Below are 56,533 nucleotides of genomic sequence, written 5' to 3'. Positions count from 1 at the left end.
TACCTGGACCCGGACGAGCCGCGCCTGCGCGCGCCCGCGCTGCTCGGCCCGCTGGACGGCAGCCGGGGCACCGACACCGAGCCCGAGGTGCACGGCACCGCCCGGCCCGGCGCCGAGGTGAGCGTGCGGCTGGACACCAAGCCCCCGCAGCTGGTCACCGCGGACCGCGAGGGCCGCTGGCGGCTCGCCCTGCCGGAGAAGCTGTGCCTGGGCGGCCACCAGCTGGTGCTGAGGCAGCGCGTCAGCGGGCAGGAGTCCCCGGAGGCGACCGGCAACTTCACCGTGATGCCCGCCCCGCCGGTGATCACCGCGCCCGCGCCGGGCGAGCGCGCCGACCTGCCCCGGCCGCAGATCGGCGGCCTGGGCAAGCCCAAGGCGCTGGTGACCGTGTCGGTGGACGGCGTGCCGGTCGGCTCGACCACGGTCGGCGCGGACGGCCAGTGGCGGCTGCGGCCCAGCACCGATCTCAAGCCGGGCGCCCGCTCGATCACCGCGCGGCAGACCGTGACCAGGGTGGACTCGGCCGAGGCCAGCCTGCGCTACGAGGTCGGCGGCCTGGTCGCGCCCAGCCAGGACAGCACCGAGGCCGGTGGCCGGCCGGGGCTGACCGCCGAGCTGAAGACCGGCGGGCACCCGGTGGCGGTGGCGGTCACCCTCGGCGGCGGGTTGCTGGTGCTCGGCGTGGTGCTCGGACTTCGAAGGTTCCGCAACCGCGCTGGCGCGGATTAGCGCGTTGTGCGGCCGACGCCGCCCGATCGGGGGTACCGTTGGCGGCCTGAACCTGGTGCGACACAGGGAAGGAAGGCCATGTCGGCGGTCGTGCTCACGCCCATGGAGTTTTTCGTGAGCTGGGAGGACCTCGCGCCGGGGGCCCGGCCGCTGGTGCTCGACGTCGTACCGGACCCGGCCACCGAGGAGGAGGCCGAGCAGATCCGCCGGACCGCCTGGATCGGGCTGGCGGACAAGGGCCTTGGCTGGCCAGGCCAGCTCAACTCCTGGTACACGGACCTGCTGCACCAGTTCGCCCGGCCGCGCACCGCGATCGACCTGCGGTTCAACCTGGACCGGGAGCGCTCGCTGCGCGCCATGGTCACCGGCAGCGGCGAGTTCGTGGCCTGCGGCAGCGTGATGGACAACCAGGTGCGCATCTCCGAGATCGGCCCGACCACCATGCCGGAGGCCGCCGCCGAGCTGCTGCCCGAGCACCCGCCCGGCCACGGCGACCAGATCACCGTGCCCAACGACCTGCTCCAGTACGCCGCCGCCCGCGCGGGCAAGTCCTACGACGCCTTCGCGCACGAGCTCGAGCTGGGCGGCATGCCGCCGGGACCGGCCCGCGCGCTGGCCCAGACGGTGAGCGCGGAGCGGTTGCGCGGCGGGCAGTTCGGCGCCACCGGCTGGGACCACTGGGGCGAGCGCAACCGCGCTGAGCACGTGGTTTCGGTGGTGGACAACGTGGAGGGCCGCTACTCGGTGCGCGCGATCGGCCAGTACACCACGGTCGCCCCAGCGGACCCGGCGAGCTTGGTCGAGAATCTGTCCGAACTGCTGATCTCGGTCAACTGACGCCAACCGGTGCGACACCGGACACGCCAGGTGGTTACTGGTGAGTAATATGGCGTAGTCTCCCGGGCACGGCAGGAATACCGACGCCGCTATTTCCTGGGAGGGCTGCCGAGCATGGGTGCTGTGCATATCGTGTTGGGCCTGATTTCTCTGGCCGCAACCCTCGCCTGGGTCGTGCTGCTGACCAGGGCCGTGGTCCAGATGGTGCGCACGGTCCGGCTGGGCCAGCCCGACCCGACCCGCAACGGGCCGCTGGGCGGCCGGTTGAAGAACATGCTGGTGGAGATCCTGGGCCACACCAGGATGCTCAAGTGGGGCGTGGTCGGCGCGGCGCACTGGTTCGTCATGGTCGGCTTCGGCTCGCTGGTGCTGACCCTGGTGGAGGCGCACGGCGAGGTCTTCGACCCGGCCTACGAGCTGCCCATCATCGGCGGCTGGGCGCCGTGGGGCCTGTTCGTCGAGCTGATCGGGCTGACCACGGTGGTCGGCATCCTGGTGCTGATCACCATCCGCCAGCGCAACCACCCGCGCCGCGCGGACCGCCAGTCCCGCTTCCAGGGCTCCAACTTCTGGCAGGCCTACTTCGTCGAGGGCGTCATCCTCAGCGTGGGCATCTGCATCTTCGCCATCCGCGCGTTCAAGACCTCCAGCGGGCTGTTCCACTACCCGGTCTGGGCCACCCCGATCACGCACGCGCTCGGCGCGATCCTGCCCAGCGCGCCGATCATGGTCTCCATCTTCGCGGTGTTGAAGATCTTCATCTCCGCCGCGTGGGCGATCACCATCGCGCGCAACCTGAACATGGGCGTGGCCTGGCACCGGTTCACCGCCTTCTTCAACATCTACTTCAAGCGCGAGGCCGACGGCGGCGTGGCGCTGGGCGCGGCCAAGCCGATGATGAGCGGCGGCAAGCCGCTGGACTTCGAGGAGGCCGACCCGGAGAAGGACGTCTTCGGCGCGGGCAAGGTCGAGGACTTCTCCTGGAAGGGCTGGCTGGACTTCACCACCTGCACCGAGTGCGGGCGCTGCCAGTCCCAGTGCCCCGCCTGGAACACCGGCAAGCCGCTCTCGCCCAAGCTGGTGATCACCCAGCTGCGCGACCACGCCTACGCCAAGGCCCCGTACCTGCTGGCCGGTGGCCGCAAGGACATGGCGGGCGACGAGGTCGGCATCACCGGTGACGACGCCGAGGCCCGGCTGGCCAAGATCGACGTGCTGGCGCTGGCCGAGTCCGACCGCCCGCTGATCGGCGGCCCGGACGAGCTGGGCATCATCGACCCCGAGGTGCTGTGGTCCTGCACCACCTGCGGCGCCTGCGTCGAGCAGTGCCCGGTGGACATCGAGCACGTGGACCACATCGTGGACATGCGCCGGTACCAAGTGCTGATCGAGTCGAACTTCCCGAGCGAGCTGGGCGGGATGTTCAAGAACCTGGAGAACAAGGGCAACCCCTGGGGCCAGAACGCCAAGGACCGGCTGGCCTGGACCGAGGGCCTGGACTTCGAGGTGCCGGTCTTCGACGGCGAGCTGGGCGACACCGAGTACCTGTTCTGGGTCGGCTGCGCGGGCGCGTTCGAGGACCGGGCGAAGAAGACCACCCGCGCGGTGGCCGAGCTGCTGCACCTGGCCGAGGTGAAGTACACGGTGCTCGGCCCGGAGGAGACCTGCACCGGCGACCCGGCCCGGCGCGCGGGCAACGAGTTCCTGTTCCAGATGCTGGCCCAGCAGAACGTCGAGGTGCTCAACTCGGTCTTCGAGGGCCGTCCCAAGGGCAAGCGCAAGATCGTGGCCACCTGCGCGCACTGCTTCAACTCGCTGGCCAACGAGTACCCGCAGCTGGGCGGCGAGTTCGAGGTCGTGCACCACACCCAGCTGCTCAACCGCCTGGTCAGGGAGCGCCGCCTGGTCCCGGTCGCCCCGCTGGCCGAGGACGTCACCTACCACGACCCCTGCTACCTGGGCCGCCACAACCAGGTCTACTCCCCGCCGCGCGAGCTGATCGGCGCCACCGGTGCCGCCTTCCGCGAGATGCCCCGGCACGGCGACCGCTCCATGTGCTGCGGCGCAGGCGGCGCGCGGATGTGGATGGAGGAGCGGATCGGCAAGCGGATCAACGTGGACCGGGTGGACGAGGCACTGGGCACCGCGCCGACCAAGATCGCCACCGGCTGCCCGTTCTGCCGGGTGATGCTCACCGACGGCGTCACCCAGCGCCAGAACGAGGGTCAGGGCGCCTCGGTCGAGGTGGTGGACGTGTCCCAGCTGCTGCTCAGCGCGGTCCGGCGGGGCCAGCCCGCGGCGGCGGCCGACGAGCCGGAGGACACCCCGACCGACGCCGAGCCGAGCGGCACCCCAGCGACTGAGCAGGACAAGTCGTAGCAGCCCAGCGGGCGGGTGAGGCAGTACCCTTGACCGTGGAGGTGCTGGCAGATGGTTGCCGAACTGGTTGGACGGCCTTTTGACCCGCTCGTCGAGTTCGACGGGATGTGGGACATGAAGCTGGCCGAGCACTACCTGCCACTGCCACACGTGCCCGCGGCCAAGTACGAGTGCCTGGACGGAAAGCTGATCATGAGCCCGTACGAGGCTTCGCAGAACTCGTACGCGGAAGCTCAGCTGGCCTTCCTGTTCCATCTGGCGGCCAAGGGCACGCCGTTCCGGGTGTACGGCACGGTCAACCTGCTGTTCGCACCGGGGCGGTGGATCCAGCCGGACCTCACCGTGCTCAACGGCTCCGCGGAGGGGGCCCTCTGGGTGCCGCCCGGCCTGGCCACGATGGTGGCCGAGGTGGTCTCGCCCAGCAGCCGCCGCCGCGACCGGATCGACAAGCCCGCCCTGTGCGCGGACGCCGGGATCCCGTTCTACCTGGAGGTCCAGGTGGACCACGAGCAGGAGCGGGCCGCGGTCCACCTGTTCAAGCTGGACCGCGGCGCCTACCGCCCGCACTCCAGCGCGCTGGCCGGGCAGAAGTTCGAGACGGACCTGCCGTTCCCGCTCTCCTTCGACCCGGCCGAGCTGCTGGACCTGGACGACTGAGCTAGGGCTTGCGGCCCAGCCAGAGGTAGCCGTCGTCGTTGCCGGAGTCCCGGTCGCCGCCCGCGTCGGGGCGCTGCCGGAAGTGCAGTGGCGCGGTCAGTGGCTGGTCGGCCACCACGGTGAGGGTCAGCGCGCGTTCCTTGGCGCCGGGCTCGACCGCGGTCATGGAGTTGGCCAGCACGGTCGGGCCGGTGGAGACCACGGTCCAGTCACCCGCGACGCCGGAGACCCGGACGCCCTCGGGCAGGAACAGCGAGACCGCCACCCGCTGGCCGGTCTCGCCGCGGTTGGTCAGGTGCACGGTGACCTTGACCGGCTGGCCGACCGCGGCGGTCTGCGGGTCACGGTCGGTGCTGATGCTGAGCGCGCCGTCGTAGCGGGACTCGGCGTAGCCCGCGTCCACCTCGCGCTCGGTCTGACCAGGGCGGATGCGCAGCTCATCGCTGGTGTAGCTGCCCCAGGCGAAGTCGTTGTCCCGGCCGGGGCGGGTCAGGGTGAGCTGGGCGGCGGTGGCCAGTGAGCTGGCCTTGAGCTGGTAGCGGCCAGCCGGCAGGTCGTGCAGCGTGTAGCGGCCGTCCTTGCCGGAGGCGGCGTGCCGGTTCACCGGTTTCACGGTGGTCACCGGCACCTCAGCCAGCGGCTGTTCGCCGTGGTCGCGCTTGCCGTCCCGGTCCGCGTCGTGCCAGACCGTGCCGGTGATGGTGCCGCCGCGGATGCCGAAGTCGATCGGGCGCACGCCGTCGGCGGAGACCAGCGCGAACCGGACCGGGCTGGTGGTGGCGGCGTACTCGGCGCGCTGGTGGCTCACCTTGTACAGCCCGAACTTCAGCGTGGGCGAGGTGTAGCGGCCGTCCCGGTCGGTGACCGCCTTGCCTGCCGGTCGCTGCCGCAGCACGTCGAAGAAGCTCACCTCCGCGTCCGCGGCCCCTGGCTCACCGGGCTCGGCGGCACCGTCGGCGTCTCGGTCGAACCACACCTGTCCGGTGACCGTGCCGGTGGGGGCTGGTTTCTCGGCTAGAGCAGGCGCTCCGGTCAAGGTCAGCAGACTCGCACCGGCCAGGACCACGGCGCCGCGCCGCAGGTTCATCGAAAACTCCCCGTTCCGCTCGATGGACGTTGCCATCCAACACACGTTCGATCATGGCCGTGGGTTGTCCACATGGGGTGGATTCACCTTTCCGGCGGCACGCGGCCGGCATGCCGGAAAGCACTCTGGAGAGCACGATGGGCGGATGGTTGAGGAGAGCAAGCCGGGCGGCGAGAGCACGCTCACCGTGGTGCTGGCGCTGATCGTGAACTTCCTGATCGGCGTGATGAAGGCGGTCGCCGGTGCGCTCACCGGCTCGGCCGCGCTGCTGGCCGAGGCGGGGCACTCGGTCGCGGACACCTTCACCGAGGGGCTGCTGCTCACCGCGCTGCGCCGCTCTGGCAAGCCGGCCGACCGGCGGCACCCCTTCGGCTACGGCAAGGAGCGCTTCTTCTGGTCGCTGATGGCCGCGGTGGCGATCTTCGCCTCCGGCGCGGTGTTCGCGGTGGTCGAGGGCGTGCACACGCTGCTCAGCGGCGATGACACCCAGACCAGGCCGTGGGTGGCCTACCTGGTGCTCGGCCTGGCCTTCCTGCTGGAGTCGGTCTCCTTCGTGCAGGCCAGCCGCCAGGTGCGGCGCGAGGCCAGGGCCGAGCAGCGGGGCCTGCTCGCCTACCTGCGGCACTCCGACGACCCCACGGTGAAGACGGTGTTCTTCGAGGACACCGCGGCGCTGATCGGCCTGCTGCTGGCCTTCCTCGGCGTGCTGCTGCACCAGCTGACCGGCTCCGCGGTCTGGGACGCGGTGGCCTCGCTGGCCATCGGCGCGCTGCTGGCCGTGGTGGCCTACCTGCTGGGCAGCACCAACCTGGGCCTGCTGATCGGCCGCCAGGCCGACCCGGTGCTGGTGCGCACGGTGGCCGCCCGGCTGCGCGCGACCCCGGAGGTGGAGGCGGTGGTGGACATCCTGTCCATGGTCACCGGCACCGACCGGGTGCTGCTGTGCGCCCGCCTGGACTTCGACGACGCCCTCGGCGCGGCCGACCTGGAACGCGCCTGCGTGCGCATCTCGGCCGACCTGCGCGCCGAGTTCGCCGAGCTGGACGAGATCTTCCTGGAGCCGGTCCCGCGCGCCGATCCCGAGCTGCGGGCCAGGGTGCTCGCCCGCTACGGCGACCTGCTCTCCCGGCCCGCGAGCTCGGACTGACTCAGTTCCGCTGACGGCGGGCTCCGGCGACCAGGACCACCCCGAGCGCCAGCAGCGCGAGCCCGGCCCACAGGAACACCCCGGTCGGCGCGCCGGTCTCGGCCAGCGGCGGCCGCGGCGGCGTGGGACCGGGCCCGCCGGGCACCCGCACGCTGGCCGAGTCGGTGTCGCTGACCGGCCCGCCCGGCTGCGCGGTGTCCGGCTGACCGGTCGCGGTGGCGGTGTTGACCAGGGTGCCGCCGCTGGGCGCGGCCGTGGTGCAGGTCCAGGTCTGGCTGCCGTTGACCGGCAGGCGGTCGATCCGCCGGTCGCAGGCGGGTAGCGCCGGGTCGGCCACGGTGACCTCGACCAGGTCGACGGTGCCGGTGTTGCGCACGGTCAGCTTGAAGGTGACCGTGCGGCCCGGCGCCGCCTCGTCCTGGTCGGCGGTCTTGGTCAGGTCGATGCCGGGCGTGGCCAGCTTCGCCGTCGCGCTCGCCTGGTCGGTCACCGGCCGCCCGGTCGGGTCGGTGCCGGTGGCGGTCACCGTGTTCTCGATGTCCTTGTCCCGCATGGCCACCGTGCACTTGACCGGCTGGCTGGCCTGCCCGGGCGCGAGGTCGCCGACGGTCACCGAGCAGCCGGGCGCGACCTGGTCGCTGAGCACCACCCCGGTCAGCGGCACGTCACCGGTGTTGCGCACCAGCACGGTGAACTCGGCCTGCTGCCCGCTCAGCAGCGGCTTGGCCGGGCCGGTCTTGACCACCTCGATGCCCGGCCCGATCACGTCCAGCACGGCGTCGTCGGCCGCGGTCACCGGCCTGCCGGTCGGATCGATGCCGGTCACCGTCGCGGTGTTGGTGACGTCCTGGGCCGCGGTGATCGCGCAGCTCCGGGTCTCCGTGCCGCCGGCCGGCAGCTGCGGCAGGGTGAAGCCGCAGCCCGACTGCTTGTCATCGGCCACCCGCACGTCGGTCAGCGGCACGTCGCCGGTGTTGCGCACGACGATCGTGTAGGTCACCTGGTCGCCGGGCCGCGCGGTGCCGGGGCTGACCGACTTCTCGATGACCACCTTGGGATGCACCACATCCACCGGCGCATCGTCCACATCGGACACATCAGGTCCGGTCGGCGGGGTGCCGGTGGCCTTCGCGGTGTTCAGCACGTCGTCAGCGGGGGCGACCATGGTGCACGGGTAGGTCTCCGCGGCCCTGACCGCCAGGTTGGCGAAGGTGCGGCGGCACTCCGGCGCGAGCTCGTCGGCCACGGTCACCTTGGTCAGCGGCACGTCCCCGGTGTTGCGCACCACGATCCGGAAGGTCACCGAGTCACCGGCGCGGAACGGCCCGCCCTCGGTGTCCTTGGTGATCTCGATGCTGGGGTGCTGCACGTCCACCCGCACGGTGTCCTCATCGGTCACCGGCGGCCCCACCGGCGGGGTGCCGGTGCCGGTCGCGGTGTTCGTGAAGTCCTGAGCCGGTGCGGTCACCGTGCAGGTCACCTCGCGCTCAGCGCCAACGGCCAGCTGCGGAATCGTTGCCGCACAACCGGGTGCGCCCGGATCGCTGATCACCACGTTGGTCAGCGGCACGTCACCGGTGTTCTTCACCGTCACCGTGAAGGTCACCTGGTCGCCTTCGCGCACGGCCTGCTTGTCCGCGCTCTTGCTCAGCTCGATCGCCGGGTGGATCACGTCCACCGAGGCGTCGTCGGTACCGGTCACCGGCGACCCGACCGGCGGTTTCCCAGTCACCGCAACGGTGTTGGTCAGGTCGTCGGTCGCGGTCATGGTGCAGGTGTAGGTCTCGCTGGCGCCCGCGGCCAGTCGCTCGAAGGTGCGGGCGCAGGCGGGCACCGCCGGGTCGGTCACCGCGACCTGGGTCAGCTCGGTGTCCCCGGTGTTGCTGATCTTGATGGTGAAGGTGACGGTGTCGCCGACCCGCACGGTCTCCGGGGCCGCGGTCTTCGCCACCTGGACACCGGGGTGCACCACGTCGACCTTCGCGTCGTCGGTGTCAGTCACCGGCGGGCCGGTCGGCGGGGTGCCGGTCACCGACGCGGTGTTGGTGACGTCCTCGGCGCCCGCGGTCATCGCGCAGGTGTAGCTCTCGCTCTTGCCGGGGGCCAGGTCCGGCAGGGTGCGCGCGCAGGACGGCGCGACCGGGTCCGCCACCGTGACGCTGGTCAGCGGGGCGTCGCCGGTGTTGGTCACCGTGATGGTGAAGGTGACCGTGTCGCCGGTGCGGAACGGGCCGCCCTGGACCTCCTTGGCGATGTTGACGCCGGGGTGCAGCACGGTCACCTTCGCGGTGCCGTCATCGGTCACCGGCGGTCCGACCGGTGGCGTGCCGGTGCCGGTCGCGGTGTTCTCGAAGTCCTGCGCCGGTGCGGTCACCGTGCAGACCACCCGGTGCTCCGCGCCGACGGCGAGCCGCGGAACCGTGGTGGCACAGGCGGGTGCGGCCGGATCGGTGACCACCACGTTGGTCAGCGGCACGTCGCCGGTGTTCTTCACCGTCACCGTGAAGGTCACCTGGTCGCCCTCGCGCACGGTGTCCTTGTCCGCGCTCTTGCTGACCTCGATGGCCGGGTGCACCACGTCCACGGTGGCGTCGTCGGAGTCGGTGACCTCGCGGCCGGTCGGGTCGGTGCCGGTGACCGTGGCGGTGTTCACCAGGTCCTCCGCGCCCGCGCCGTAGGTGCAGGTGTAGGTCTGGCCTGCGCCCGGCGCGAGGTCCGGCAGCGTGCGCGCGCAGGCCGGGATGGCCGGGTCGGTGACGGTGACCTTGGTCAGCGTCGCGTCGCCGGTGTTGGTGACCTTGATGGTGAAGGTGACCGTGTCGCCCTGCCGGACGGTCTCCGGGTCGGCGGTCTTCTCGATCTCCACCTTGGGGTTCACCACGTCGACCGCGGCGTCATCGGTGTCGGTGACCGGCGGGCCGACCGGTGGCGTGCCGGTCACCGTGGCCACGTTGGTCACGTCCGCGGTCGGCGCCAGCACGCAGGTGTAGGTCTCGCTCGCGCCCACGGCCAGGGTGGCGAAGGTCCGGTCGCAGGCGGGCGCGACCGGGTCGGCCACCCGGACGTCGGTGAGCGCCACGTCGCCGGTGTTGCGCACGGTCAGGGTGAAGGTCACCTGCTCGCCGGGCCGCACCTGGGCGGGCTTGGCGTCCTTGGTGATCTCCACCGCCGGGTGCTGCACGTCCACCCGCGCGGTGTCCTCATCGGTCACCGGCGGTCCGACCGGCGGGGTGCCGGTGGCGGTCGCGGTGTTGGCGAAGTCCTCCTGCGGCGCGGTCACCACGCAGGTCAGCTTCTGCTCCGCCCCGGCGGCCAGCAGCGGAATCGTTGCCGCACAAGCGGGTGCGGCCGGATCGGTGACCACCACGTTGGTCAGCGGCGCGTCCCCGGTGTTGCGCACCAGCACGGTGAAGGTGACCTGGTCGCCGGCCCGGACCACGTTCGGGTCGGCGGTCTTGGTGACCTCGATCGCCGGATGGATCACGTCCACGGTCGCCTCGTCAGTGGCGGTGACCGGCGGTCCGACGGGCGGCTTGCCGGTGACCGTGGCCGTGTTGACCTGGTCCTCGGTGACCGCGGTCGAGCAGGTGTAGGTCTCGCTGGCGCCGGCGGCCAGGCTGGCGAAGGTGCGGGCGCAGGCGGGCAGCTTCGGGTCGGTCACCGCGACCTCGGTCAGCGCGCTGTCCCCGGTGTTGCTCACCTTGATGGTGAAGGTGACCGTGTCGCCCACCCGGACCGTGCTGGGGGAGGCCGTCTTCTCGATGGTCAGCGCGGGTTTGAGCACGGTGACAGTGGCCTGTGCGGTGGCGCTGACGTCCTGCCCGGAGGCGTCCCTGCCGGTCGCGGTCGCGGTGTTGGTGGTGGTCTCGGACAGCCGCGCGGTGCAGGTGAAGGTCTGCTTCGCGCCGGCGGCCAACGGTCCGGACAGGGTGCGGGCGCAGGCCGGGGTGCGGTCGTCGGTGATCCGCACCGGGTTCAGCGGGGCGTCGCCGGTGTTGGTCACCGTGATGGTGAAGGTGGTCTCGTCACCGGCCCGGATCGTGCCCGGGTCGGCGGTCTTGGTCAGCGCGATGCCGGGCCGCACGATCGGCACCGGAGCCTCGTCGCTGCCCTCGACCTGCTTGCCGAGCGAGTCCACCCCGCTGGCCGTGGCCGCGTTGACGTTGTCCGCCACCGGCGCGGTGGTGGTGCAGGTGAAGGTCCGCTTCGCCCCGGGGGCGAGCGTTCCCGGCAGGTTCCTGGCGCAGTCGGGCACCTTCGCATCCGCCACCCGCAGCCTGGTCAGCGGCACGTCACCGGAGTTGGTCACGGTCAACGTGAAGGTGACGGTGTCGCCCTCGCGGTAGGCGGGCTTGTCGGCTTCCTTGGTCAGCGTGATCGCCGGGTGGATCACGTCCACGGTGGCGCTGGCGGTGCCCTCCAGCGGGTCGCCGAGGCTGCTGGTGCCGGTCACCGTCGCGGTGTTGGTCACGTCGTCGGCGGGCGCGGTCCCGGTGCAGGTGAAGGTCTCCGACCGGTTGCCCGCCAAGGTGCCGAGCACCCTGGTGCAGTCCGGGAACTTCGGATCGGCCACCCGGACGTTGCTGGCCGTCGCGCCGCTGGGGTTGGTGACCTTGATCGTGTAGGTGACCTGGTCGCCCTCGTGCGCGACCGCGGGATCGGCGGTCTTGGTGATCTGCAGCTCGGGCACCGCGACCGAGAACACCAGGTTCTGTGCCAGGTAGGAGTCGCCGTTGGTGCTGAAGGCCAGGTTCGCGCTGGTCGCCCCGGCCCGGATCGCGGTGGTGCTGATGGTCTTGGCGTCCACGCTCCAGTTGTTCACCGTGTCCGGGCTGGACCGGCCGTCGGCGTTGGAGACGAAGAAGTTGTCCACGCTGCCGGTGACCGGCTCCGGGGTCGCGGTGCCGTTGACCTTGAACCGGTCGCCCGCGATGTTGCGGTCGCCCTCGTAGGCGGTCATCCCGATCCGGGTGGAGGAGGCGGCCGAGCGGAACCCGGTGACGGTGATCATGGTCTCCGGGTCGCGGGAGTTCTGCCGCACGTGCCCGTCGTAGACGAAGACCTCGCGCTTGCTCGGTGCGTGCTCCGGGTTGCGCTCGGCGTACTTGTAGACCACCACCAGCGACCACCCGGCCATGCAGCCGAAGCCGTTCACGCCCCACACGTTGGCCGTGGTGACGCTCAGGTCCGTGCCGGTGGCCACCCCGGCGAAGGCGGCGGTGACATCGGCGTAGGCGGAGTAGTACTGGCCGCCGCCTGCGTAGCCGCCCGCCGGGTCCCTGGTGAACTTGGCCGGGCTGACCTGCTGCGCCTTGTCCCCGACGGTGAGCTTGACCTGCTGGTCCTGCGGGTCGCTCGCCGCGCCGCTGGGCACGGTGGCCGGGATGAAGCTGCGGTTCTGGCACATCAGGGTGCGCGAGCCGTCGTAGGTCCCGGTGTTGCCCGCCCAGTTCAGCCGGGCGAAGTCGACCGTGGCCCCTGGCGGGATGCGCAGGCTGGCGGTGGAGGAGTTGAACGTGGTCGCGTCGCCGTCCACGTCCGCCTGGACCATGAAGTAGTCGTCGTTGTAGTCCCCCGCGCTGCCCGGCGGCACCCGGCTGCCCGCGGCGACCTGCGCGCAGGCGGCAGGCGTGGCATCCCGCCACTGCGGCCGGTTCTCCGCCGCGGTCGGGCAGCGCAGCGAGCCGTTGCCGACCTCGACGAAGTCGCCGTAGATCACCTGGTCGTAGTTGAGCCGGAACGGCTCGACCACCCCCGCCTGCGCGGGCGCGCCCGCGAGCAGCCAGCCGAGAGCCAGGAGCAGGGCGAGCAGGAGCCGGAACAGCCGCATAGCTGGCACCCTGCTGCTGACCTGGCGGTTTCACCACCCGGCCACGCCCGGCGTTCCACCAAAGAGGGGAACCGGACTACCGCTTTGTGGTGCCCCGGTGAAAGTTGAGGTACGCCCGCGAGGGGGTCGGGCCGCGCTGCCCCTGGTAGCGGGAGCCGGCCGCGGCCGAGCCGTACGGGTGCTCGGCAGGCGAGCTGAGCCGGAACAGGCAGAGCTGGCCGATCTTCATCCCCGGCCACAGGGTGATCGGCAGGTTGGCCACGTTGGACAGCTCCAGCGTGATGTGCCCGTTGAAGCCCGGGTCGATGAACCCCGCGGTGGAGTGCGTCAGCAGGCCGAGGCGCCCCAGCGAGGACTTGCCCTCCAGCCGCCCGGCCAGGTCGTCCGGCAGGCCGACCAGCTCCAGCGTGGAACCGAGCACGAACTCACCGGGGTGCAGGACGAAGGCCTCGTCGTCCTCCTTCTCCACCAGCGAGGTCAGCTCGTCCTGCTGCAACGACGGGTCGATGTGGGTGTACTTGGTGTTGTCGAACACCCGGAAGAACCGGTCGAGCCGGACGTCGATGCTGGAGGGCTGCACCATGCCGACGTCGTACGGTTCGAGGTTGAGCCGACCGGCTTCGACCTCCTTGCGCAGGTCGCTGTCACTGAGGAGCACGGCCCCAGCCTATCCGGCCCCAACTGGACACAACCGGGCCGCCATCTTGTATGCTCGGCAACGCACGATCACGCGGGTGTAGTTCATTGGTAGAACGACAGCTTCCCAAGCTGTAGAGGCGGGTTCGATTCCCGTCACCCGCTCCACTTCCGCCCCGGTGTGCTCGCTTTTCAGCTCGCCGGGGCGTTTCGCATTCACACCGGGGGCCGAGCCCCCGGACCCCAGCCGGGGGTGGCCCCCGGACCCCCTGGTTGGTTGGGTGGCTGGGCTTGCGGGGTCGGGTGGGGTGGGGTGGGTTCGTACGAGTAGGCCCGGATCTTTGGAGATCCGGGCCTTTCTGTTGTCTGCCAGGGGGTTGCGGGTCAGCGGCCGCCGTTGCGGGCGTACTCGCTGCAGGCGTCGACGTCCTCAAGGGTGATGCTGGGGTGGCGGGCGACGATCTCGGCTGGTGAGAGTCCCTCGGCCAACAGGGAGTTGACCACCGCGACCGCGACGTTGGTGCCGGTGACGAACGGGACGCCGTTTCCTACTCCCGGATCGTGGGAGATCTGCTGAAGGGCCACAGCGCCAGTGTGCGTGGGGGTCACTGGGGCGTCAATGCACCAGACGGAAGCTTCGGAGATTCCGAATCCGTGGTCGCCGCGGGCTGAAGTCGTGGCGACCACGGAGCGTGACCATACCTACCGGATATGGCGTTGGACACATTTTCGCCACAGAGAAAATGGTCTTGAACCTACCGGCGTGACTAATTACGGTCCCGGAACGGAGAGGAATTCAGTGTGCTCCGCCGCGCTGGAATTCGAGGCAGAGGTCGACGTCGCCGATCTCCAGTTCCGGGTACTTCTGCACGATCTCCTCCGCGGTACGGCCCTCGCAGACCAGCGCGACCACGGAGGCGACCGGGACCTTGGTGCCGGTGACGATGGGCACGCCGCCGAACAGCTCTGGGTCCGATGAGACCTGTAGGAAAGCCATGTGAAGATCCTGCGCCTTCAACCAGTTGATGTCGACCGCACATGGTAGTGGCTTTCGTCAGACCAGAGGGGCACCCCGGTCCACCATCAGGCGGATCGAGGTGCCCGGTAAACCGGCTAGGGGCCGGAAATAGTCACGCCCTGGCGCGCACGGTTTCCGGTTCGGTCGGTTTGTCCGCTTCGTCGCTGCTCAACGAGTCGATCAGCTCGTCACGCTGCGTGCTGCGTTCCGGCTTGACCAGGCCGACCACCAGGAACAGCACCAGCGAGGTCAGCAGCGGATAGGCGACCAGGGCTTCCTTGGCCACCGCGACCCCGGTCTGCTGCGAGATGTAGAGCACCGCCCACACGCTCAGACCGCCCAGGGTGGAGGAGATCGCCGCGGTCGGGCCCATCCGGCGGAACCAGGGCAGCATGCCCAGCATCAGCGGCACCGCGATCGGGCCCATGGTGGCCGCGACCAGGTCCACCACCACCTTGAGCACGCCGCCGTTGGTGTCCAGCGAGACCGCCATCAGCATGCTCAGGCCGATGAAGCTGAACGTGGTGATCCTGGCCAGTTTCAGCTGGGCGGCCTCGGTCAACCGCCGCGCGCCCTTCCACATCCTGGGCAGGATGTCCCTGGTGATCACCGCGGTGATCACGTTGGCGTCCGAGGAGACCATCGCCATGGTGTGCGAGAAGAACCCGGCCAGCACCAGGCCGATCATGCCCGCGGGCAGCATGACCTTGCCCAGCTCGATGTAGGCGTCCCCGGCGTTGAGCAGGTCCGGCACGATCAGCGGCGCGGCCCACATCGGGAAGAACAGGATCAGCGGCCACACCAGCCACAGCACCGCGGACAGGATCGCCGAGCGCTTGGCCTCGCGGCCCGAGGGCGCGGCCATGTAGCGCTGCGCCAGGTTCCACATGCCGCCGTTGTACTCCAGCGTCTTGATCACGAACAGCGCCATGAAGAAGGTGGCGGTGTACGGCTCGCGCAGCGGTTCGCTGTTGGCGGCGGGCAGCTTGTCCCAGATCTCCCACATGAACTGCAGGCCGCCGAAGTGCGCGGCCACCGCCACGAACATCACGATGCCTGCCGCGCCCTGGATGATGAACTGGCCGAAGTCGGTGAGCGCGTCGGCCCACAGGCCGCCCATCACCGAGTAGATCATCGTGACCACGCCGACGACCAGGATGCCGACCCAGATCGGCACCCCGGCGAAGCCGCGCAGCAGGATCGCCACCGCGGACCACTTGGCCGCGATGTCCACCACCTTGAGCACCGAGCCGGACCAGGCCATCAGCTGCTGGGCGGGCACGTTGTAGCGCCGGGCCAGGTACTCCAGCGGCGAGGCCACCCCGTGCTTGGACCGCAGCCGGTTCCAGCGCGCGGCGAACAGGAACGCCCCGATGCCGATACCGATGCCGATGGTCAGCGCCCACCAGACGTAGACGGTCAGGCCGAGCCGGTAGGCCTCACTGGCGAACGCCACGAACATGACCGCGCTGTAGCCGGACATGTGGTGCGAGATGCCGGAGAGCCACCACGGCATCTTGCCGCCGGCGGTGAAGAAGTCGACGACGTTGGCGATCCGGCCGCGCGACCACCAGCCGATCCCGACCATCACGAAGAAGTACCCGCCGACCACAAGCCAGTCGAGGGTGCCCATGACACCTCCAGGATCAGTACCCGCCACAGGGAGCGGTCCTCAGTTGTGATCCGTCTTACGAGGTCACCCTTGGGTTACGGAATGATTTCTCATGAACCGAGTCACACCTGTGACTAATGATCAGATATGTGAACGGGAATGTGATAAGGCACCGTGAATCTCGCCCACTCGGGCACTTGCGGACGAGACTGCTCGCATGGACGTTGTGACCTGGCCGTTCGTGCTCACCTGCCTCGCCGTGGTGATCGCCCCCGGCCCTTCGCTGGCGGTGATCGTGAACCAGGCGTTGCGCGCCGGCCGCACCACCGGGCTGGCCACCATCGCGGGCAACACCAGCGGCCTGGTGTTCTGGGCCGCGGCCTCCGCGCTCGGGCTGACCGCGCTGGTGCGCACCTCCGAGGTGGCCTTCGTCGTGCTCAAGGTGGCCGGCGCGGCCTACCTGTGCTTCCTCGGCGTGCAGACCCTGCTGCGCTCGCGCAGGCACCTGCGGGCGGCGCAGGCCGACCTGGCCGCCGGTGACCGGCCCAAGGGCCTGTGGTCGGCCTACCGGGCGGGACTGCTGGCCAACCTGGCCAACCCCAAGGCCGCCGCGCTCTACCTCGCCCTGCTGCCCCAGTTCCTGCCCTCGGAGGGCTCGGTGCTCACCGGCACCGCGGTGCTGGCCGTGGTGCAGATGGCCATCAGCGCGGGCTGGTACGGGCTGGTGGTGCTGGCCGTGAGCACGGTGCGCCGGGTGCTGTCCAAGCCGGTGGTGCGGGCCCGGCTGGACCAGGTCAGCGGCCTGGTGCTGGTCGGCATGGGCGTGCGGATGGCCACGCTGACCCGAGCCACGGTGTAGGTGATCCCGGTCACTAACTCTGTTACCTCCAGAAGGGTGACCAATCCCGCTTGCTGCGGGTTACTCACAGGTAATACTCTGTTGTTACCGGCCAGTAGGGGACCGGCCCGGAAGGCCAGCACCCCGCACAACACGGGAGCGACGAGATGGGCCACTACAAGAGCAACCTGCGCGACCTCGAGTTCAACCTGTTCGAGGTCTTCAAGATCCAGGAGCGCCTGGGCAAGGCGCCCTTCGACCAGGCGGATGAGGACACCGCGCGCGGGATTCTCAGTGAGCTGAACAACCTGGCGACCGGCCCGCTGGCCGACTCCTTCGCCGACGCCGACCGCAACCCGCCGGTGTTCGACCCGAAGACGCACTCGGTGGCCCTGCCGGAGTCGCTGAAGGCCTCCTACAACGCGCTGCAGGACGGCGAGTGGGGCAAGCTCTTCCTGCCCGAGGAGCAGGGCGGCTACGGCCTGCCCCGCACCGTGCAGTGGGCCGCCGCCGAGCTGATCCTCGGCGCCAACCCGGCCGTGTTCATGTACCTGACCGGCCCCAGCTTCTCCACCATCGTGCACCGCAACGGCACCGAGGAGCAGCGGCACTGGGCCCAGCTCATGCTGGACCGGGGCTGGAACGCGACCATGGTGCTGACCGAGCCGGACGCCGGTTCCGACGTCGGCGCCGGGCGCACCAAGGCCGTGCAGCAGGAGGACGGCAGCTGGCACCTGGACGGCGTGAAGCGGTTCATCACCTCCGCCGAGCAGGACCTCAGCGAGAACATCATGCACCTGGTGCTGGCCCGCCCCGAGGGCCCCGGCATCGAGCCGAAGCCAGGCACCAAGGGCCTGAGCCTGTTCCTGGTGCCCAAGTTCCACTTCGACACCAAGACCGGTGAGCTGGGCGAGCGCAACGGCGTCTACGTCACCAACGTCGAGCACAAGATGGGCCTGAAGGCCTCCACCACCTGTGAGCTGACCTTCGGCCAGCACGGGGTGCCTGCCAAGGGCTGGCTGATGGGCGAGGTGCACGACGGCATCGCGCAGATGTTCCAGGTCATCGAGTACGCCCGGATGATGGTCGGCACCAAGGCGATCGCCACCCTGTCCACCGGCTACCTCAACGCGCGCGACTACGCCAAGGAGCGCGTGCAGTCGGCCGACCTGACCCAGATGCTGGACAAGACCGCGCCCCGGGTGCCCATCACCAACCACCCGGACGTGCGGCGGATCCTGATGCTGCAGAAGGCCTACACCGAGGGCCTGCGCGCGGTGTACCTCTACACCGCGACCTTCCAGGACTTGATCATCGCCGAGGAGAACACCGAGCTGGCCGAGCGGGTCAACGACCTGCTGCTGCCGATCGTCAAGGGTGTCGGCTCCGAGCGCGCCTACGAGCTGCTCGCGCTGTCCCTGCAGACCCTCGGCGGTTCCGGCTTCCTCCAGGACTACCCGATCGAGCAGTACATCCGGGACGCCAAGATCGACACCCTGTACGAGGGCACCACGGCGATCCAGTCCCTGGACTTCTTCTTCCGCAAGATCGTGCGGGACAAGGGCCAGGCGCTCGGCTTCATCGCGGGCGAGATCCAGAAGACGCTGGACTCCGAGGTCGGCAACGGCCGCCTGAAGGAGGAGCGCGCGCTGCTCAAGACCGCCCTGGAGGACGTGCAGGGCATGCTGGGCGCGATGATCGGCTTCCTGACCACCGCGCAGGAGGACCCGCGCAACACCTACAAGGTCGGCCAGAACACGGTCCGGCTGCTGATGAGCGCGGGCGACCTGCTGGTCGGCTGGCAGCTGCTGCGCCAGGCCGAGATCGCCATCACCGCGCTGGACGGCGGCTCGGTCCCGGCCAAGGACCAGGCCTTCTACCAGGGCAAGCTGGCCGCGGCCTCGTTCTTCGCCAAGTCGGTGCTGCCCGAGCTGACCGCTCGCCGCAAGATCGTGGAGACCACGGACAACGGGCTGATGGACCTGGACGTGGCCGCGTTCTGATTTCCACCACCTGACGCTGTCGGGGCCGCGACGGGACTCCCTCGCGGCCCCGCTGCACGTCCGGGCTCAGGTGCGGTGGCAGCGGGCCTCGGCGAAGCAGTACACGCCGAAGGCGGCCACGCCCAGCGCGACCAGGCCGAGCAGGTAGGGACCGTAGTCGGCGGCGGCCAGCGTGCGCAGCGCGGCGTCCAGGCCGCCTGCCTGCTTGGGGTCGTGGTTGATCGCGGCCAGGCCGATCAGCACGCCGACCACCCCGTAGGCCACGCCCTTGGCCACGTACCCGGTCTGGCCGAGCCGCACGGTCAGCCGCTGGGTGCCGTGCGGCAGCTTGGCCAGGTCGAGGTCCTCGGTGAAGGACTTGCGGATGCCCTTGACCGCGGCCGCCACGCCCACACCGAGCACGATCAGCGCGAGCAGTCCGACCAGGAAAGGCCCGGCCGGCAAGGACATCAGCCAGCCGGTGATCTCCTGCTGGCTCTGATCTCCTTGCTGGGTCCCGGATCCGACCAGCAGCTGCACCGAGACCACGGCCAGCACCGCGCCGGCGAACCCGTGCGCGGCGGCCGAAACCCGTTTGCTGGCCCGCAGTCCGTGGCCGCTGACCGCGACCAGGAACTGCCACACCGCGAAGAAGCCGAGTCCGGCGGCCAGCACGACCAGCAGCACACCGCCCAGCGGCTGCTCGGCCACCGAGGCCAGCGCGCCCTTCTGGTCCGCCTCACCGGCGCTGTCGCCGACGGCGACCTGGATGGCCAGCCAAGCCACCACGAGGTGCACGATCCCGAAGCACACCGCGCCGATCCGGCCGAGCCGCACCACCCACCGCTTGCCCTCTTCAGCACTCCGCGTGGACACCATTGCTCTCGGGTGTCCACGCGGAAGTACCGCGAAACGGGCCGGATGGCCTAGTCAGGGCGTCGGCGGCCCGCAGATGATCTTGTCCTGGGCCTTGTAGGTCACCGTGCGCCGCTCGGTGCGGGTCTTGCCACTGGCCAGATCCTTTATCGTGCGGGTGTCGGTGATGGTGAAGCCCTCGAGGCCGCCGCTGGGCTTGCAGTCCGGCTTGTCGGTGACGTGCCGGGTGTTGGGCTGGGTGACGTTGGTGCGCTGGCCTTCCTGGCCCTGCACCTCGTAGGTCTTGGTGCCCCACAGCTGCACGGCGATCGAGCCGTTGGTCCAGATGGTCTGGATGTAGATGCCGGTCTTCGTGTCGTTCTTGAACTTCACGTCGATCAGGCTCTGACCACTGGGGCCCTGGAAGACCGTGGCCTCCCGGCCGGCCGGGTAGCGGCTGATGTAGTTGCTGTGCTCCTTGTGCTCCACGTCGACCATGCCCGCGTAGTAGGCGGCGTTGTAGAGCGTGGTGGCCATCTGGGACACCCCGCCGCCGACGCCGCGGCCGGGCAGGCCGTGCTCGAGGATGCCGGCCTCGACGTAGCCGGTGGACTCGTTGCGCGGGCCGGTGCGGGCGTTGAGGCTGAAGGTCTCGCCCGGCTTGACCACCGCGCCGTTGATCTGCTCGGCGGCCCGGCGGATGTTCTGCCCGGAGTCGGGGGCGAAGCCCTTGGTCTCGAACCGGCTGATCATCTCCTTGATGCCCAGCTGGTTGGCCTGCTCGGTGGTCAGCTTGGCGGGCTGGTCGCCGTACTCGGCCTTGATGGTGCGGTTGTCCGTGCGGCGCAACACCTCTGGCAGCCCGGTGAGGGTCTTCTCCCAGTCCACGCCGCGGCCGTCCACGGACTCCTTGACCACCGGCTTGCCGCCCTCGATGACGAAGGTGGCGTCCTTGCCCGGCTTCTCGGTGGAGGCCAGCTGCGGCTTGGCGGCCTCGGCCACCTTGGCGCTGTCCAGCTTGGGCGTCAGGTTGCCGCCCTCGTCGACCTCGAACTTCAGCGCGCTGGCGATCGCGGCCGGGGTGAGGTTGGCGTTCTTGCCCTCGCCCTGCACCACCACGGGCCCGGAGACCGCGGGCTTGGCGATCTCCTCCAGCGCCTTGCGCACCGAGTCCGGCGTGCTCTTGACCTGGCTGGCGCTGACCGGCAGCTCGACCACCTTGCCGTCGGCCCAGTCGGCGACCATGGCCGCGCTGGCCTTCTCGATGTCCAGCTTCTGCCCGGTCTTCGGGTCCACCGGCACCGGCTTGGCGCCCTGGAAGCGCACCGTGCCCTCGACCGGCTCCCGGTCGGTCTTGCCGCGCAGGCCCTCCATGGCGGAGGTCAGCTTGGGCCCGTCGGCTCGGGTGACCACGCCGACGTCCCTGGTGCCGAAGAAGGAGGACAGTCGGGTGAGCGGGTTGAGCGGCTGCGCGCCTGCCTGGTCCAGGGTGGCCGGCCAGTCCAGGGTCAGCCCGGCCTCCTGCGGGTTGACGCTGGCCTCGACATCGCCTGCCCGCACGGTCACCGGCTTGGTCAGCCGCGGCTCGATCTGCTGGCGCAGCTTGGCCTCGGCCGCGGTCCGGTCCAGCCCGCCGACGTCCACCCCGGCCACGGCCACCCCACGCGGCACATTGCCCTGGGACAACAGCAGGTCAACCCCGTAGAGCAGCCCGAACACCCCGAACGCGGCCGCCACACCCATGATCGTCCGCCGCTTGCGCTTGCTCTTGCGCTCGTCATCGGCCCCGTCGGAGAACCCGTCCCCGTCCCCGCCAGGCGGCGTCGGCGGCAACGCGGCGACCACGGTCGCCTCCTCCTCCGGCACCGGAGCAGGCAGGAAGGAGGTGGCGGCGCCGATCTTGGGAATCCGCACCGTGTCGACTTCCGGATCGGGCTGCCGCCCCGCGCCCAGCGGCCGGGGAATGGACTGCGTCGGCTGCTCGATCTGCCGCGTCGGCTGCTCGGCGGACCGCCCGGGAATGGCCTGCGTCGGCGCGTCGACATTCCGCCCCTGCGGCCGGGCCTGTCCCCGAGGCGGGGTGCCGGGTCCCTGGGCGGGGTTGTCGAAACCGCGCGGCGGCGTGCCGGTGCCCTGGTTCAGCGCGTCGAACCCGGGCGGCGGGGTGCCGGGCTGACTCGGGAAACCACGGGGCGGGGTGCTCTGGTTCGGGAAGCCACGGGGCGGCGTGCCGGGGCCTTGGCGCGGGAAGCCGCGCGGCGGGGTGCCGGGGGCCTCGCCGGGGAAACCCCGAGGCGGCGTGCCGGGTCCGTTCGCTGCCTGGCCGCGGGGCGGCGTGCCCGGCCCCTGCGCCTCCAGGCCACGGGGCGGTGTGCCTGATCCCTGTGCCTCCTGACCGCGAGAGGGCGTGCCCAGGGCATGCGTCTCCTGGCCTCGGGGCGGTGTGCCCGGCGCGGGCGCTTCCTGGCCGCGGGATGGCGTGCCCGGCGCGTGCGCCTCCGGGCTGCGAGACGGCATGCCCGATGCGTAAGCCTCCGAGCCGCGCGACGGTGTGCCAGATCCCTGTGCTTCCGCACCGCGAGAAGGCGTGCCAGGTCCCTGTGCTTCGAGACCTCGGGACGGTGTGCCAGGCCCCTGCGTGTCCAAGCCTCGGGACGGCATGCCCGTTCCCCGGGTCTCCTGGCCACGGGGCGGCGTGCCCGGTCCCTGTGCTTCCGGATCGCGGGCCTGCATGCCCGGCGCGGGCGCCTCTGGGCCGCGGGCCTGCGCTGCCTGCCCCTCGAAGCCGCGCGGCGAGGCACCCTGGCCGTCAGCACCCCGGGCCGGGGCACCCTGGCCCTGAGCCGGGAAGCCCTGCCCCTGGTGCTCCATGCCCCGCGGCGGCGTCCCCGGTCCCTGCGTCCCCGATCCCTGGGCCTCGGTGCCGCGCGGGGCGCCCAGCGACTGCGGCGGCAGGCCCCTCGGCGAGGTCAGTTCCGCGGCCGACGGGTACGACTGGCTCGCCTCGGCGGGCCGGATCGGCGCGAACAGACCCCTGGTGAGCGGCTCGGGCTGCACCGGCGGGTTGGGCGGCGGCGCGTTCTTGCCCCGGTTCGAGGTCTCCGCCTCGGCCGCGGGTGGCTCTGGCGCGCTCTGCGGGGCCGGGTCGGACTGCTCCGCCGGCTTGTCGTCACTGCGCGGCGCCGGGTCCGCGCTCGGGGTCTCGGCCTCGGGCTCCGGCTCGGCGGCGGCCGTCGGCTCCGGTGTCGTCATCGGGCGGGTGTGCTGGTCAGCGCCCGCGGCGAGTTGCTCGGTGTGCGGGTCCAGCCCGTTGGCGGGCGTCCCGTCCTCGGCCGTGGGCTCGTCTACCGGCTGCGGGGCGGACAACACCGTCGTCTGCTCTGACCGCGGGCCGGGCCGCTGCTCTTCCTCCGGCACCGTGTCCCCTTCTGACGTGGGCGCGAGCACGCGCCTGGCTAGCTACCCGGCTGTCACGTCGAGGGCACGCGTCACAGGTACAAACCCGTGCCGTGCTCGGCTTGCTCGCTGGCGACGGCGTGCAGATCCCGCTCGCGCATCACCAGGTAAGCCTGGCCCTGTACCTCGACCTCGAACTGCTCCTCGGGGTTGAAGAGCACCCTGTCACCCACCTTGACAGTACGTACGTGGTTCCCCACCCCGAAAACTTCGCCCCACACCAGCCGTTTGGCCATCTGGGCAGTGGCCGGGATCACGATCCCACCACTGCTGCGTCGCTCCCCGCCCTCCTGCGCGATCCGCACCATCACGCGGTCGTGCAGCATCTGGATCTGGAGCTTGGCATCGGGCACCTTCGGAGTTTACTTGCCCCGCCGAGGTCATCGTGGGGCGGCTCCGACTGCGCGTTACCCCAGAACGCGACGTTGAGCAGGCAAACAACTAGGTAGAGTGCGCCAGATCACACCTGGGATTCGTCCATTCCGCCCATAACCAGCGGCAGCCGGATGGGCGCACCCGATTGGACCACAACGGGAACACCCCAGTCCTGCCTGGTCAGGCGGCAGGCGGGGTGCTCGACACCCTCGTCACAGCTGGCTGCCTGGGCGACCACGTGGAGTACACCCGAGGGCACGTCGGCGGCGATCATCAACCGGCGCACCAGGTCCGTGCCGACACCCGCGCCCTCGACCAGCAGTTCGGGCGGCGAGGCGGTCACCTCCAGCCGGGTGGACGGCCCGTACCGCTCGTCCAGCTTCTGCCCCGGCGGCGGCACGAACACCACCGCCAGCTCCACCGCGCCCGCGGCCAGCTCACTCGGCGGCCGCCGAACCTGTTGCGCCGCACCGGAGATCAGCTTCGCCGCCACCCCAGGCGGCACCGGCCGCTCCAGCCGGTGCGCGGCCGAGGACACCACGACCACCTCGCCATCGAGCACCACCGCGCCCGAGGGCTCGGCCAGGTCGGTGGCGATGGTGCTGACCTCGCCGGACTCCGGGTGGTAGCGCCGCAGCGCGCCGTTGTAGGTGTCGGCCACGCCGATGCTGCCGTCGGGCAGCACGACCACGCCGAGCGGGTGCTGCAACAGGGCCTGGGCGGCCGGACCGTCCCGGTGCCCGAAGTCGAAAAGCCCGGTGCCGATCACGGTGCGCACGGTGAGCACGCCGTCCTCGTAGGCCAGGTAGCGCAGCGCCGAGGTCTCGGAATCGGCCAGCCACAACCGTTCCCGCACCGGATCCGCGGCCAGCCCCGAGGTCTGCGCGAAGAACGCCTGCGCGGCCTCCCCGTCCCGCAACCCCTCCACCGTGGTCCCGGCGAACCGCGACACCGTGCCCGCCACCGGATCGAACAACCCGATCGTGTGATTCCCGGCCAGCGCGACCACCACGCCACCAGCGGGCGCCCACCATTCGACGTCCCACGGACTGGTGAGCTCGATTTCCGTTGCCGGTCCGTCGGTTTCGCCATCCCGCCACTGCTCGCCGGTACCGGCCACGGTGGAGACGAACCCGTCGCTCAGCCGCACCCCGCGCAACAGGTGGTTGACCGTGTCCGCCACCACGACGTCGTACCCGACCCGCTCCGCCACCTCCGGCGGCAACAGCGAAAGCCCGGCAGGCTCAGAAAAACTCGCCGCACCCGCCGCCCCGTCGGCCCGCCCCCGGACCCCGGAACCGATGCGCCGCAACAAGGTCTCGCCATCCGCGGCCAGCTCCGCCAGCGAATGCCGCGCCGAGTCCGCCACCAGCAAGGTCCGCTCCGGCGTCACGATCGCCTTGGCGGGGAACCGAAGCGAGGTCTCCGCGGCCACCGGCGGCACGTATGGACCATCTCCCCGGTGCAGCGTGCCCTTGGCCGTGTGCTCGGCGACCAGCTCGGCCAGCACCCGCCGCAGCGCCTCGGCGTGCCCCTCCCCCGCGGCCACGTGCACCACATAACCCTCGGGATCCACCAGCACCAGCGTCGGCCACGCCTTGACCGCGTACGCCTGCCAGGTCACCAGCTCCGGATCGTCCAGCACCGGGTGGTGCACCTCGTACCGCTCCACCGCCGCGGCCAGCGCCGCCGGATCCGCCTCGTGCGCGAACTTCGGCGAGTGCACCCCGATGGTGACCAGCACATCGGCGAACTCCGCCTCCAGCGGCCGCAGCTCGTCCAGCACGTGTAGGCAGTTGATGCAGCAGAAGGTCCAGAAGTCCAGCAGCGTGATCTTGCCGCGCAGGTCCGCGAGCCGGATCTGCTTGCCGCCGGTGTTCAGCCAGCCACGGCCGGTCAGCTCGGGGGCGCGGACGCGGGCACGGCGCTTCGCAGTGGTCACACCGGGATTCAACACAGCGAACGAGCTGCGCTGTTCCCCGGCCCACCAGGTGGGACGCGGTGCACTATGGCCGGGTGACCGAGTTGCGCTGGGCGGACGTCGAGGACCTGTTCGACGTGGACAACGGGATCCTGCCGGACGTGGTGGTCCGGGGGACGACCGTGGCGGACTGGCAGGCGGTGCTGGACCTGATCCGGTCGCGGGGCTGGCCGCACACGTACACCGAGGACAACCAAGCCGCGGGGGTGCCGAGCGCGGAGGTGATGCTCAGCCGGTCGTCGGTGCCGGAACTGGCGGTCTGTCCGGGGGCGGAGGTGTGGCTGATGTTCCGGTGCTCCGCCGCTGACACGATCGACTTCGACGTGCATCTGGAGGAGCTCCAGGGGCCGGAGCCGTTGGCGGTGTTGTGCGGAGTGTTCCGCGACATCGGACGGCTGTTGGGCAAGGCGGTGGTGATGACGTTCGAGGGGTCGGAGCTGCCGATGATCGGGTACGACCCGGTGCTGGACCGGGTGGTCCGGCTGGCTCCGCCTGTTGCCCCATGACCGGCGTGACGCCAGTCACAGCGTGAACCGGGGCTGGGGTTTGCTCGTCTTCGAGTCTGAAGTAGTGGACGAACAGGGACGGCAGGTCTGTCCGGGCATCACGATCGCTTGTGCTGGGTGGCGCGGGCGTGGCGGGGTCCGGGCGGGGCCGGGGTGCTCGGTGGGACGGGGTCAGTCGGTTCGGGCGGTGCCGGATCGGGTGGTTTCCGGCGAGTGCGGAACCGGTGGCCGTTCCTGGGGAGCCGGGCAGCGCAGGGGCAGTGCTGCTCGGTTCTCGGCGGCCTGTTCATGGGCGGACAGGTCGCCGCGGTCGCGCGCCGGCTGCTTCACACCGGCGCGCGACCGCGGTTTTTTCTTCGGTACCAACGGGAAGGTCGTCCGGCCCACCCCCGGCCGGACGACCTTCCCACCCCCCGCACCGCGCGGACGCGGTGTGGTCGATCAGTTCTGCGGTGTTCGCCCTCTACACGTCCGCGCGCCGCCGCCGGTTGCCAGGAAAATCCGGCGAATCTGGTCGGATTTTTCAGGCAACCCCGGCTTGACTCGGACGTCTGACACTGTTGGCGCGGAACAAAAAAAGGGGGAGCCCGGAACTCCGGACTCCCCTTGCCGAACGGGCGTGGTCAGCTCTGCGCGCCGTCCCGGCGGCGGCGCAGCGCCCAGCCGCCGAGTGCGGCGCCGGCCAGCAGTGCGCCGCCGCCCGCGAGCACGCCGCCGAGACCGGAGTCCGTGCCGCCGCCACCGGTTTCCGGGGCGCCCTTGGGCTTCACCGGGACGGCCGGGGTGCTGCTGGTCGGCCTCGGCGTGGAGGTGACCGGCGGCGGCTTGGGCGCCTGCACGGTGAACTCGCCGCGGTAGGCGACCGTGCCGCAGGTGAAGGTCATAGTGTGCTTGCCGCTCCTGGCCCCCTTGGCGATGGTGAACTCGCCCATCGCCACCCCGGCGCTGCCGCCGTTGAGCTGGATCTCCCCGATGCCGCTGACCTTGACCCTGCTCGCCTTCTCCGGCGCGCAGTCGGTGCCGATCATGACCCTGGCCGGCAGCTGGAAGGTGCTGCCCGCGCCGAATGAGGTCTTCCCGGCTTCGAAGTCCACGGTGTAGGCGTTGGTGCCAGGCTGAGCCAGGGCGGCGGGTGCGGCGAGCAGCGTGGCGCCCGCGGCGAGGGCGAGGGTGGCTAGGGCGGACTTGGTCTGCATGGCGAGTCTCCCCGAACTGGTCTTGCCACGGTTGGTGACTTCTACACGTTGATCGCGACCTATCCGGTTGCCTGTTCACCGAAGAAAGTCAGGGGGAGCTGTGCTCAACAACTACGACGCCGGCACCGCGGCGGCCTACCGCCGGGCCAGGGAGATCCCCAGGGACGGGCTGACCCACTGGCGGGCGGCGATCGAGCGGCACCTCGGGCCGACCGCGGACTCGGTGTTGCTCGACCTCGGCGCGGGCACCGGGCTGTTCGCCACCGCGCTGGCCGACTGGTTCGGCGCCAGGGTGCTCGCGGTCGAGCCGTCCGAGGCGATGCGGGCGCACATCCCGGCGCACCCGCTGGTCGAGGTGCGCGCGGGTGACGCGCTGGCCATCCCGGCGGAGCCCGGCTCGCTGGACGGGGCCTGGCTGTCCACGGTGATCCACCACGTGCCGGACCGGGTGGCCGCCGGGCAGGAGCTGCGCCGGGTGCTGCGGCCGGGCGCGCCGGTGCTGATCAGGGGGATCTTCCGGGAGCGGCCGCTGGAGCTGAACGTGCTCCGCTTCTTCCCGGAGGGCATCCGGGCGCTGGCCGCGTTCCCGACCGTCGAAGAGGTCTGCGCGGAGCTGGGCGCGGCTGGGTTCGAGCGGGTGAGCCTGGAGTCCGTCCCCCAGACCAGTGCCCCCGATCTGGGGACGGTGCTGGGGCGGGTTCACCAGAAAGGGGACACCTTGCTGCGCGGGCTCACTGCCGAGGAATATGCCGAGGGCTTGGCGCGGCTGCGTGCCGCGGTCGCGGCTGGCGCCAGCGGGCCGGTGGTGGACCGGCTTGACCTGCTGGTTCTCCGTTAGCCGGAAATGGGAAACCCCGCAGTGCTGCCAGGTCGGGGGTCCGACAGCACCGCGGGGTCATCTGGAACATCGCTAAACCACCCAATGGTGTTACACCCAATCGGGTAAGTGACGTGGGTCACTTCAGCGATGTCGGCCTAGCTGGGAAAACAACACGGCCCCGACCGGCGGGAGGCAAGTCGGGGCCGTGCGTCTTCCCCCGTGGGGTCTCGGCGACGGGAGGGCTCGCCCATCGAGGAGGGCGTCCGCGCCGGACCAGGCTCAGCGGAGGGAGGTCACCTGAGCGGAAGCGATGGCCATCAGTTCGTGCCGCATGGCCGGAGTGGCGGCGGCGTCGATCGCGCGGTTCACGGCTCGCCGGGTGCGGGCCTGTGCACGGCGGGACCGGATCTTCGCGACGAGGTTCATCTGAGTTGCATCCCCTTAGTAAGCATCTCGTTGTCTGTGCCTCAAGTATGCACCACCAAAACCTCAAACGCACCCGTTTGTCCGGTGAGTCGGGCCACACGCCGATGATTCATCGGCGTCGCTCGGGAAGTAACCCGTGATTCGTCCGGTGTTCACCTAGTCACCAGCGGTCAGCAGGAAGCGGCCGAAGTGCGGCACGGTGAAGGCGATCCGGCCCCGTTCGGCGGAGTAGACTAGGCCCTTCTTGATCAGTGAGTCACGCGCGGGGGACAGCGAGGACGGCTTGCGGCCGAGCTGTTCGGCCAGGTGCGCGGTACCGACCGGCTCGTCCCTGCCCTCGCTGAGCACCGCCATGCCGTGCAGGTACTCCCGCTCGGCCGGGGTGGCCCGCTCGTACCGGGAGCCGAAGAAGCCCACCGCCAGCTCGCCCGCGGCCTCCGGCTCGGCCACCGCGACGTCCTCGGCGGTGATCGGATCGCCGGGCGCGGCGTCCCAGGCGGCCTTGGCGTAGGCCTGCACGAAGTACGGGTAGCCGCCGCTGGCCTCGAACAACGCGGCCAGCGCCGCCGGGGCGATGCCCGCCTGCTCGCGCTCGATCGGCGCGGTCACCGCGCGGTCGTGCTCGGCCCGGTCCAGCCGGTCGATCTTGACGTAGCGGAACAGCCGCTCGGAGTAGGACTTGCTGGCCGAGAGCACCGCGGGCAGGTGCGGCAGGCCAGCGCCGACCACCACCAGCGGCGCGCCGGACTGGGACAGCTCGTGGCAGGCCGCGCACAGCGCCGAGACGTCCTCCGCCGGCACGTCCTGCATCTCGTCGATGAGCAGCGCGACCCCGGTGCCCACGTCCGCGGCCAGCTCGGCCACGTCGGTGAACAGCTCCACCAGGTCGATCTCGATGTCGCCGGAGTCGGCCCGGCCGGTGACCGTCGGCACGTCGATGCCGGGCTGCCAGCGGTCCCGCAGCTTCGCGCCCTCCGGGGTGGCCCGCAGCGCGAACGCCTTGAGCACGCCGAGCACGTGCTCCACCCGGTCCGGCGCCCGGTGCCGGACCGCGAGGTCGCGCACCGCGCGGTGCAGCGCGGCCGAGAGCGGGCGGCGCAGGCCGGAGTCCGGGCGGGCCTCGATCTTGCCCGCGCCCCAGCCGCGCCGGATGGCCATCGAGCGCAGCTCGCCGAGCAGCACGGTCTTGCCCACCCCGCGCAACCCGGTGAGCACCAGGCTCCGCTCCGGGCGGCCGCGGGCGATGCGTTCGAGCACCACCTCGAACGCGCCGACCTCCCGGTCCCGTCCGGCGAGCTCGGGCGGCCGCTGGCCTGCCCCTGGGGCGAAGGGATTGCGCACCGGGTCCACGATTTCGACCGTATCGGCGTTTCTAGGTCATCTCCGATAGTGCGGCAGAAAGCGCTGACCGCGTGTCGGAGCCGTCAAGATCGGGCCGGGCGGGCTCAGGATCGCGTCAACAGGGCCCTGGCCGCCGCGGGCCGGGCCGCACAGTGCCGCCTGTGCTGACCCTGACTCGCGCCGGGACCGGTGAGAACCGGCACCGGCTGACCGCCACCACCGGCGTGGCCGCCCTCGGCCTGGACGCGCTCGCCTCGGTCTCCTACGGCCCGCAGGCCATCGTGCTCGCGCTGGCCGCGGCCGGGGCGGCGGGCATCGGCTGGACGCTGCCGGTGACCGGCGCGATCGTGCTGCTGCTGGTGGTGCTGGTGGCCGCGTACCGGCAGGTGGTGCACGCCTACCCGGACGGCGGCGGCGCGTACACGGTGGCCCGGCGCAACCTGGGCGAGCGCGCGGGCCTGGTCGCGGCGGCCGCGCTGATCGTGGACTACGTGCTCAACGCCGCGGTGGCCACCGCGGCCGGGGTGGCCGCGCTGACCTCGGCGGTGCCCGCGCTGCTGCCCTGGACCACCGAGCTGTGCCTGGCCGTGCTCGTGCTGGTGACCGCGGTGAACCTGCGCGGGGTGGCCGCCAGCGCCCGCGCCTTCGCCGCGCCGACCGCGCTGTTCGTGCTCGCGGTGCTGGCGGTGATCGCGATCGGCCTGCTGCGCGGAGGGCCACTGAACCCGCTGCCCGATCCCGCGCCCACGCAGACCACCGCGGCGGTCGGGGTGCTGCTGGTGCTCTCCGCCTTCGCCAACGGCTGCGCCTCGCTGACCGGGATCGAGGCCATCGCCAACGCCACCCCGTCCTTCCGCAGTCCGGGTCCCGCGCGGGCGGCTCGCGCGCAGGCCCTGCTCGGGCTGCTGCTCGGGGTGATGCTGCTCGGGCTGGCGGCGCTGGTCGAGCTGTTCGACCTGCGGCCGGTCGAGGGCCGGACCGTGCTGTCGCTGCTGGTGGAAGGCGCGGTCGGGGACGGCGCGGTCTACCTGGTCGTGCAGTTCACCACGGTGGTGCTGCTCGCGTTGTCGGCCAACACCTCCTTCGGCGGCTTGCCGGTGCTGGCCGCCCGGCTGGCCGCCGACCACTACCTGCCGCACGCCTTCGGGCTGCGCGCGGACCGGCTGGTGCACCGGATCGGCGTGCTGGTGCTGGCCGGGCTGGCCGCCGCGCTGATCGTCGGCTCCGGTGGTCGGCTGGACGTGCTGGTGCCGATGTTCACCATCGGCGTGTTCGTCGGGTTCGCGCTGTGCCAGGCCGGGATGGTGCGGCACTGGCTGGCCAGGGGCGAACGCGGCAGGCGGCTGGCGCTCAACCTGGTGGGCGCGGTGCTCAGCGCGGTGGCCGCGGTGGTGGTGACCGTGGTGAAGTTCGCCGAGGGCGCCTGGCTGGTGGTGTTGGTGCTGCCGCTGCTGGTGTTCGCGCTGCGCCGGGTGCACCGGGCGTACGCGGTGCTCGGGCGGCAGCTCGGCCTCGGCTCGCTGCCGGAGTTGCCCAGGCCGCACAGCACGCTGGTGGTGGTGCCGGTGGCCGGGCTGTCGGTGCTCACCTCGCACTGCCTGTCGACCGCGTTGTCCTTGGGGCACAAGGTGGTCGCGGTGCACGTGGGCGGTGGCGGGCAGCCGCCCGAGCAGCAGCGGGCGCTGGCCGCGGACTGGACCGCCTGGCACCCGGACGTGCCGCTGATGCTGCTGGAGCGCTCGCGAGGCGGGCTGGGCGCCAGCATCGCGGCGTACGTGCGCGGGATGCCGGAGCAGCAGGTGGTGGTGCTGATCGGCGAGCTGCGGCCGCGGCGCGCGTGGATCCGGTTGCTGCTCAACGGACAGGGCGGCGGGATCGCTCGCGCGGTGCGCGGCCGGACCCAGGCCGCGGTGTGCCGGTTGCACTACCGTCTGCCCTGATCTATCGCTTTCTAGCGGAAAAGCTAGAGAGAGATATACGCCGCAAGCGTTGCGGGTCCGGCCCAGGGGGAGTTGGCTGGGCGGTGTGGCTGAAGTTGTGACGAAGGGGACCGGAGAAGTCGAGCGGACCGCGGACCGCGCCCAGCTGTGGGTGAGCTTCACCGCGAGCGCGAGCGATCGGAGCGAGGCGGTCGCGCTGCTCGGGCAGCGGGTGGCCGGGGTCGAACCACTACTGGAGCAGGACGGCGTGGAGGTGCGCTCGCGGCGGCTGTCCGTGCAGCCGAACTGGCAGGGCGACCGCCAGGTCGGCGCCAGCGCGGAACAGCACTACCAGCTGCGGGTGGCCGACCAGGCCGCGCTGGAGCAGGTGGTGACCGCGCTGGTCGCGGCCGAGCCGTCCGCGTTGAACGGCCCGGACTGGGAGCTGCGCGACCAGGCCGAGGCCACCCAGGAGGCCCAGGTGCTCGCGGTCGCGGACGCCCGCAGGCGCGCCGAGGGCTACGCCAGCGCGCTCGGCGTGCGCCTTGGCCCGCTGCTGCGGATCAGCGACGGCGAGGACACCCACTACGCGCCGATGGCCCGCGCCGGCGGCTACGCGATGGCCGCGGAGGCAGGCTCGGCGGTGCAGGCGCTGAACCTGGAACCGCAGCCGATCACGGTCACCGCGCGCTGCACCACGACGTGGTCGCTGCTGGACTAGCGTTCGAGGATCGCGGTGACGCCCTGGCCGCCGGCGGCGCAGATGGAGATCAGGCCGCGGCCGGATCCCTTGCGCGCCAACAGTTTGGCCAGGGTGGCCACGATCCGGCCGCCGGTTGCGGCGAACGGGTGGCCCGCGGCCAGCGAGGAGCCGTTGACGTTGAGCTTGGTCCGGTCGATCTCGCCGAGCGGGGCGTCCAGGCCGAGCTTCTCCTTGCAGAAGCCGGGATCGGCCCAGGCCTTGAGGGTGGCCAGCACCTGGGAGGCGAAGGCCTCGTGGATCTCGTAGTAGTCGAAGTCCTGCAGGGTGAGCCCGGCGCGGGCGAGCATCCTGGGCACCGCGTAGGCCGGGGCCATCAGCAGGCCCTCGCCGCCGTGCACGAAGTCCACCGCGGCGGTCTCGCAGTGCGCGAAGTAGGCCAGCGGGCTCAGCCGGTGCGCGGCCGCCCACTCCTCGCTGGCCAGCAGCACCGCGCTGGCGCCGTCGGAGAGCGGGGTGGAGTTGGCCGCGGTCATGGTCGCGCCCTCGCCCTTGCCGAACACCGGCTTGAGCTTGGCCAGCTTCTCCAGGCTGGAGTCCGGGCGCAGGTTCTGATCCCGGTCCAGGCCCTGGAACGGGGTGATCAGGTCGTCGAAGAAGCCGGACTCGTAGGCGCGGGCCAGGTTCTGGTGGCTGGCCACGGTCAGCTCGTCCTGGGCCTCGCGGCTGATCTCCCACTGCTTGGCGGTGATCGCCGCGTGCTCGCCCATGGACAGACCGGTGCGCGGTTCCCCGTTGCGCGGGATGTCCGGGACGATGTGCGTGGGGCGCAGCCTGGTCAGCAGCCGCAGGCGCGCGCCGAGGCTCTTGGCCCGGTTGGCGGCCAGCAGCACCTGGCGGAGGTCCTCGTTGACGCCGATCGGCGCGTCGCTGGTGGTGTCCACGCCCCCGGCGATGCCCGCCTCGATCTGCCCGAGGGCGATCTTGTTGGCCACCAGGATGGCCGCTTCCAGGCCGGTGCCGCAGGCCTGCTGCACGTCGTAGGCCGGGGTCTCCGGGGCCAGCTGGCTGCCCAGCACGGTCTCCCTGGTCAGGTTGAAGTCGCGGCTGTGCTTGAGCACCGCGCCCGCGGCCACCTCGCCGAGCCGCTCGCCCTGCAGGCCGAACCGGCTGACCAGCCCGTCCAGCGCGGCGGTGAGCATGTCCTGGTTGGATGCCCTGGCGTAGGGACCGTTGGATCGGGCGAAGGGAATCCGGTTGCCACCCAGGACCGCCACCCGTCGCGTGCTCGCGGACATCGCGCCTCCTCCGCAGTGCTTGGTGCTGCTACCGTAGCGAAGATAACCTACTGACGAGTAGTCTTACTGGCGAGTAGGGAGTGTCACATGACCGATCGGTACCAGCAGCTGGCCCGGTCCTCGGTGGGCCGGATGCTCGTCAAACGGCTCGGCCTGCCCAATCCCGCGCCGCTGCGCCGGTACCAGCCCGGTCAGCCGGTGGTGGACGGGCCGGTGCTGTTCGGCTCGGCGCCCAAGGGACGGCTGGGCGACGCGGTGCTGGGCGTGCTGAAGTCGGTGGAGGCCACCGTGCTGACCAGCGCGGCCGAGGCCGGCGAGCAGCGCTACGCCGCACTGGTCTTCGACGCCACCGGCATCGAGCGCAGCGAGGACCTTGGCGAGCTGTACCGCTTCTTCCACCCGGTGATCCGCCAGCTGGGCAGCAACGGCCGGGTCATCGTGCTGGGCACGCAACCCGAGCTGGTGGACTCGCCGCGGCAGTCGGTGGCCCAGCGCGCGCTGGAGGGCTTCACCCGCGCGGCGGGCAAGGAGGTGCAGCGCGGCGGCACCGCGCAGCTGGTCTACGTGGCCCCCGGCGCCGAGGACGGCCTGGCCGCCACCCTGCGGTTCTTCCTCTCCGCCCGCTCGGCCTACGTCTCCGGGCAGGTGGTCCGGATCGGGACCGCGCCGGTGGGCGAGCCCGCGGACTGGGAAAAACCGTTGGCGGGCAAGGTCGCGCTGGTCACCGGCGCGGCGCGCGGGATCGGCGAGGCCATCGCCGAGGTGCTCAGCCGGGACGGCGCGCACGTGGTGTGCCTGGACATCCCGGCCGCCGGCGAGGACCTGTCCAAGGTGGCCAACCGGGTGCGCGGCACCGCCATCCAGCTCGACATCACCAGCGCGGACGCGCCCACGAAGCTCGCCGAACACCTGCGCGAGCGGCACGGTGGGGTGGACATCGTGGTGCACAACGCGGGCATCACCAGGGACAAGACGCTGGGCCGGATGGACGACGCACGCTGGGACTCGGCAGTCGACGTGAACCTCTCCGCGCAGGAGCGGATCAACGAGGTGCTGTTGCGGGACAACGTGATCCACGACGGCGGGCGACTGATCGGACTGTCCTCGATCAGCGGCATCGCGGGCAACTTCGGCCAGACCAACTACTCCACCTCCAAGGCCGGCGTGATCGGCGTGGTGCAGGCGCTGGCCCCGGCGCTGCGCGAGCGCGGCATCACGGTCAACGCGGTCGCGCCCGGGTTCATCGAGACCCGGCTGACCTCCGCGATCCCGTTGTTCACCAGGGAAGCCGGTCGCCGGATGAACAGCCTGGCGCAGGGCGGGCTGCCGGTGGACGTGGCCGAGACCATCGCCTGGTTCGCCAGTCCGGGGTCGGCCGGGGTGACCGGGAACGTGGTCCGGGTCTGCGGCCAGAGCCTGCTCGGAGCCTGAGATGTCCACTGTGGAGGTTCAGGAGCTGGATCACGCGCCCGGTCTCGGGCTGCTCTACCCCAAGGCCGTGCTGACCGGTTTTTCCCGCGGCGGCAAGGAACTCCCCGGCACCGGCTACCTGCGGCGGGCGGTGCCGGTGGACCTGGCGCACCTGGCCCAGTACAACCGGGTCTGCGGGTTCGGGCTGACCGACCTGCTGCCGCCGACCTACCCGCACATCCTGGCCTTCCCGATGGCGGTCAAGCTGATGACCGCGCCGGGGTTTCCGTTCCCGCTGGTCGGACTGGTGCACATCGGCAACCGGATCGAGCAGCTGCGCCCGCTGCGGGCCGGCGAACCGCTGGACCTGCGGGTGTGGTCGCAGCACCTGGCCGAGCACGAGCGGGGCCGCCAGTTCGAGGTGGTCAGCGAGGCCTCGGTGGACGGTGAACTCGCCTGGCGGGAGGTCAGCACCTACCTGCGCCGGGAGAAGTCCAGCGGTGGCAAGGAGTCCCGGCCGGAGCCGCCGGAGCTGCCCGAGCCCAACGGGGTGTGGCGGGTGGCCAAGGACCTCGGCCGCCGGTACGCCAAGGTCTCCGGCGACAGCAACCCGATCCACCTGCACCCGTTGAGCGCCAAGCTGTTCGGCTTCCCCCGGCACATCGCGCACGGCATGTGGAGCAAGGCCCGCTGCCTGGCCGCGTTCGAGGGCAGGCTGCCCGCGGCCTACACCGCGGAGGTGAGCTTCAAGCTGCCGATCCTGTTGCCGGGCAAGGTCGCCTTCCGCACCACGCGCATCGGCGAGGGCTGGGAGTTCGACCTGCGGGCGGCCAGGGACGGCCGCCCGCATCTGGCGGGAACTATCAGCTAGCGCAAGGACTCCAGGGCCTTCGACGCGCCGGGGTGCATCGGGATCGGGTCGATCACGGTGGCCTTGTGCACGTCGATGTCCTTGGCGGCCGGGTGCACCTTCTCCAGGTCGGCGCGCTTGTCGTAGATCAGCTTGGTGATCGCGCAGGCGTTGCCAGCCGGGAAGTCCTCGCGCACCAGCAGCACGTTCGGGATCACCAGGGTGGGCACCTCGGCCGGGGTGCGGTAGGTGGCCGCGGGGATGCTCGCCCGGTCGTAGACGCTGTTGACCTGCTTGAGCTTGCTCAGCAGTCCGGTCACGTCGACGAACTTGGCCCGGTCCTTCAGCGTGGTGGTGAGGTCGGTGATCTGCGCGGTGGGCAGGCCGCCGACCCACACCAGGCCGTCGATGGTGCCGTCCTTCATGCCGTCCACGGTCTTGGTCAGGTCCAGCCGCTGGGCCTGCACGTCGCTGTCCGGGTTCAGCCCGGCGGCCTGCAGCAGCCGGTTGGCGATCACCTCGGTGCCCGAGCGCGGCGAGCCGGTGGAGATCCGCTTGCCGCGCATGTCGGCGATGGAGTTGATGCCGGAATCCGCGCGCACCACCACGTGCACGTAGTTGAGGTGGATCCGGGTGAGCGCCTGCACCTTCTGCGGCTTGCCGTTGAAGGAGTCCCGCCCGGCCACCGCGTCCGCGGCGGTGTCGGCCAGCGAGAAGGCGATGTCGTAGTCGCCCGCGACCAGCTGCTGGATGTTCTGCACCGAGGCGCCGGTCTCCGCCGCGGTGGCCTTGAGCTTGGTGTTGCCGCTGATCAGCTGGGCCAGGCCGCCGCCGAGCACGTAGTAGACGCCGCCCGCGTTGCCGGTGGCCAGGGTGACCCTGCCCTCGCTCGCCTCGCACGGCGCGGCATTGGGCTGGTTCGCCGGGGTGTCCCGCTGTTTGCCGCCGCAGCCCGCGGCGAGCAGGCTGAGCGCGGCGACGGCGGCCAGGGTTCTGGTTAATCGCATCGGTGTTTCCCTCACGTTGTCCCCACAGGTTCGCGTTTGCGCGTCACGAGGTGCAGCACCACCGCCACCGCGAGCAGCACCAGTCCCGCGGTGATCGTCCACGGTTGCAGGTAGAGCAGGCACAGCGCGGCCAGCACGCACAGCGCGCGTTCCGGCCAGCGCGCGGGCCCGAACAGCCAGCCGCCGGTGCCCACCGCGAGCGCGGCCACGCCGAGCACGGCGACGCCGAACACCCACAGCACCTCGGTCCAGGACCGTTGCAGCAGCAGGGCGGTGCCGTGGTCGGTGAGCACAAACGCGATCGGCACCAGGAAGGCGGGCAGGGTGTACTTCCAGGTCTGCCACATGGTGCGCATGACCGAGCCGCCGGTGATCGCGGCCGCGGCCACCGAGGCCAGCGCGGTCGGCGGGGTCACCTCGGAGAGCACCGCGTAGTAGAACAGGAACATCGCGCGGGCCGGGTCGGAGACGCCGAGCTCGGCCAGCGCCGGGCCGAGCACCACCCAGGCGATGATGAACGAGGCGGTCACCGGCACCGCGAGGCCAAGCACGCCGACCGCGACCGCGGCGAAGAGCACGGTCAGCAGCAGGACCACGGTGGCGTTGTCGGTGAAGTACCTGGCCGCCGACACCAGGCCGGCGGAGAGCTCCTGGCCGAGGCCGGTCTTGGTGATGGTGGAGGTGATCACGCCGGCCGCCGCGCAGACCGCGATCACCGGCAGCGCCGAGCGCACCCCGGTGGACAGCGCGCCGAACATGTCCAGCAGCCAGCCCCGCCACCAACCGTCCTGTTTGGACACAACGCGCTGGGCCAGCGCGAACAGCGCGGCCAGCCCGGTGGCGTAGACCACCGCGGAGAAGGCCGGGATGCCCAGGGCCAGGAACACCACGATGATGCCCAGCGAGGCGAAGTGGTAGCCGCCGGTGAGCAGCAGCCGCCACGGGCTCGGCGAGTCCACCTCGACCGCCTTGGCGCCGAAGCGGCGGGCGTCGGCCTCCACCGCGAGCACGATGCCCAGGTAGTAGAGCACCGTGGGCAGACAGGCCCACAGCAGCACTTCCAGGTAGGGCACCCGCAGGTACTCGGCGATGATGAACGCGGCCGCGCCCAGCGTCGGCGGGGACAGGATCGCGCCGATCCCGGAGGCGGCCAGCAGCCCGCCCGCGTTCTCCTTCGGGTACCCGGCCCTGCGCAGGATCGGCCAGGTGACCGCGCCGAGGCTGACCGTGGTCGCGGTGCCGGAGCCGGAGACGGTGCCGAGCAGGAAACCGGAGAGCGCGGTGGTGCGGCCGGGCGCGGTCGGCGAGTTGCGGAAGGCGGCGAAGCTGATGTCGACGAAGAACTTGCCCGCGCCGGAGGCCTCCAGCATCGCGCCGTAGATGGTGAACAGCACGATGTAGGTGGCGGCCACGTCCAGCGGGGTGCCGTAGAAACCGCTGGCGTCGTTGTAGAGCGCGTTGACGATCTGGCCGAAGTCGATGCCGGAGTGCGCGATCAGCCAGCCGGGCGGCAGGAACCCGCCGTAGTAGGCGTGCGCGAGGAAGAGCAGGCAGACCGCGGGCAGCACCAGGCCGGTGGTGCGCCGGGTGGCCTCCAGGATCAGCGCCAGCAGTACCGCGCCCGCGATGACGTCCATTGTGGACAGTGAGCCCTGCCGGTCCAGGAAGCCGTTGAAGCCGGTGACCACCGGGTAGAGCCCGGTGGCCAGCGCCAGCGCGGACAGCGCCCAGTCCACCGGATGCGGGTCGTCCCGGCCGGTTCGTCTTTTCAGCGCAGGGCGGTAGACCAGGAAGACCAGCGGCAGGGTCAGCCCGAGGAAGACGATCAGGTAGAACTGGCTGCCCGCGCTGAACGGGAAGAACACCTGGCGCAGCACCAGGACCGCGATGGCGAAGGTCACCACCGCGACACCGAGGTCCCACCGCCGGCTCAGCCGCCGGGCCGGACGTTCCTCGTCCTGTTCGGCCACCAGCTCATCGACCGCGGTCACCTCCCGGACGCTACCTGTGCCCCAGGTCACGATTGAAGACACAACTTGTCGCGGGTTGCGATACCTGGCGTTCACCACGCGGTTGGCTCCGCTTAGCCCTACGGTGTCCCGCACGACGTCATCCCGGGTGAAGGTGGCGCTTACTGAACGAGGAGGTCAGCACGATGTCTCATCCGTTACGGGCACTTCAGCTCGCCGGCGTCGCCGTCATGGCACTCGCCGTGCTGGGCAGCAGCACCCTGGCAGCCGCTCCTGCCACCGCCCTGGAGGTGAACATCGACCTGTCATTCGGCAAGAAGCCGGAGAAACTGCTGGTCATCGGCCACCGCGGCGCCTCGGGCTACCGGCCCGAGCACACCCTGGCCTCCTACGAGCTGGCCGCGCGGATGGGCGCGGACTACATCGAGCCGGACCTGGTCTCCACCAAGGACGGCGTGCTGGTCGCCCGGCACGAGAACGAGATCAGCGGCACCACCGATGTCGCCGACCGCCCGGAGTTCGCCGCGCGCAAGGCCACCAAGGTGATCGACGGCACCAGCCTCACCGGCTGGTTCACCGAGGACTTCACCCTGGCCGAGCTGAAGACGCTGCGGGCCAAGGAGCGCATCCCGCAGTTCCGGCCGAACAACGTGATCTACAACGGCCGGTTCCAGGTGCCCACCTTCCAGGAGGTGCTGGACCTGCGCGCCCGGCTGTCCAAGGAGCTGCGGCGGGACATCGGGGTGTACCCGGAGACCAAGCACCCCACCTACTTCCGCTCGATCAAGCTGCCCCTGGAACCTCCGCTGGTGCGCACGCTGACCAAGAACGGCCTGAACAACCGGCACGCCAGGGTGTTCGTGCAGTCCTTCGAGGTGACCAACCTCAAGGACCTCAGCCGCGAGCTGCGGGTGCCGCTGGTGCAGCTGCTGGACGCCGAGGGCGCGCCGTACGACTTCATCGCTGCCGGCGACAAGCGCACCTACGCGGACCTGGTGACCCCCAAGGGGCTCAAGGAGATCGCCTCGTACGCCAAGGGCATCGGTCCGTACAAGGAGATGGTGATCCCGCGCGGCAAGGACGGGAACCTGACCTCGCCGACCCAGCTGGTGCTCCAGGCGCACAAGAACGGCCTCCAGGTGCACCCGTACACCTTCCGCAGCGAGAACAACTTCCTGCCCACCAACATGCGGCTGCCCGGCCCGCCTTCGGTGCACGGCAACGCCTTCGCCGAGTACGAGGCCTACTTCAAGGCCGGCGTGGACGGGGTGTTCGCGGACAACCCGGACACCGCGATCGAGGCGCGCGGCACCTTCAAGCGCTGAGCGCGGAACAGCGCCGCCGCCCGGTTCACCAGGCCGGGCGGCGGCGCTGTTCTTCTCAGCGGAGAGTGGCTTGGATGTCGGCGTCGAACCGGTTGTCCACGAACTCGGCGAAGTTCACCTTGCCCGGCAACACCTTCGCCGCGGTGAAGGCGTCCGCGAGCTGCTGTTCGGAGGCCACCACCTCCGGGGTGAGCGGCTGGTAGAGGTCAACACCCCTGGCCACCGCGGCCTCCGCGACCGGCAGGGACAGCCCGGTTTCCGCCGCCCAGGCCTTGGCCCGGTCCGCGCGGTGGCTGTCCGACCAGCGCTGGGCCTTGGCCAGCCGGGACAGGTAGTCCTTGATCGCGCCGGACTTGCGGCCGTCGAGTGCGGCGCGGCTGGCGACCTGGAAGCTGTAGCCATTGGCCACGTCCGCGCCGTCCACCAGCACCCGCGCCCCGGCCTCCAGCAACGCCTGCGAGGTGTAGGGGTCCCAGATCGCCCAGGCGTCCACCCGTTTCTGGGTGAAGGCGGCGAACGCCTCGGCCGGGGCCAGGAACACCGGCTTGACGTCGGTGATCGACAGCCCGGCCCGTTGCAACACCAGCAGCAGCGAGCCGTGTGCCGAGCTGCCCTTGGCCACCGCGATCTGCTTGCCGCGCAAGGCGTTCGCCCCGGTCAGCGGTGAACCCTCGGGCACCAGGATGGCGTCGCTGCTGGCATCGCCCTTGGCCGCGGCCACCACGGTGATCTTCGCCTTCGCCGCGGCGGCGAAGATCGGCGGCGTGTTGCCCACCCCGCCCAGGTCGATGGCGCCGGCCGAGGCCGCCTCCAGCAGTGGCGGGCCGCTGGTGAAGGTGGACCACTCGATCCGGTAGGGCAGGTCCTTGAGCAGCCCGGCCGAACTGAGCAGGGACTGCGCGTTGCCCTTCTGGTCGCCGACCTTGAGCACCAGCTCGCCGGTGTCGGCCGCGCTGGGCGCGCAGCCGGAGAGCAGCAGGGCCGCGGCGAACACCGCTACGCGCAAGTCAAAGCGCCGGTTCATGATCGATCACTCCCAGGTCGGCGAGCACCAGCTCGCGCAGGTGTGCGAGGTCCGCGCCCTCGGTCCGGTGCTCGGCGGCACTGTGTTCAATCAATTTGGGACCGTCGGCGAGCACCAGGATCCGGTCGGCCAGGCGCAGCGCCTCGTCGATGTCGTGGGTGACCAGCAGCACCGAGGGCCGGTGCGCCAGCCACAGCTCGCGCACCAGGCGGTGCATGGTCAGCCGGGTCAGCGCGTCCAGCGCGCCGAACGGCTCGTCCAGCAACAGCAGCTCCGGCTCCCGGACCAGCGCGCGGGCCAGCGAGACCCGTTGCGCCTCACCGCCGGAGAGGGTCAGCGGCCAGGCATCGGCGTGCCCGGACAGCCCCACCTCGCCGAGTGCCCGCGCGGCCGCTTCGGCCGCGTCCGGGCGACGCAGTCCCAGCGCGACGTTCTGGCCGACCTTGCGCCAGGGCAGCAGTCTTGGCTCCTGGAAGGCCACCGAGACCGTGCCCGGCGTGCGCACCTCGCCGGTGTAGCCGGTGTCCAGCCCGGCCAGCACCCGCAGCAGGGTCGACTTGCCGGAACCGCTGCGCCCCAACAGGCCGACGAACTCCCCCGGCGCGAGGTCCAGGTCCACCTCGTCCAGCACCGTCCGCTCGCCGAAGACCTTGCGCAGCCGCCGGACCCTCAGTGCACCGTGCTCACGCTCTGCCGCCATGCCAGTGCCCTCCTCTCCAGTGCCCGCACCAGCGCGTCGGTGCCCAGGCCCAGCAGCGCGTAGACCAGCAGGCCGACCACGATCACGTCGGTGCGCAGGAACTCCCTGGCGTTGTTGATCAGGTAGCCGAGTCCGGCGTCCGCGTTGACCTGCTCGCCGATCACCAGCGACAGCCAGGCCACGCTCAGCCCCTGGCGCAGCCCGACCATGGTCTGCGGCAGGGCCGAGGGCAGCACCACGTGCTGGATCCGCTCCCGCCGGGTGTAGCCGAGCACCGTGGTGGCCTCGAGCAGCCGCCGGTCCACGCCGCGGATGCCGGCGTGCGTGTTGAGGTAGATCGGGAAGGTCACGCCGAGCGCGACCAGCGCGATCTTGGGCGCCTCGCCGATGCCGAACCACAGGATCAGCAACGGGATCAGCCCGAGGAAGGGCAGCGTGCGCAGCATCTGCACCGGCGGGTCCAGCAGCGCGTCACCCCACCGGTACAGCCCGGCGAGCAGGCCGAGGCCCAGCCCGGCGGCCAGCCCGATCGCGAAGCCGAGCAGGACCCGTTGCAGGGACACCGCGAAGGCGGTCAGCAGCTCACCGCTGAGCACCAGGTCGGCGGCGGAGGCCAGCACGGTCAGCGGGGCGGCGAGCTTATCCGGCGGCAGCAGACCGGTGCTGCTGGCCAGCTGCCACAGCAGCACCAGGCCGACCGGACTGACCCACCGCCCAGGACGTCGTTTGTCCACAGTGGACACAGACATGAGAGCTCCCGGACACGGGGAGAAAAGGGGGCAGACCGAGGAGGATCAGCGCGTGCGACAGAGGGCGCTGGCGTGCCGTCGCAGATCGACGTGCAGCCGCGCGACGAGCTCCGTGCGCTGGGTCATGACAAGAGCCTGGCCGCCCGGCCGTGATCGTGTCAACGGCGGGGCGGCCAGGCTCTCAGTGTCCGGGACGGCCTTGTCTCAGGGCGTCATCTCGTGCCGCACGATGGTCTGGTCGCGGCCGGGGCCGACGCCGATGGCCGACATGCGCGCGCCGGAGAGCTCTTCCAGACGCTCCACATAGGACCGTGCGTTGGCGGGCAGCTCCTCGAAGCTGCGGCAGTGGCTGATGTCCTCGAACCAGCCGGGCAGCTCCTCGTAGACCGGCTTGGCGTGGTGCACGTCGGTCTGCGTCATCGGCATCTCGTCCACCCGCTGGCCGTCGACCTCGTAGGCCACGCAGACCGGGATGGTGTCGTGCCCGGAGAGCACGTCCAGCTTGGTCAGGAAGTAGTCGGTGATGCCGTTGACCCGCGCGGCGTAGCGGGCGATCACCGCGTCGAACCAGCCGGTGCGGCGGGAGCGGCCGGTGGTCACGCCGAACTCGCCGCCGGTCTTGCGCAGCCGCTCGCCCATCTCGTCGTGCAGCTCGGTCGGGAACGGACCGGAGCCCACGCGGGTGGTGTAGGCCTTCAGGATGCCGATCACCGTGGTGATCCGGGTGGGGCCGATGCCCGAGCCGACCGCGGCGCCGCCGGAGGTCGGGTTCGAGGAGGTGACGAACGGGTAGGTGCCGTGGTCGACGTCGAGCAGGGTGCCCTGCGAGCCCTCCAGCAGCACGGTCTCGCCGCGTTCCAGCGCCTGGTTGAGCAGCAGCCGGGTGTCGGCGATCCGGTGCGCGAACTTGGCGCCGTGCTCCAGCACGCTGTCCACCACCTGGTTGGCGTCCAGGCCGCGGCGGTTGTAGACCTTGACCAGCACCTGGTTCTTGAAGTCCAGCGCGGCCTCGACCTTCTGCCGGAGGATCTTCTCATCCAGCAGGTCCTGCACCCGGACGCCGACGCGGGCCAGCTTGTCCTGGTAGGCCGGGCCGATGCCGCGACCGGTGGTGCCGATCTTGGCCTTGCCCAGGTAGCGCTCGGTGACCCGGTCGATAGCCACGTGGTACGGCATGATCAGGTGCGCGTCCGCGGAGATCAGCAGCCGGGAGGTGTCGACCTTGCGGTCCTCCAGGCCGGAGAGCTCCTCGAGCAGCACACCGGGGTCGACCACGACACCGTTGCCGATGACGTTGGTGACGCCGGGCGTGAGGATGCCCGAGGGGATGAGGTGCAGGGCGAAGTCCTGGCCGTCGGGCAGCACCACGGTGTGACCCGCGTTGTTGCCGCCCTGGTATCGGACAACCCACTGGACGCGCTCACCGAGCAGGTCGGTGGCCTTGCCCTTGCCTTCATCGCCCCACTGGGCGCCGATCAGGACGATGGCAGGCATTGAGATCTCCCCGAGGTCCGGCTTCTGACAGGCTGATGCCGGTGGTTGAGGGTAAACCAGGAGCGGATCGTGCACTTACTAGCCCTGTCCTGCGGAAACACACACGTCGACGCAGAGTTGCAGTCGTTGACCGAACGTGAGGGCATTTCACTCCGTTCGGGACCGGCGCTACCGGCAAAAGACGTGGTAGATCCCCTGCTGGCCGAGTTGGCGGAGCTGGACGAGGCTCGGCTGCTCGTGCACGGGAGTGACGCGGATCTCGCCTCGGTGGTGCTGCGGATCCTGCGCAAGGACCGGCTCGGTGAGATCACGCTGGGTTACCTGCCGGCCGATCCGGCCAGTCGGATTGCCCGGTTGTGGGGTTTGCCGACCGAGTTGGGCGCGGCGTTGCGGGTCGCGCGCGGCGACGGCCCGGTGGGGGTGCCGCTGCTGCGCGACGACGTCGGCGGGGTGCTGCTCGGGCACGGGCTGATCAGTCCGGTGAAGGGCTCGGCCTACTGCGACGACACGCACGTGCTCAAGGGCGCGGCCACCCGGCTGGAGGTGAGCCCGGATCCGGCAGGTGGCGAGGGCCTGGTGGTGCGGGTGCGGCGGCGGGGCCTGTTCGGGCGACGCACGATCGTGCAGCCCGGTCGCGCGTTGCAGCTGGCCTGCGAGCCCGCCACGGTACTCCGAGACGGTGTTCCGCACGCTCGCCTGATGGAGAAGTGGACCTGGTACCGCCATACCGCTGACCTGCGGTTGGTCCGATCCGGCTGACATCCGGCGGACGGCGGGGAGCCATCCAGAGGTCACCTTGTCGTGTTGCGCTCGTCACTCCGGTGGGTGACGGTCATGTCGTAGACGTGATCACCCCCACCACTGGAGGTTGGCGTGAACGGCGCACGCAAGATCCGGGCCCTGCTCACCACCCTGCTGATCACCGCCGCTGTCTCGGTCGGTCTGACCAGCCCGGCCAGCGCGGCACCGCCGAACATCCCCAGCGCGACCGCCGCCCGTACCCAGCTCAACGGCCTGACCGTGGCCGCGCCGGGTCCGATGACCGGTTACTCGCGAGAGAAGTTCCCGCACTGGATCACCATCTCCGGCGCCTGCAACACGCGGGAGACGGTGCTCAAGCGAGACGGCACCAACGTGCAGGTCAACGCCAGCTGCGCGGCCACCTCGGGCTCCTGGCACAGCCCCTACGACGGCGCGACCTGGACCGCGGCCGCCGACGTGGACATCGACCACATCGTGCCGCTGGCCGCGGCCTGGCGTTCCGGCGCGGCGAGCTGGAGCACGGACAAACGTCAGCGCTTCGCCAACGACCTGACGAACTCGCAGCTGATCGCGGTCACCGACAACGTCAACCAGGCCAAGGGCGACAAGACCCCCGACCTGTGGAAGCCGCCGCTGGGCTCCTACCACTGCACCTACGCCCGGATGTGGATCGGCGCCAAGCACGCGTGGGGCCTCAACGTCTCCGCGCCGGAGAAGGGCGCGCTCAGCGACATGCTCAACCGCTGCTGATTCACCCCGGATGCCCTGGGTACCCCGCTCCTCGCGGATGGCCGACTTCGGTGGTTGGCGCTACGTTGCCGCGAGGAGCGACCCCAGGGAGGGTGAGTCGTGGAGGAACTGCGGACCCTGTTCAAGGCTGGTCCCGGCGGCGTGATGACCGACGACGTCGGCGTGATCACCGGTGATCTCGAGCTGCTGACCCGCTGCGATCCGGCGGGCGAGGTGACCACGCTGGTCACCTACGAGGGCGCGGAGGAGTGGTACCGGCTCACCGGCGGCAGCACGCACCTGCACGACGCCAAGGACCACGAGCCGCTGCACCGCACCCTGGCGGCGGTCTTGGATCGCCCGAACGGTTAGAGCGGCGGCAGCGCGGCGATCGCGTCGTCCCGGCTGACCCCGGTGGCCTGGAGCAGGTCCACCGCGATGGACCGCAGCTGAGCGACCACCACGCGCACCGAGAACCCGCCCTCACCTGCCAGGGCCGTGCTGGCCTGTTTCGCGGCTTCCTGGGCCAGCTGGCGGGCGGTGAGGGGCTCTTCTCCCTCGGCGAGCTCGGCCTGCAGCAGCTCCACCGCGTCGGCGAGCTTGGTCAGCACCGCGGCCAGGGCGAGCGGCGCCGGTTCCTCGTCCCGCAGCGCGGCCAGCGCACGGCGGGCCAGCACCCTGGTGTTGCGCATGGCGTGGTCCAGCGGCACCGCGGCGGCCAGGTAGCTCTCCAGGTCGGCCCGTCTGCGCCAGCGGATCGGCGCGATCCGGGCGATCTCGGTGCCGGTGTCCAGCGCGGTGCGGAAGTCCTCGAACGCCTTGGTGGTCTTGCGCGCCCGGCTCAGCACCGCGGCCGCCTTGACCGGGTCCCGGCTGGTCACCGCGTCGGCCACGCCGCGCAGCGCGGCGGTCAGCTCACCCAGCAGCACCTTGCCCTGCCGGTGCGCCACGGTCAGCGGGTTGGCCGGCAGCAGCGCGGCCACCGCGAGCCCGACCAGGCCGCCGACCAGCGCGTCGACCATCCGGTCCAGGCCGCCGGAGTCACCGGGTGGCAGCAGGGTGGCCACCAGCACCGCGGAGGACCCGGCCTGCATGGCGATCACCGTGCCGCTGTCCAGCAGCACCGCCGAGGTCAGCGCCAGCGCCACCACCAGCATGATCTGCCAGGTGCCCGAGCCGATCTGCAGGATCAGCAGGTCGCCCACGCCGATGCCGATGCTCACCCCGGCGACCAGCTCGGCCACCCGGCGCAGTCGCTGGCCGAGGGAGACGCCGAGGCAGATCACCGCGGCGATCGGGGCGAAGAACGGCCGGGCGTGCCCGATCAGGTCGGCGGCGATCAGCCAGGCGATGCCTGCGCTGAGCGCGCTGTGCAGGATCGGCAACGCGGTTCGCCGCAACCGCCGCAGTCGTCGGCTCAGCTCCTCGCGTACCCGGTGCACGCGGCTAAGTCTGCCTCCTGCGCCGCAGCGCGAGCACCAGGAGCGCGGCGAGTCCGGCCAGCACCGGGCCACTGGCCGAGCGGCCGGGCGGGGCGCTGACCGCGGCCCGCTCGGCGTCGGTGGTGGCGCGGCGGCGGGCCAGTTCCAGCTCCAGGCTGCGCAGGCCCTTGGCCATGGCCCAGTTGTGGTTGGCCGAGAACACCGGCTTGAGCAGCGGGGAGGCCAGGCGCAGCAGCGGCTTGTCCGCGCGGACCCGCCACTGGAAGTCCACGCTGACCCGGTCGCCGTGCTGGCTCAGCCGCCATTCCCCGCCGCCGATCAGGTCGCCGACGGCGCTGAAGGAGGAGGTGTGCGGCTGGTCGTGGCTGTCCACCCGCATCCGCCAGCGCAGCGTGTAGGGCAGCCAGCCGGTGGTGTAGAGGTCGAAGGCGGCGCCGATGCCGCGCTCGTCGCCCTCGGCCCCCTTGCGCACGTCGATGTAGACCGAGGGCCACCAGCGGGGCAGGTCGGTCGGGTCGAACAGGACGTCGGCCACCTCGGCGACCGTGCCCGGCACCGACCAGTGCGTGTGGAACTCGTAGTCGTTGCCGGGCACGTCCGCTCCGTTGTCGTGGTCAGGCCAGGCCGGTCGCTGCCGGCGCGGCCGGGTCGGAGTCGGCGAGGAAGCTTGAGCAGCGCTCGTACTCCTCGGTCTCGCCGATCTCGCCCGCGGCCTTGGCCAGCGCGGACAGCGCTCGCAGGAAGCCCTGGTTGGGCGCGTGCGACCAGGGCACCGGGCCGTGGCCCTTCCAGCCCGCGCGGCGGAGCTGGTCGAGACCGCGGTGGTAGCCGGTGCGGGCGTAGGCGTAGGCGGTGACCGGGTCACCGGCGGCCAGCGCCCGCTCGGCCAGCGCCGCCCAGGCCGCGCTGAAGTCCGGGTACTCCCGCGCCACCTCGGACGGGTCCTTGCCGCTGTCCAAGAGGGACTGCGGTTCGGGCCGCTCGGGCAGCAGGGTGTCCGGGGGTCCGCCGAACAGGTTGCCGAACTGGGTCATCGCGCTCAGCCCGCGATCATGCGGCCGGCGGACTTCAGGTTCTCGCAGGCGTGCGCGATGCGCGCGGCCATGCCCTGCTCAGCGGCCTTGAGGTAGCTGCGCGGGTCGTAGACCTTCTTGTTGCCGACCTCGCCGTCGATCTTGAGCACACCGTCGTAGTTGCTGAACATGTGCGCGGCGATCGGGCGGGTGAAGGCGTACTGGGTGTCGGTGTCGATGTTCATCTTGATCACACCGAAGGACACCGCCTGGTGGATCTCCTCCAGCAGCGAGCCGGAGCCGCCGTGGAAGACCAGGTCGAAGGGCTTGGAACCGGCCGCGAGGCCGAGCTTCTCCGAGACCACGTCCTGGCCCTGCTTGAGGATCTCCGGGCGCAGCTTGACGTTGCCCGGCTTGTACACGCCGTGCACGTTGCCGAAGGTCGCGGCCAGCAGGTAGCGGCCCTTCTCGCCGACGCCGAGGGCCTCCACGGTGGCCAGGTAGTCCTCTGGCGTGGTGTAGAGCTTGTCGTTGATCTCGTTGTCGACGCCGTCCTCTTCGCCGCCGACCACGCCGACCTCGATCTCAAGAATGATCTTGGCCTTGGCCGCGCGGTCCAGCAGCTCGCTGGCGATGACCAGGTTCTCCTCCAGCGGAACCGCCGAGCCGTCCCACATGTGCGACTGGAACAGCGGGTTCTCGCCCCTGGCCACGCGCTCCTCGGAGATCGCGATCAGCGGGCGGACGAAGCCGTCCAGCTTGTCCTTGGGGCAGTGGTCGGTGTGCAGCGCGATGTTCACCGGGTACTTGGCCGCGACCACGTGCGCGAACTCGGCCAGCGCGGTGGCGCCGGTGACCATGTCCTTGACCTTGGTGCCGGACAGGAACTCGGCACCGCCGGTGGAGACCTGGATGATCCCGTCACTCTCGGCTTCAGCGAAGCCCCGCAGCGCGGCGTTGAGGGTCTCCGACGAGGTCACGTTGATCGCCGGGTAGGCGAACTCGTTCGCCTTGGCCCGGTCCAGCATCTCCGCGTAGACCTCGGGGGTAGCGATCGGCATCGAACCGTCCTCCTCATGGGCGCTTGTGCAGGCCCATCCTACGAGGCGGCACAGCGGCGTCCGTCACACGGAGTCCTCAGCCGGAAGTTCCCCCGGTGGGTCGATCTTGAGAATGGCCAACTCTCGGTAGTCTTCCGGGTACCGGTGGTGACCCCGTGTCGCGCCGTGTGCGCCGGAGGTGGAGATGAGCTGGGACGTGCCCTGCCCCAGGTGCTCGGGCACCGGGAAGAACACCGAACCGGGAGCGGAAGAACTGAGCGTGGAGGAGCTGCGGCTGCGCAGGCGGGCCCAGCAGTTCGTCCGCTCGGCCCCGGTGGCGCAGAAGCTGGCCGACCTCAAGGAGGAGTGGGAGGAGCTGCGGGCGCTGGCCACCAGCAAGGCCGCCGACGCCGAGGTCATCCCGTTCCAGGAGTACATCGAGCTGCGCGAGGGCGACACGGTGATCACCCGCGCGCACCGCACCGCCAACACCCACCCGGTCTGCCCGGACTGCAAGGGCAAGGGCAAGGAGCTGACCGCCGAGGGCAAGGAGCTGCTGGAGTTCATCAAGCGCTGGCCACCGGAGTGAGCAGCTCGGCCAGCGCGCGGGGATGGGTCAGCGGCAGCAGGTGTCCCGCCTTAGGCACCAGGGCCAGCCGCCCGCGCTGACAGGCGGCCAGGAACTCCGCCTCCTCGGCCCGGAAGTGGTCCCGCCTGCCGTTGACCAGCCGCACCGGTCCGGGATAGCCACGCAGGTCGGCCAGCGGGTCCCGGCTCAGCAGGCCCGCCAGCACGTCCGGCACCGCCTCGTGCGCGACCCCGCCCGCGGCGAACGCCTCGCCCTGCGCCCGCCCGAACATCAGCCGCGCCATCCGCCGGGTGAACCAGAGCCCGCCGTCGGGCAGGCTGCCCAGCAGGCCGGCGATCCGGCGGAAGGGCCGCACCCGGCCGGGGGTGAGCTTGAGCGTGCCGCCGACCAGCACCAGCTCGCTGATCCGCTCGGGATGCTCAGCCGCCGCGGCCAGCGCCAGGTAGCTGCCCATCGAGTGCCCGACCAGCACAGCCTGCCCGCCGAGGTCGTCCACGGCGTCGGTGATCGCGGCCACCGCCCCGGCCACGGTGAACCGCTCACCCCGTCGGCTGCCGTGTCCTGGCAGGTCAGGGGCTGACACCGGCCGATCACCGAGTTCTGCCCGCACGCCCTGCCACATGGTTCCGCTGACCCGGATGCCGTGCACCAGCACGATCGGCGTCCGCCCCGGCTCCCTGCCCGCCATGTCCGCCCTCTCGCTCAATGCAACGCAACGTCGCGTTGCGTTTCACGCTACGCCGGACTGCCCCGCAACGCAACGTCGCGTAGTGTTCGCGGCATGATGGTGGACACGGCACGCCGCTCCGGTGACGGCCCACGGCAGGCAGAGGCGATTTTCACCGCGGTGCTGGAGCTGCTGGCCGAGCACGGGTACGACGGCCTGACCGTGGAGGGCGTGGCCGCCCGCTCCGGCGTGCACAAGACCACGATCTACCGCTGGTGGGCGGACAAGGACGCGCTGCTCGGCGCGGCGCTGCTGAACTCGGCCCTGCTGGAGCTGCCGGTGCCGGACACCGGCTCGCTGCGCGGCGACCTGCTGGCGCTGACCAGGCACGTGCTGCGACTGCTGACCACCGAGCCGAGCGCCTCGGTGGTCACCGCCGCGCTGGCCGCGGCGGGCCGTCCGGTGCTGGCCGGGCTGGCGCACAAGTTCTTCGCCGACCGGTTCGACCGCGAGCTGGTGCTGTTCGAGCGGGCGGTGGCCCGCGGCGAGCTGCCCGCGGACACCGACGCCAAGCTGGTGGTGGACCTGCTGGCCGGCGCGGTGTGGACCAGGGTCCTGCTCCGCCAGGAGCGACCGCCCGCTGATTTCGCCGCGCAGGCGGTGGACCTGGTGCTGGCCGCGCTGTCAAATCGAAAAGTCCACCCGAATACTCGGAATGTCCCTGCTTAGCGCGGTGTTTGGTTAAGTCGTGGCAAGAATCGGCACGAGTGACCTGGACGTCTTCCCGCTTTGCCTCGGTGGCAACGTGTTCGGTTGGACCGCGGACGAGCAGCAGTCGTTCGCGGTGCTGGACGCCTACGCGGCCGCGGGCGGCAACTTCATCGACACCGCGGACGTGTACCCGGCCTGGGCCGAGGGCAACTCCGGCGGCGAGTCCGAGACGATCATCGGCCGCTGGCTGGCCAGACGCGGCCGCCGCGACGACCTGGTGATCGCGACCAAGGTCGGCCAGCTGAGCACCGCCAAGGGCCTGTCCGCGGCCAACATCAAGGTCGCCGCGGAGGACTCGCTGCGCAGGCTGGGCACCGACCACATCGACCTGTACTACGCCCACATCGACGACACCGAGGTCCCGCTGGCCGAGACCCTGGGCGCCTTCGACGAGCTGGTCAAGGCGGGCAAGGTCCGCTACCTGGCGGCCTCGAACTACGGCACGGACCGGCTGGCCGAGGCGCTGGAGACCAGCAAGCGGGAGAACCTGGCGAGCTACGTCGCCCTGCAGCCGCACTACAACCTGGTCGAACGCGAGGGCTACGAGGGCAAGCTGGCCGCACTGGTGGCGATCGAGGGCCTGTCCGCGGTGCCGTACTGGGGCCTGGCCAAGGGCTTCCTCACCGGCAAGTACCGCCCCGGTGTCGAGGTGGACAGCCCCCGCGCCGCGGGCGCGAGCGCCTACCTGGACGAACGCGGCCTGCGCGTGCTCGCGGTGCTGGACGAGCTCGCCGCGGCGCACCACACCTCGGTGGCCGCGGTCGCCCTGGCCTGGCTGACCGCCCAGCCCACGGTGGCCGCCCCGATCGCCAGCGCCCGCAACCTGGACCAGCTCGCCGACCTGCTGGCCGCCGCCACCCTGGAGCTGGCCGAGGACGAGGTCCAGCGCCTCACCGAGGCCAGCGCCCGCTGACCCACGCGCCCGGCGGCCGGTCCCGGTCGCCGGGCTCGCGCGTGCCCGCCCCGGGACTCAGCCCGCGATCCACGCGCCGGCGACCACGTTCCACTCCCGGATCCGGGTCTCGACGATCACGTTGGTGTCGGCGTACGGGTCAGTGGCCATGATCTTCTCCAGCTCCGCCCGGTCGGCCGCCTCGAACACCACCTGCGCGCCGGTGTCGTTGGCCCACGGCCCACCCGCCAGCAGCACACCTTGTTTGGCCTGCTCAGCGGCCCACTCCCGGTGCGCGGGCCGCACCGCCAGCCGCTCGTCCCGGTTGGTCCCGAAGACCCACTCCACCACGAACCGCGCCATCGCGCCCCTCCTCGCCAAGCCCAGCCCCACCGGCCGGTGGGACGACAGCCGAACCTACTCGCGCGGCCGATCACCGGTCCGGCACCGGCCAGGTGATCCCAGGCACCGAGATCGCCGGGGCTTGACCAGCGCGAGTACCTTGCTCTGCGTGGGTTGGGACGCGCCGCGCGGGGACAGCCGTGCCACCGGGAGCCAGGCGCCGAACGTCGAACAGACGGTCGAGCGCACCTTCAGCCATCTCCGGACCCTGGACGGCACCACACCGAAAACCGGTGGTGTCCAGGCTCCCGAGGCGCCGCTGACCTTGGAAGACCTGTACCGCCAACACCGGATGCGCCTGGTCCGCCTGGCCATCCTGCTGGTCGACGACCCGGCCACCGCCGAGGACGTGGTGCAGGAGGCCTTCACCGGCCTGCACCGCAACTGGGGCGGCCTGCGCGACGGCGCGGCCGCCGTCGGCTACCTGCGCACCGCGGTGGTCAACGGCAGCCGCTCGGTGCTCCGCCGCCGCAAGACCGCCCGCGAGTACCAGCCCCCGCACCTGACCACGGCCCGCTCGGCCGAGTCCCTGGCCATGCTGACCGCCGAACACCAGGCCGTGGTCAGCGCCCTGGGCCAACTCCCACCCCGCCAACGCGAGGTCCTGGTGCTCCGGTACTACGGCGGCCTGTCCGAACAGGAGATCGCCGAGTCCACCGGCATCTCCCGCGGCACCGTGAAGTCCACCGCCAGCCGCGCCTTGGACGCGCTGCAGAAGGTCCTCCAGGGCTGACCGGGACGTTCTCTCGGCGGCTGTCCCGGGCAAAGCCGCGCTTGCCGCTTGGGCAAAGCCACGCTCGCTGGCACGTGCCGCCTGGGAAAGTCTGCGGTCGCGGGCGCGTGCCGCCACGGCAATGCCACGCGGACGGGCACGTTCCAGCGGGGTGAAGCCTCGCTCGCGGGCGCCTGCCACCGGGGCGAAGCCACGCTCGCTGGCACCTGCCACCGGGGCGAAGCCGCGCTCGCTGGCACCTGCCGCCAGGGCGAAACCATGGGCGCTGGCGCGCGCCGCCACAGCAATGCCGCGTTCGCTGACGCATGCCGGGCGGAATCACGGGCACCGGCACATGCCGCCACGGCAAAGCCGCGCTGACGTATGCCCTGGCCGAAGCCGCGCTTGCTGGCGTGTGCCGGGGTAAAGCCGCGCGCTGGCGCCTGCCGGGCCAAGCCGCGCTCGCGGCATGCTGCACCAGCCACGGCGCGCTCGTCAGCACGGTCGTCGCCCCGCGCGTCGATTCGCGCAGCCCAACTTGCCTGGGTGGCGCGGCTGCCTGCCCGCGCGGCTCGGCACCATCCCGCGCCCACCGCAGCGCCAGCCTTCGCGGCGCTTCACTGGGCGGCAGCGGCCCCGTGCCGCCGGTCACAGACAGTCACGCTGAGGCACGCGAAATCGCGCTTGGAAGCGTTCTCACGCGCAATTTGTGGCATTCCACCCTGCGTCCTTCACGCAGAGGTCTAGACCAGAGACGCTGCATGCCCCAGGATTCGAGCTGTGCCCAGCTCGCGAACCGTGGTCGCCGTCGACGTCGGCGGCACCGACATCAAGGCAGCCCTGGTCCAGGGTGACCCTGCCGCGCCCGCGGTCGTGGACCGGCTGCGGCGCGCCACGCCGCGCGGCAGCACCGGCGCGGAGACCGCGGATGCCCTGGTCAGCCTGATCGCCGAGCTGGTCAAGAACTGGTCGGCGACCGCGGCGAGCCCGGTCGAGGCAGTCGGCGTCGTGGTGCCGGGCATCGTGGACGCCGAAGCCGGGGTGGGCGTGTTCTCGGCCAACCTCGGCTGGCGCGACTACCCGTTCCGCGCCGCCCTGAGCGACCGGCTGGGCCTGCCGGTGGTCTTCGACCACGACGTGCGCGCGGGCGGCCTCGCCGAGTCCCGGCTGGGCGCGGCGCGCGGCTTCACCGACGCCGTGTTCATGCCCATCGGCACCGGCATCGCCGCCGCCCTGGTGCTCGGCGGCCGGCTGCACTCCGGCGGCGGCTACGCGGGCGAGGTCGGCCACCTCTCCCTTGGCGCCGGCGAGCTGTGCGGATGCGGCCAGCACGGCTGCCTGGAACTGCGCGCCTCCTCCGCGGCGGTGGCCCGCCGCTACACCGAACGCACCGGCCGCCCCGTGCACGGCGCGGTCGACGTCGCCAACGCGGTCCGCGCGGGCGACCCCGACGCCGCCGCGGTCTGGGCGGAGGCGGTCGAGGCACTGGCTCAGGCCGTGATCCTGTTGACCACCCTGCTCGGGTTGCAGGCCGTGGTCCTGGGTGGTGGCCTGGCCATGGCGGGAGAGCTGCTGCTCACCCCCCTTGGCGACCGGCTGGACGAGCTCATCTCGTTCCAGCGCCGACCCGAACTGCGGTTGGCGGCGCTGGGTGACGAGGCGGGCTGCCTCGGAGCCGCGCTGCTGGCCATGGACCTGTTGGAGGGTTGATGAAACTCGTCGGCGGCAAGGTCGTCACTCCCGGTGGTGTGCTCGATGACGGCTGGGTTCGGGTCGAGGGCGGACTGATCACCGAGGTCGGCGCGGGCTCGGCCAACGGGCAGGGCGCGACCGAGGAGGTCGTCGACGTCTCCGGCCGGTGGGTGGTCCCCGGTTTCGTGGACATCCACTGCCACGGCGGCGGCGGTGAGTCCTTCTCCAACCCCGATCAGCAGCGGGTGCTCAAGGCCGCCACCGCCCACCGGCGGCACGGCACGACCACCCTGTTGGCGAGCCTGGTGTCCGGGCCGATCCCGGACATGTCCCGGCAGATCGCGGCGCTGGCCGAGCTCACCCAGGACGGCCTGCTCGCGGGCGTGCACCTGGAGGGCCCGTTCCTGTCCGCGGCCCGCTGCGGCGCCCACGACCCGGCGATCCTGCGGCCACCGGCCAAGGCCGACGTGCAGACCCTGCTGGACGCCGGTCGCGGCGCCGTGCGCATGGTGACCCTGGCCCCCGAGCTGGACAACGGCGTGGACGCCGTCCGCCAGCTCGTCGACCAGGAGGTCATCGCCGCCATCGGCCACACCGACGGCACCGAGGCCCAGGTCCGCCCGGCCGTGGACGCCGGAGCGACCGTGGCCACGCACCTGTTCAACGGCATGCGCCCGCTGCACCACCGCGAGCCAGGCCCGATCGGTGCCCTGCTGGACGACGAGCGGGTCACCGTCGAGCTGATCTGCGACCTGGTGCACCTGCACCCGACCACGATCCGCCTCGCCGCCCGGCACGCCGGTCTTGGCCGCACCGTCCTGATCACCGACGCCATCGCGGCCGCCGGTGTCGGCGACGGCGTGTACGACGTCGGCGGCCTGGAGGTCACCGTGACCGACGGCGTGCCGACGCTTGCCGGCGGCGGCTCCCTGGCCGGCAGCACCCTGACCATGGACGCGGCCTTCCGCAACCTGGTCCTGGAGTGCGGCCTCAGCGTCACGGACGCGGCAACCGCCTGCTCGACCCGGCCGGCCGGCCTGCTCGGGCTGACCAAGGTGACCGGCTCGATCAGCGCGGGCCTGTCCGCCGACCTGGTCGTGCTGGACGCCGGACTGCGCCCGGCACGGGTGCTGCACCGCGGCGAGTGGGTGTCCTGAGCCCTCAGCCGCACCGCACCGCACTACGGTGTTGCTGTGGCCGCCTCGGACAATCCGGAGAAGCTGCTCGCTGACGCCCTGCGCGCCCAGGCAGCGGGCAGCCCGAGCTTGCCTCCGGCCGAAGCCCCCTTCCCGCCGATGCCGGTGCTCCCACTGGGGAAGGACACCGGACCGACGGACCGGTTCACCTCGGCCCGTGGCATCGGCCTGCCACCGCCGTCACTGCCGGTCTGGGTGCTGCTGTTGTTCGCCGTGCTCCTCGGGTTGACCGCGGGCGCGGTGATGGGTGTGCTCACGCTCTGGTGATCACCTCCGGTTCTGGGGGTCGGGGCTGGTGGTGGGTGTTGGGGTGGGCGCCTGGGATCAGGTTGCCGTGACTTTGGGTCAGCATCAAGCGCGATGGTCGTGGGTTGTGGATAAGTGGGGACTTGTGGATAAGTTCGAATCTTGGGGGCTTTGAGCTGCGGTTTTACCGGGGGCGGGCGGTAGCGTTGATGTCGGGGGGTCCCCC

51 protein-coding genes and 1 tRNA gene (1 of these 52 cut by a window edge) are annotated in these 56,533 nt (G+C 71.2%); 25 read left to right on the top strand and 27 right to left on the bottom strand.

From position 1 onward, the window contains the following. The 4 genes from M8C13_RS28205 to M8C13_RS28190 form a co-directional block, all read left to right on the top strand. On the top strand, positions 1-729 hold the 3' end of the coding sequence (locus tag M8C13_RS28205) for a hypothetical protein (protein ID WP_252483749.1). The gene continues 1,257 nt to the left of window position 1, outside the view; 729 of the gene's 1,986 nt are visible here — the last part of the coding sequence; its start codon lies beyond the left edge, outside the window; the stop codon is at positions 727-729. A gap of 78 nt (positions 730-807) precedes the next feature. Then, on the top strand, positions 808-1,566 hold the full coding sequence (locus M8C13_RS28200) for an ESX secretion-associated protein EspG (RefSeq protein WP_308202870.1): 759 nt from the start codon (positions 808-810) through the stop codon (positions 1,564-1,566). A gap of 114 nt (positions 1,567-1,680) precedes the next feature. Continuing rightward, positions 1,681-3,945, top strand: coding sequence for a (Fe-S)-binding protein (locus tag M8C13_RS28195; protein ID WP_252483747.1), 2,265 nt, complete (start codon positions 1,681-1,683; stop codon positions 3,943-3,945). A gap of 51 nt (positions 3,946-3,996) precedes the next feature. Then, on the top strand, positions 3,997-4,602 hold the full coding sequence (locus M8C13_RS28190) for a Uma2 family endonuclease (protein WP_252483746.1): 606 nt from the start codon (positions 3,997-3,999) through the stop codon (positions 4,600-4,602). A gap of 1 nt (position 4,603) precedes the next feature. Here the strand turns inward: M8C13_RS28190 and M8C13_RS28185 are convergent, their stop codons facing one another. Next, entirely contained in the window at positions 4,604-5,689 is a 1,086-nt protein-coding gene (locus M8C13_RS28185; protein WP_252483745.1) for an SdrD B-like domain-containing protein, read from the bottom strand. Positions 5,690-5,834: 145 nt separating this feature from the next. Between M8C13_RS28185 and M8C13_RS28180 the strand changes: the two genes are divergently transcribed. Beyond that, positions 5,835-6,836 (top strand): cation diffusion facilitator family transporter, encoded by a 1,002-nt coding sequence (locus M8C13_RS28180; protein ID WP_252483744.1) that lies wholly within the window; start codon positions 5,835-5,837, stop codon positions 6,834-6,836. Position 6,837: 1 nt separating this feature from the next. On the opposite strand, the gene M8C13_RS28175 is transcribed toward M8C13_RS28180, so the two are convergent. Continuing rightward, the gene (locus M8C13_RS28175; protein ID WP_252483743.1) at positions 6,838-12,666 is read right to left on the bottom strand and encodes a hypothetical protein; all 5,829 of its coding nucleotides are present in this window, start codon (positions 12,664-12,666) and stop codon (positions 6,838-6,840) included. Positions 12,667-12,742: 76 nt separating this feature from the next. Further along, positions 12,743-13,324 (bottom strand): dCTP deaminase, encoded by a 582-nt coding sequence (gene dcd / locus M8C13_RS28170; RefSeq protein ID WP_252483742.1) that lies wholly within the window; start codon positions 13,322-13,324, stop codon positions 12,743-12,745. A gap of 72 nt (positions 13,325-13,396) precedes the next feature. Between dcd and M8C13_RS28165 the strand changes: the two genes are divergently transcribed. Beyond that, a tRNA-Gly gene (locus M8C13_RS28165) sits at positions 13,397-13,470 on the top strand. Positions 13,471-13,686: 216 nt separating this feature from the next. Here the strand turns inward: M8C13_RS28165 and M8C13_RS28160 are convergent. From M8C13_RS28160 to M8C13_RS28150, 3 genes are all read right to left on the bottom strand, one after another. Next, positions 13,687-13,887: a DUF433 domain-containing protein gene (locus M8C13_RS28160; RefSeq protein WP_252483741.1), complete on the bottom strand. Its 201-nt coding sequence runs from the start codon at positions 13,885-13,887 to the stop codon at positions 13,687-13,689. A 211-nt stretch (positions 13,888-14,098) separates the two neighbouring features. Next, positions 14,099-14,299 (bottom strand): DUF433 domain-containing protein, encoded by a 201-nt coding sequence (locus tag M8C13_RS28155; RefSeq protein WP_252483740.1) that lies wholly within the window; start codon positions 14,297-14,299, stop codon positions 14,099-14,101. A gap of 133 nt (positions 14,300-14,432) precedes the next feature. Next, on the bottom strand, positions 14,433-15,953 hold the full coding sequence (locus tag M8C13_RS28150) for a sodium:solute symporter family protein (RefSeq protein ID WP_252483739.1): 1,521 nt from the start codon (positions 15,951-15,953) through the stop codon (positions 14,433-14,435). Positions 15,954-16,149: 196 nt separating this feature from the next. Here M8C13_RS28150 and M8C13_RS28145 point away from each other — a divergent pair, with 196 nt between their 5' ends. Beyond that, positions 16,150-16,791, top strand: coding sequence for a LysE family translocator (locus tag M8C13_RS28145; RefSeq protein ID WP_252483738.1), 642 nt, complete (start codon positions 16,150-16,152; stop codon positions 16,789-16,791). 146 nt (positions 16,792-16,937) lie between these two features. After that, the gene (locus M8C13_RS28140) at positions 16,938-18,773 is read left to right on the top strand and encodes an acyl-CoA dehydrogenase (RefSeq protein ID WP_252483737.1); all 1,836 of its coding nucleotides are present in this window, start codon (positions 16,938-16,940) and stop codon (positions 18,771-18,773) included. A 66-nt stretch (positions 18,774-18,839) separates the two neighbouring features. Here M8C13_RS28140 and M8C13_RS28135 read toward each other — a convergent pair whose 3' ends face one another. The 4 genes from M8C13_RS28135 to M8C13_RS28120 form a co-directional block, all read right to left on the bottom strand. Continuing rightward, positions 18,840-19,628 (bottom strand): DUF1206 domain-containing protein, encoded by a 789-nt coding sequence (locus M8C13_RS28135; RefSeq protein ID WP_374213178.1) that lies wholly within the window; start codon positions 19,626-19,628, stop codon positions 18,840-18,842. 54 nt (positions 19,629-19,682) lie between these two features. Beyond that, positions 19,683-23,024, bottom strand: coding sequence for a VanW family protein (locus M8C13_RS28130; RefSeq protein ID WP_252483735.1), 3,342 nt, complete (start codon positions 23,022-23,024; stop codon positions 19,683-19,685). 71 nt (positions 23,025-23,095) lie between these two features. After that, a complete protein-coding gene (locus M8C13_RS28125; protein WP_252483734.1) occupies positions 23,096-23,416 on the bottom strand; it encodes a co-chaperone GroES in 321 nt (106 codons plus the stop codon). 107 nt (positions 23,417-23,523) lie between these two features. Beyond that, a complete protein-coding gene (locus tag M8C13_RS28120; RefSeq protein WP_252483733.1) occupies positions 23,524-25,380 on the bottom strand; it encodes an NHL domain-containing thioredoxin family protein in 1,857 nt (618 codons plus the stop codon). Positions 25,381-25,454: 74 nt separating this feature from the next. Here M8C13_RS28120 and M8C13_RS28115 point away from each other — a divergent pair, with 74 nt between their 5' ends. Then, positions 25,455-25,925: a hypothetical protein gene (locus M8C13_RS28115; protein WP_252483732.1), complete on the top strand. Its 471-nt coding sequence runs from the start codon at positions 25,455-25,457 to the stop codon at positions 25,923-25,925. Positions 25,926-26,548: 623 nt separating this feature from the next. Here the strand turns inward: M8C13_RS28115 and M8C13_RS28110 are convergent. Further along, a complete protein-coding gene (locus M8C13_RS28110) occupies positions 26,549-27,121 on the bottom strand; it encodes a hypothetical protein (RefSeq protein WP_252483731.1) in 573 nt (190 codons plus the stop codon). 100 nt (positions 27,122-27,221) lie between these two features. On the opposite strand from M8C13_RS28110, the gene M8C13_RS28105 reads away from it, so the two are divergent. Continuing rightward, positions 27,222-27,959 carry a class I SAM-dependent methyltransferase gene (locus M8C13_RS28105; RefSeq protein ID WP_252483730.1) on the top strand — a complete coding sequence of 246 codons (738 nt, stop codon included), beginning with the start codon at positions 27,222-27,224 and terminating at the stop codon, positions 27,957-27,959. Between the two features lie 261 nt (positions 27,960-28,220). Here the strand turns inward: M8C13_RS28105 and M8C13_RS28100 are convergent, their stop codons facing one another. Continuing rightward, positions 28,221-28,367, bottom strand: a complete 147-nt coding sequence (locus M8C13_RS28100; protein WP_252483729.1) for a hypothetical protein — start codon at positions 28,365-28,367, stop codon at positions 28,221-28,223. A gap of 156 nt (positions 28,368-28,523) precedes the next feature. After that, positions 28,524-29,717, bottom strand: a complete 1,194-nt coding sequence (locus tag M8C13_RS28095; RefSeq protein ID WP_252483728.1) for an AAA family ATPase — start codon at positions 29,715-29,717, stop codon at positions 28,524-28,526. 152 nt (positions 29,718-29,869) lie between these two features. Here M8C13_RS28095 and M8C13_RS28090 point away from each other — a divergent pair, with 152 nt between their 5' ends. Then, positions 29,870-31,648, top strand: a complete 1,779-nt coding sequence (locus M8C13_RS28090; protein WP_252483727.1) for an APC family permease — start codon at positions 29,870-29,872, stop codon at positions 31,646-31,648. A gap of 97 nt (positions 31,649-31,745) precedes the next feature. Then, complete coding sequence (locus M8C13_RS28085) at positions 31,746-32,348, top strand: SIMPL domain-containing protein (RefSeq protein WP_252483726.1); 603 nt, start codon at positions 31,746-31,748, stop codon at positions 32,346-32,348. Here M8C13_RS28085 and M8C13_RS28080 read toward each other — a convergent pair. Beyond that, positions 32,345-33,625: an acetyl-CoA C-acetyltransferase gene (locus tag M8C13_RS28080; protein WP_252483725.1), complete on the bottom strand. Its 1,281-nt coding sequence runs from the start codon at positions 33,623-33,625 to the stop codon at positions 32,345-32,347. The genes M8C13_RS28085 and M8C13_RS28080 overlap by 4 nt on opposite strands. An 87-nt stretch (positions 33,626-33,712) precedes the next feature. Here M8C13_RS28080 and M8C13_RS28075 point away from each other — a divergent pair, with 87 nt between their 5' ends. Further along, complete coding sequence (locus tag M8C13_RS28075; RefSeq protein WP_252483724.1) at positions 33,713-35,056, top strand: 3-oxoacyl-ACP reductase; 1,344 nt, start codon at positions 33,713-33,715, stop codon at positions 35,054-35,056. Positions 35,057-35,066: 10 nt separating this feature from the next. Beyond that, a complete protein-coding gene (locus tag M8C13_RS28070) occupies positions 35,067-35,906 on the top strand; it encodes a MaoC/PaaZ C-terminal domain-containing protein (protein WP_252483846.1) in 840 nt (279 codons plus the stop codon). Here the strand turns inward: M8C13_RS28070 and M8C13_RS28065 are convergent. Continuing rightward, positions 35,903-36,892, bottom strand: coding sequence for a TAXI family TRAP transporter solute-binding subunit (locus M8C13_RS28065; protein ID WP_252483723.1), 990 nt, complete (start codon positions 36,890-36,892; stop codon positions 35,903-35,905). The genes M8C13_RS28070 and M8C13_RS28065 overlap by 4 nt on opposite strands. 11 nt (positions 36,893-36,903) lie before the next feature. Continuing rightward, entirely contained in the window at positions 36,904-38,883 is a 1,980-nt protein-coding gene (locus M8C13_RS28060) for a TRAP transporter fused permease subunit (RefSeq protein WP_252483722.1), read from the bottom strand. Positions 38,884-39,047: 164 nt separating this feature from the next. Here M8C13_RS28060 and M8C13_RS28055 point away from each other — a divergent pair, with 164 nt between their 5' ends. After that, positions 39,048-40,187, top strand: a complete 1,140-nt coding sequence (locus M8C13_RS28055; protein WP_252483721.1) for a glycerophosphodiester phosphodiesterase — start codon at positions 39,048-39,050, stop codon at positions 40,185-40,187. Between the two features lie 55 nt (positions 40,188-40,242). On the opposite strand, the gene M8C13_RS28050 is transcribed toward M8C13_RS28055, so the two are convergent. The 5 genes from M8C13_RS28050 to M8C13_RS28035 form a co-directional block, all read right to left on the bottom strand. Beyond that, the gene (locus M8C13_RS28050; RefSeq protein ID WP_252483720.1) at positions 40,243-41,211 is read right to left on the bottom strand and encodes an ABC transporter substrate-binding protein; all 969 of its coding nucleotides are present in this window, start codon (positions 41,209-41,211) and stop codon (positions 40,243-40,245) included. After that, positions 41,195-41,911: an ABC transporter ATP-binding protein gene (locus M8C13_RS28045; protein ID WP_252483719.1), complete on the bottom strand. Its 717-nt coding sequence runs from the start codon at positions 41,909-41,911 to the stop codon at positions 41,195-41,197. The genes M8C13_RS28050 and M8C13_RS28045 overlap by 17 nt, the downstream gene beginning before the upstream one ends. Next, positions 41,881-42,660, bottom strand: a complete 780-nt coding sequence (locus tag M8C13_RS28040; RefSeq protein WP_252483718.1) for an ABC transporter permease — start codon at positions 42,658-42,660, stop codon at positions 41,881-41,883. The genes M8C13_RS28045 and M8C13_RS28040 overlap by 31 nt, the downstream gene beginning before the upstream one ends. A 45-nt stretch (positions 42,661-42,705) precedes the next feature. Next, the gene (locus M8C13_RS45835; RefSeq protein ID WP_374213188.1) at positions 42,706-42,786 is read right to left on the bottom strand and encodes a putative leader peptide; all 81 of its coding nucleotides are present in this window, start codon (positions 42,784-42,786) and stop codon (positions 42,706-42,708) included. A 78-nt stretch (positions 42,787-42,864) separates the two neighbouring features. Beyond that, positions 42,865-44,154: an adenylosuccinate synthase gene (locus M8C13_RS28035; protein WP_252483717.1), complete on the bottom strand. Its 1,290-nt coding sequence runs from the start codon at positions 44,152-44,154 to the stop codon at positions 42,865-42,867. Between the two features lie 183 nt (positions 44,155-44,337). On the opposite strand from M8C13_RS28035, the gene M8C13_RS28030 reads away from it, so the two are divergent. The 3 genes from M8C13_RS28030 to M8C13_RS28020 all read left to right on the top strand — a co-directional run bounded on the left by M8C13_RS28030 (position 44,338) and on the right by M8C13_RS28020 (position 46,017). After that, a complete protein-coding gene (locus tag M8C13_RS28030; protein WP_252483716.1) occupies positions 44,338-44,913 on the top strand; it encodes a hypothetical protein in 576 nt (191 codons plus the stop codon). 114 nt (positions 44,914-45,027) lie between these two features. Further along, on the top strand, positions 45,028-45,666 hold the full coding sequence (locus tag M8C13_RS28025) for a DUF1524 domain-containing protein (RefSeq protein WP_252483715.1): 639 nt from the start codon (positions 45,028-45,030) through the stop codon (positions 45,664-45,666). 99 nt (positions 45,667-45,765) lie between these two features. Then, complete coding sequence (locus M8C13_RS28020) at positions 45,766-46,017, top strand: hypothetical protein (RefSeq protein ID WP_252483714.1); 252 nt, start codon at positions 45,766-45,768, stop codon at positions 46,015-46,017. Here M8C13_RS28020 and M8C13_RS28015 read toward each other — a convergent pair. Genes M8C13_RS28015 through fbaA form a run of 4 tightly spaced genes read right to left on the bottom strand, consistent with a single transcriptional unit; the run spans position 46,014 to position 49,161 of the window. Then, positions 46,014-47,087, bottom strand: coding sequence for an aromatic acid exporter family protein (locus tag M8C13_RS28015; protein ID WP_252483713.1), 1,074 nt, complete (start codon positions 47,085-47,087; stop codon positions 46,014-46,016). The genes M8C13_RS28020 and M8C13_RS28015 overlap by 4 nt on opposite strands. 4 nt (positions 47,088-47,091) lie before the next feature. Continuing rightward, entirely contained in the window at positions 47,092-47,682 is a 591-nt protein-coding gene (locus M8C13_RS28010; RefSeq protein ID WP_252483712.1) for an SRPBCC family protein, read from the bottom strand. A gap of 19 nt (positions 47,683-47,701) precedes the next feature. Next, positions 47,702-48,121, bottom strand: coding sequence for a DUF3151 domain-containing protein (locus tag M8C13_RS28005; RefSeq protein WP_252483711.1), 420 nt, complete (start codon positions 48,119-48,121; stop codon positions 47,702-47,704). Between the two features lie 5 nt (positions 48,122-48,126). Next, on the bottom strand, positions 48,127-49,161 hold the full coding sequence (fbaA, locus tag M8C13_RS28000; protein WP_252483710.1) for a class II fructose-bisphosphate aldolase: 1,035 nt from the start codon (positions 49,159-49,161) through the stop codon (positions 48,127-48,129). A gap of 184 nt (positions 49,162-49,345) precedes the next feature. Here fbaA and M8C13_RS27995 point away from each other — a divergent pair, with 184 nt between their 5' ends. Further along, a complete protein-coding gene (locus tag M8C13_RS27995) occupies positions 49,346-49,729 on the top strand; it encodes a hypothetical protein (RefSeq protein WP_252483709.1) in 384 nt (127 codons plus the stop codon). On the opposite strand, the gene M8C13_RS27990 is transcribed toward M8C13_RS27995, so the two are convergent. Then, positions 49,707-50,417 (bottom strand): alpha/beta fold hydrolase, encoded by a 711-nt coding sequence (locus M8C13_RS27990; RefSeq protein WP_252483708.1) that lies wholly within the window; start codon positions 50,415-50,417, stop codon positions 49,707-49,709. The genes M8C13_RS27995 and M8C13_RS27990 overlap by 23 nt on opposite strands. 93 nt (positions 50,418-50,510) lie before the next feature. On the opposite strand from M8C13_RS27990, the gene M8C13_RS27985 reads away from it, so the two are divergent. Together M8C13_RS27985 and M8C13_RS27980 are read left to right on the top strand one after the other, a co-directional pair. Then, positions 50,511-51,125 carry a TetR/AcrR family transcriptional regulator gene (locus tag M8C13_RS27985; RefSeq protein WP_252483707.1) on the top strand — a complete coding sequence of 205 codons (615 nt, stop codon included), beginning with the start codon at positions 50,511-50,513 and terminating at the stop codon, positions 51,123-51,125. A gap of 19 nt (positions 51,126-51,144) precedes the next feature. Beyond that, positions 51,145-52,080 carry an aldo/keto reductase gene (locus M8C13_RS27980; protein ID WP_252483706.1) on the top strand — a complete coding sequence of 312 codons (936 nt, stop codon included), beginning with the start codon at positions 51,145-51,147 and terminating at the stop codon, positions 52,078-52,080. Positions 52,081-52,137: 57 nt separating this feature from the next. On the opposite strand, the gene M8C13_RS27975 is transcribed toward M8C13_RS27980, so the two are convergent. Continuing rightward, complete coding sequence (locus M8C13_RS27975; protein ID WP_252483705.1) at positions 52,138-52,422, bottom strand: YciI family protein; 285 nt, start codon at positions 52,420-52,422, stop codon at positions 52,138-52,140. A 148-nt stretch (positions 52,423-52,570) separates the two neighbouring features. Between M8C13_RS27975 and M8C13_RS27970 the strand changes: the two genes are divergently transcribed. The 4 genes from M8C13_RS27970 to M8C13_RS27955 all read left to right on the top strand — a co-directional run bounded on the left by M8C13_RS27970 (position 52,571) and on the right by M8C13_RS27955 (position 56,328). Further along, a complete protein-coding gene (locus M8C13_RS27970) occupies positions 52,571-53,194 on the top strand; it encodes an RNA polymerase sigma factor (protein WP_252483704.1) in 624 nt (207 codons plus the stop codon). Between the two features lie 759 nt (positions 53,195-53,953). Further along, complete coding sequence (locus M8C13_RS27965) at positions 53,954-54,883, top strand: ROK family protein (protein WP_252483703.1); 930 nt, start codon at positions 53,954-53,956, stop codon at positions 54,881-54,883. Then, a complete protein-coding gene (nagA, locus tag M8C13_RS27960) occupies positions 54,883-56,022 on the top strand; it encodes an N-acetylglucosamine-6-phosphate deacetylase (RefSeq protein WP_252483702.1) in 1,140 nt (379 codons plus the stop codon). Before M8C13_RS27965 ends, nagA begins: the two co-directional genes overlap by 1 nt. Before the next feature lie 36 nt (positions 56,023-56,058). Beyond that, complete coding sequence (locus tag M8C13_RS27955; protein WP_252483701.1) at positions 56,059-56,328, top strand: hypothetical protein; 270 nt, start codon at positions 56,059-56,061, stop codon at positions 56,326-56,328. Positions 56,329-56,533: the final 205 nt, after the last annotated feature.

Origin of the sequence: Crossiella sp. SN42, from assembly GCF_023897065.1 — a bacterium.
Taxonomy (GTDB): Bacteria; Actinomycetota; Actinomycetes; order Mycobacteriales; family Pseudonocardiaceae; genus Crossiella.
This window is presented reverse-complemented; position numbering and strand designations above follow the sequence as displayed.

Excerpts from the sequence above, each read along its gene's own strand:
- M8C13_RS27995 (WP_252483709.1), top strand. The coding sequence starts at position 49,346 with ATGAGCTGGGACGTGCCCTGCCCCAGGTGCTCGGGCACCGGGAAGAAC.
- M8C13_RS28150 (WP_252483739.1), bottom strand. The coding sequence starts at position 15,953 with ATGGGCACCCTCGACTGGCTTGTGGTCGGCGGGTACTTCTTCGTGATG.
- M8C13_RS45835 (WP_374213188.1), bottom strand. The coding sequence starts at position 42,786 with ATGACCCAGCGCACGGAGCTCGTCGCGCGGCTGCACGTCGATCTGCGA.
- M8C13_RS28145 (WP_252483738.1), top strand. The coding sequence starts at position 16,150 with ATGGACGTTGTGACCTGGCCGTTCGTGCTCACCTGCCTCGCCGTGGTG.
- M8C13_RS27975 (WP_252483705.1), bottom strand. The coding sequence starts at position 52,422 with ATGGCGCGGTTCGTGGTGGAGTGGGTCTTCGGGACCAACCGGGACGAG.
- M8C13_RS28080 (WP_252483725.1), bottom strand. The coding sequence starts at position 33,625 with ATGTCCGCGAGCACGCGACGGGTGGCGGTCCTGGGTGGCAACCGGATT.
- M8C13_RS28190 (WP_252483746.1), top strand. The coding sequence starts at position 3,997 with ATGGTTGCCGAACTGGTTGGACGGCCTTTTGACCCGCTCGTCGAGTTC.
- M8C13_RS28050 (WP_252483720.1), bottom strand. The coding sequence starts at position 41,211 with ATGAACCGGCGCTTTGACTTGCGCGTAGCGGTGTTCGCCGCGGCCCTG.
- M8C13_RS28140 (WP_252483737.1), top strand. The coding sequence starts at position 16,938 with ATGGGCCACTACAAGAGCAACCTGCGCGACCTCGAGTTCAACCTGTTC.
- M8C13_RS28005 (WP_252483711.1), bottom strand. The coding sequence starts at position 48,121 with ATGACCCAGTTCGGCAACCTGTTCGGCGGACCCCCGGACACCCTGCTG.
- fbaA (WP_252483710.1), bottom strand. The coding sequence starts at position 49,161 with ATGCCGATCGCTACCCCCGAGGTCTACGCGGAGATGCTGGACCGGGCC.
- M8C13_RS27990 (WP_252483708.1), bottom strand. The coding sequence starts at position 50,417 with ATGGCGGGCAGGGAGCCGGGGCGGACGCCGATCGTGCTGGTGCACGGC.
- M8C13_RS28195 (WP_252483747.1), top strand. The coding sequence starts at position 1,681 with ATGGGTGCTGTGCATATCGTGTTGGGCCTGATTTCTCTGGCCGCAACC.
- M8C13_RS28185 (WP_252483745.1), bottom strand. The coding sequence starts at position 5,689 with ATGAACCTGCGGCGCGGCGCCGTGGTCCTGGCCGGTGCGAGTCTGCTG.
- M8C13_RS28110 (WP_252483731.1), bottom strand. The coding sequence starts at position 27,121 with ATGCAGACCAAGTCCGCCCTAGCCACCCTCGCCCTCGCCGCGGGCGCC.
- M8C13_RS27985 (WP_252483707.1), top strand. The coding sequence starts at position 50,511 with ATGATGGTGGACACGGCACGCCGCTCCGGTGACGGCCCACGGCAGGCA.
- M8C13_RS28155 (WP_252483740.1), bottom strand. The coding sequence starts at position 14,299 with ATGGCTTTCCTACAGGTCTCATCGGACCCAGAGCTGTTCGGCGGCGTG.
- M8C13_RS28075 (WP_252483724.1), top strand. The coding sequence starts at position 33,713 with ATGACCGATCGGTACCAGCAGCTGGCCCGGTCCTCGGTGGGCCGGATG.
- M8C13_RS28045 (WP_252483719.1), bottom strand. The coding sequence starts at position 41,911 with ATGGCGGCAGAGCGTGAGCACGGTGCACTGAGGGTCCGGCGGCTGCGC.
- M8C13_RS28035 (WP_252483717.1), bottom strand. The coding sequence starts at position 44,154 with ATGCCTGCCATCGTCCTGATCGGCGCCCAGTGGGGCGATGAAGGCAAG.
- M8C13_RS28055 (WP_252483721.1), top strand. The coding sequence starts at position 39,048 with ATGTCTCATCCGTTACGGGCACTTCAGCTCGCCGGCGTCGCCGTCATG.
- M8C13_RS28180 (WP_252483744.1), top strand. The coding sequence starts at position 5,835 with ATGGTTGAGGAGAGCAAGCCGGGCGGCGAGAGCACGCTCACCGTGGTG.
- nagA (WP_252483702.1), top strand. The coding sequence starts at position 54,883 with ATGAAACTCGTCGGCGGCAAGGTCGTCACTCCCGGTGGTGTGCTCGAT.
- M8C13_RS28175 (WP_252483743.1), bottom strand. The coding sequence starts at position 12,666 with ATGCGGCTGTTCCGGCTCCTGCTCGCCCTGCTCCTGGCTCTCGGCTGG.
- M8C13_RS28040 (WP_252483718.1), bottom strand. The coding sequence starts at position 42,660 with ATGTCTGTGTCCACTGTGGACAAACGACGTCCTGGGCGGTGGGTCAGT.
- M8C13_RS28200 (WP_308202870.1), top strand. The coding sequence starts at position 808 with ATGTCGGCGGTCGTGCTCACGCCCATGGAGTTTTTCGTGAGCTGGGAG.
- M8C13_RS28065 (WP_252483723.1), bottom strand. The coding sequence starts at position 36,892 with ATGCGATTAACCAGAACCCTGGCCGCCGTCGCCGCGCTCAGCCTGCTC.
- M8C13_RS28100 (WP_252483729.1), bottom strand. The coding sequence starts at position 28,367 with ATGAACCTCGTCGCGAAGATCCGGTCCCGCCGTGCACAGGCCCGCACC.